Below are 46,417 nucleotides of genomic sequence, written 5' to 3' on the forward strand. Positions count from 1 at the left end.
AAAGATTGATTGGCAGGGTGTTTGGTCGCTTTAGCCCTGCCAAGAGTTGTTAACTTTCGGTCAATTCCATCTGCAAATCAGGCACTATACGAAAGTTCTAGCTTGGACTTGCGTGCGCTGAACAGGTAAGGTTTTGGTGGAAGCGGCCAGCTATCAGCTTCCAGCTTTTAAGCACTTTCTTGTGACGAAGCTGGACGCTGGCGGCTGATAGCTGGAAGCTCCCAGCTCGATACATCAATCAACCGGAGAACACCATCATGCCGCTGTTTTTGCTGCTCTTTATCGGTTTGCCGCTGATTGAGCTGTATATTTTGATTCAAGTTGGCGCTGAAATCGGCGCATTTTCAACCATCCTGCTATCTGTGCTAACCGCTGTGCTCGGCGCATGGCTGGTGCGTCATCAGGGCTTTAGCGTGTTACGGCGCGTGCGCGAGCTACTCGACCGCCACGAACTGCCTGCGATTGAAGTTGTAGACGGGGCGCTGTTGCTTGTCGCCGGTCTGTGCTTGCTGTTGCCAGGCTTTGTCACCGATAGTTTCGGATTTATGCTGTTGATTCCACCGCTGCGGCGTATCCTCATCATCCGCGTGCTTGGCGTGCGTCCGCTGCCCGCATCGCCACCGGATAGAGCACGCGCTGATCTGCATATCCGCGTGATCGAAGGCGAGTGTCGCCGCGATCACTAACCGCTTGTTGGTTATATGAACTCAAAAATTAACGGAATCGAAATTTGAAACAGAAACAACCACAAGCGATAAGCTTATTTTCGGGAGCTGGCGGCATGGACATCGGTGTACGAGATGCTGGCTTCCATATTCTTGCGGAAATTGAGTGCGATCAATACTGCTGTGCAACCCTTGAGGCCAACGCCGAAGCCCAAGGCTATGACTCTAAAGTCATTCATGCAGACATCCGAAATCTTAACCCAAAACAACTCATAACCGATTTATCCGTAAAGCAAGGCGAGCTTGATTTACTGTTCGGTGGCCCACCGTGCCAATCTTTCTCTTTGGCAGGAAAACAGCATGGCTTAGAAGATGAGCGAGGACTGCTCCTTTTTGAAATAATTAGGTTTGCCAAAGAGATTCAGCCTAAAGTTATTTTTCTTGAGCAAGTCAAAGGATTGCTTTCTTCAAAAGGCAAAAATAATAAGCGCGGCGAAGTATTTGAAAAACTCCTAAAAGAGCTTGAAGCCATAGACTATACGCCGAAATGGCGGGTAATTATGGCAGCCGATTATGGTGTTCCTCAATTAAGAGAACGGCTGTTTGTCATAGCAACCAGAGGGCGCAACGGCTTTTATTTTCCAGAACGAACACATGCACCAATAGAAGAGTGCAATGGCTTATTTTCATATAAGCCATATATTGGAATCGGTGAAGTTCTAAAAGGACTGTCAAAGCCAGACCCCAAAATCAAAGGCAAAACTGTTTACGATAGAGCTGATAGCCATGTTGATGTCACGCCATCACGAGATCGTGAGCGCATTGCTCAAGTCCCTGAAGGCTCTTATTTAGCAGCCCAAACTCACCTTGGGGAAGCAGTGCGTTGCGGTTTATCACCAAAAGATACAACTAAATATTTGCGCCTTCATCGGAAACGCCCTTCAAACACATTGCGATGCGGAGAAATTTTTTATCACCCAACTGAAAGTCGATATTTAACGCCTAGAGAGTACATGCGCATACATGGTTATCCAGATAGTTATATATTAAAAGGGCCAATTCGATCAAGAACAGGTTCGGTTCCAAACTTAGATCAGCATCGGCAAATTGCTAATTCTGTCCCGCCTCCTTTAGCTAAAGCAATGGCACTGCAAATCAAAGGATTTTTAGATGAGCAAAATATTTGAACTGTACGGTTATCGTCTTGACTGCTGGAATGCAGAAGCTACTGCTAATAGAGAAAAAGCATGGTGTCCTTTTATGGATGCTGAGTGTGATGGTGGCGGAAACCGTTACCTTTCTGCATTAGATATCAGTAAAAACCCAAATCTGGGGAAATTTTTTCCAGGAAAAACAATAGTTCAATCCGGTGTTTGCTCTTTGCGTTTGCGAGATACGGAACAGCCGTGGATTGTTTGTCCACGTCGTTTGTTGTCCTTGAAAGGACAGAAATCTAACTATCAAACTCATGTTCGGGAGCAATTGATAAAATATTCAAATCTTGAGCAGGGAAAACGCTATCGTGCATGGTCTGAAGTAAAAATAAAAGTGGAAACGACTAACGATGATGACGAAGCAAAATCCTTCGATTACACGTTTGATTATATCCTAGCTGGTACAAGTCGAAAAAAACTATCTGAAGCAGCCGAACTTATTGGAAAGGGACTGAGCACCACTCAAAAAATAGCTGAAGACAATCAATATACATTAGCCTCCAGAAATGGCGAAATTTGGATTGATGACTTTCCATCTGATCCAATTGTTATTGTTGAAATCATGACATCAAGCACATCAGGAGGTGATAAAAAGAAGCGAACTCAGATTGCTATGGCTTGTGAGGATGCTATTGTTTCTCCAGAAAATCATCATGGCCCAGGAATTAACTATCGCCAAATATGGGCGAGAATGGTGAGTCAGTTAATTGTAAAATCCCAAGTCGGGATTGCTTGGAATGGCAAAACTATCTGGCTTCTTCAGAATCTGCTTGCTCAATATATTTCATCGACTACAGCACTAAATTTGTCAAAATATAATTCTCAAAATCCTGACGAGGTGAATATTCTTGCATTCGGGTACGGTGAAATTGATGCGAATTTTCCTGCTCCGATCATAGAATTGCGCAACTCTACTTTTTATGCAGGGCCTATTACTGAAAATGCGGATAATTCTGTTTCTAAAGGCTTCGTTGATATTGTAAAAATTGGTGCGCCACCGGAGAAAGAGCACCTATGGCGCTCGTTGTTTAAGAAGAGGCCATGTGGACAGATCATTTAGAAATGAATAAACACGCAGCTAATAAGGTGCTGCACCAGATGGCAATTCCGCTGCATCCCATTGCCGCCGGTGAGCTTGATCTTTTACCGTCCGACCTGACCACCCCGCCTGCCCGACCATGAGCCTGTCCTGGACGCATCAGATCGCCAAATCACTGGCCAGCGGACGCCCGAGTCCAGCCCTAGAACTGCATCTCGATGCGCTACTCGTCTGGTTGAGTAATCCCGATAATCCGCGTGCGGCGGCGCTCGAACGCGCCATCAAACAGCAGGGATTACCGCGCATTCAGGCCAGTGCCAGTGCCTATCGTCTGCTCGATCAACAACTGTTCGTCAGCGATGAGCCGCCCGCGCCGGAAGTCCTCGGCTTTGCCCCGAGTCTAGCCGCGCCGATTGCCAAGCAACGCTATCGCCGCCTGATGCAGGCGTATCACCCCGACCGTCACCCCGAGCGCACGCGCTGGGCAACGCGCCGCACCGAGCAAATCAATCGCGCCTTTGCTGCCCGCGAGCAGCGCGTACCGACGCCCACGCGCTCCACCGGACACAAAACCACCGCGCCGCGTGCGACACCGCGCCGCACCAGCACTTGGCGCAGTTGGCGCTTACCGCCGACCTGGTTGCCGGGGCGCGTGCGCGATCTGCTTGCGCCGCTCTGGGTGTGGGGACATCGGCGACTGCTGGCGCTGACACCGCGTCAGCAACGCGGCGTCGAATTGGTGGCGATTGTCGGCGCGATGCTGCTGATTGCGCTGCTCTGGCCGGTCGCGCCACCGAAGCCGGTGCCGAAAATTGTTCATCATCCACTCGGCACAACACCGCCAGTCGCAGCTCCGACTCCGGTCGTGCGGCCTGAGACAACTATCAGCGAAGCTGAACCCGCTGCGCCCGCGCCCAGCGGCTCGGCTGCTGAAGTCGCGCCGCTGCGTGCGGTGGTCACTGATGCAGATGCAGATGCAGATCCAAATACAAATACAAATGTAGAGACGACCACCGCCGCACCCGCGCTGCCGCCGTTGCCCGAACTGCCGATTGAGAATCCCGCGTCACCGCTGCCGCCAACTGCGCCGCGCACGCCATTAGCCCAAAACACCGCTCCCGACACCGCGCCGACGCCCACAACACGCGAGATCCGCTGCCAGACCGCGCCCGATCTGCTGTTGCAGTTTCAAGCCGCCTATGAAGATGGGGCGCTGGATGCGCTGATGGAACTCTACAGCCCGCTGGCGCAGGAAAACACGCTGCAAAACTGGTTTGCGATCCGCCAAGCCTATGCCGAATGGTTCAATACGACCGGCACGCGCCGCATCGAATTTGGTCAGATTCAGGTGCAGCCGATTGCCGACAGCCCGCGCTGTGCGCTGATGGCGGTGTTTGAGGTGCGCTATCTGGATCGACAGGCCAAGTTGAACACGCAAACCGGCATCATCGAAATGTTGATCGAACGCCGTCAGCGGACGTGGAAGATTCTGCGGGCGCGGTATTGAAGCCGCAGCGCCCGCTTGGGCGCTGCCTTAAAACTCGACTTCATCCCAAAAATCTGCTTGCCCGGTTTCCGCTTTGGTTGGCGGATTGCCGTCATGCACCAACGTCTCGCGCCGCTTGAGATAGGTGTCACGCACAAAGCTGTACGGATCGAGGCCCGATGCGTCGAGAATATCCGTCGTCGTCAATAGATCGGCGCGGCGGTCGAGCAAGCGTGTGCCGACCAATCCCCAGCGCGTTTCTTCGCTGTTCACGCTAATCAGTGGATCCGTGACCATATCGCCGCCCATGCCAAATAGATCGCGCATACTGCTTGGCCCCAAAAAGGGTGCGACCACATACGCGCCTGGCTTTAATCCCCAATAGCCGAGAGTCTGGCCGAAATCTTCTTTATAACTGGGCAAACCGACATTGCTGGCCACATCAATCAATCCCAGCACGCCAATGGTCGAATTAATCACCACGCGCCCGACATCACTCCCCGCCCGCGAGATTTTAAATTGCAAAACATTATTCACTGCTGACGTAATATCGGCGAGATTATTAAAAAAATTGGTAATCCCGCGATCCACCGGCTCAGGTGTAATGAATTGATAGCCTTTTGCCAGTGGTTGCACAAAGGCTTTATCAAAATCGCTATTAAAGCGAAAGACAGCGCGATTAAATGGCTCCAACGGATCACGCGGATCGGCAACACGCCCTGATTGCGACGCGCACCCGCTCACCAATATTCCCGCTAACACCCACGCTCCAGTCCGCGCCCATGCTTGAACCATCACCCTAACCCCGTGATTTCGGTGAATTGTTTCGATCATGGCGCGATCCTACCACAGCCGATGCGGGTGTCGGGGTCGAGAAGCGTGTCGCATTCGGTCAGATTGATCGAATGTGATACATCATCCACACCCTCACGCGCCATCATCCAAACTTCGCGCCCACCGCCGTGATCGAGATAATTGATTAAACTCAGCACCAACCGCTGTTCAAAACGCCGTCCGATTTCGCGCATCAAAATTGCGATTGCTTCGTCGCAACTTTTCGCATCGCGGAAGGAACGCGGGCTAATCAACGCAATAAAGGCATTCGCTAGGGCAATGACTTGCGCAGCCGGATGAATCTGCTCTCCCATTAAACCGCGCGGTCGCCCACTGCCGTCGATCCGTTCATTGATTTGCGCCAGCACGTCCAGCACTGGGCCATCAAATTCGATTTCGCGTAGCAAGTCTGGCCCAGATTCTAATGCTTCACGCACGCGCTTTAATTCTTGATCGGTCAATCCACTGCCTTTCACGAGCAGAGAGCGCGGAATGCGGATTTTGCCGATATTCACTAAACGTGCGGCCTGTTTCACCGTCTCAAGCTGCTGCGGATCAAAGCCGAGATCAGCGGCAATCGCACACGCAACCTGCACCACTGAGCGCGATTGATGCGCGGCATCGGGGTCGCGCTCATCGACTAGCCCGACGAGCGTATCAATAAGATGCTCGGTGTTGCGTTCGCGGCGTGTGCGCTCGCGCATCAGGTCGGTGAGATCTTCAATCGTGACCAGCACCGCCGGTTCTGGAACCGCGCTTGCGGTGGTAAATGGATGATGATGTGAGCGCCAGACCCGTTCGCATCCATTGGCGTCGCGGATGGTTTCGAGTACGATCTGCGGCACGCCAGAGGTCAACACCTGTTGATGTCGCGTCTGATACCGCTCGCCGATGTCAGTGCCGAGCACTTCGCTGAGATCGCGCCCGAGCAGGTCGGCGGACGACAGGCCGCTGAGTTCCGCCAGCCGTCGATTGGCATAGGCGATGCGCTGTTGAGCATCGACGACTAAAATCGGATTAGGCTGGCTGTCGGTGAGAATGTCGAGAAATCCCGACAGCCGCTCAAACCGCTCTGATGACAGGCGATAACACTCGGCGACTTCCTCGACACGGCGCGAACTGGCATAAAACCAGACCAACACCAGTGCCGCGCTAATCAACACCGTAAGCACTGCCAAGCCGCTTATCAGCGCCATGCGATGCGCATCACTGGCGGCTAGGGCTTCCGCAGCGCCGACGCGATGCACCAGCACCCAATCACTGCCCGGCACGCGCCGACTGACGGCGAATGAATCCTGAACAGCATAATGACGCCCGTGATGAAACTGTCCGGGCTGGGCCAATGCTGCTGCGTCGATGAGCTGTTCGGTCGTCAGCGCCAGACGCTTGGTGAGCGGCTCACTGCCGTCGAGCAGCGGTGAGAGATATTCGACCTGCGAGTCAGCGCGACGAATTAAATAAGTTTCTGCGGTGCGAGCGGTGATGCCGGGCTGCTTGAGAATCGCGAATACGCCGGCATCAAGCGGGCGCAGTGCCAATACCCGTGCGATCACGGGCGCGGCAGTTGCGTCGCTGGTCGTCTCGGCATTCGGCAACCATGCCCGCACCGGCACAACCACGCCGAGTGTTGGGCGTGCGTGCGTATCGAGATAGAGATCGAGCAAGCCGCGTTCGGCAAGCGGTGTGCGCTGGAGAAAAGCTGATAGCCGCGCATCGAGCGCAGTGAGGCCACCGCTGGCCGCTAAAATCTGCCCCGTCGGATCGACCACTGCCAGCGCACCGCTGGCCAGTGCTTCGAGACGATGCGGCTGATAGCCGGTAGCCTGCAATGAGGCCACGCCCAAACGCTCCGAGGTCGCAGCCAACAGCGTCCGCAGTGTCTCGCGGTGCGCATCGCTCGGCGGCGCGGCAGCAGCGGTTGCCGTACCAATGGCTCGATGCAACGCTTCTTGATACGCCAACCCCTCCAACACCGAATATTGACCCTGCAACCACTGCGCAATTGCCGCCACGCGACTCTCGGCGACCAGACTCATTTGCGTCTGCAATGCCCGCAGATCGCGCTCACGCTCGGCGTTGGCAAAAACAATAATGCCGTAAAGCGCCAGCCCCAAACTGAGCGCAAGCGCAGCAATAGCAAACTGAATCGGTTTGTTCACACATGCAGCTCCGTTGTTGAGCTTTCAGCGACCAGCTTTCAGCCTAAAAGCGAATTTACTGGTCACGACGTTCTAGCTTCGTAACCAGTAAATTCGCTGATCGGTTAAGCGGTAACAAAGCTGGCGCTTCATCACGAAAAACACAGTTCAGATGTCGCCCGCAACGAACAAATCGGCCACCCGCGCTCAGTCGCAATGTCGCGCAAGGTCGCATCAGGATTGACCGCAACTGGATGCGTGACCCGCTCCAGCAGCGGCAGATCATTCTGTGAATCGCTATAAAAATAGCTGTCGGTTAAATCCAAACCGTGTTCATTCAGCCAGTGTTCGAGCCGAATCACTTTGCCCTCACGAAAAGCCGGCACACCCGCGACCTCGCCGGTATAGGCGCCAGCGTGTTCAGCCGGTTGCGTGGCGATTAAATGCGGCACCGCAAAACGGGCAGCAATCGGCGCGGTGACAAAGGTGTTAGTCGCGGTGATGATGACCAGTGTGTCACCAGCAGCACGATGCTGTTCGACGAGTGCGCGTGCTGTCGGCGTGATGATCGGATCAATGCGCTCGCTGAGAAACTGTTCGCGCAAGCGTTCAAGCAGGGCGCGTGGATGCTCGCGGAGTGGCCGGAGCGCAAAGCGCAGAAATTCGGCAATATCGAGTACACCGGCTTGATACTCGCGATAAAAGCGTTCATTTTCGCGGGCGTATTCTGCGCCATCAACTAATCCGTGTTCGGCAAGATAACAGCCCCAGAGATAATCTGAATCGCCATCTAACAGGGTGTTGTCGAGATCAAAGAGAGCCAGTGACACGCCGCTTTATCCTCAAAATTTAGGAAACAGAACTGGAACACGCCGCCAACATCGGCGCACAGATCGCACCGCGAACGGCTAGAATACTACTCGAATCACGCCCCTGACACGGCCACCGCCGGAACTTTTCCGCACGCATCGGGCCACAGGCCAAACACGCGGCGCAGGTGTTGGCTTGCAAGCGTCGCATGTTGCCCCCATCTATTTGCGCCATGTATGGCGTCGGGGGCGTGCATTCATGACAACGCTTACGACCCGTGTTGATCTATTACCATCTGGAGAACCATTCGATGAAACAGTTGCTCGCCAGCACCGCCGCCGGTCTGATGGCCCTCGGCCTCGCCAGCTCCGCCCTTGCCGCTGATCTTTCGCCCGAAGAGCAGATCGAAATTCGGCAAGCTGGCTATGAATTCATGGGCTGGAACATGGGAAAGATCAAGGCCAATCTGGAAGGTAACTACAATGCCGCTCAGGTTGAAAGCGCCGCGAATGCGATTGCTGCCATTGCTAATTCCGGTATGGGCGCACTCTATGGCCCGGGGACAGATAAAGCTGTCGGTGACATGAAAACCCGTGTCAAGCCGGAATTTTTCGAGAATATGGACGATGTGAAAAAGATCGCCGGTGAGTTCGTCGAAGCCGCTAACGCGCTGGCTGAAGTGGCCGCTGAAGGTGAGGCTGAAGCGGTCAAGGCCGCATTTGCCGATGTTGGTGCAGCGTGCAAAGCCTGCCATCAGAAATATCGGGCGAACTAATACGTTCGGCATTCGCACTGCGGCTGGATAATCAGTCAGCTCCGAGGCCGCCCGCGTAGAGCGGGCGGCTTTTTTGTGCGTGTTGATTGCGCGTCCGACTGTAGTAGAACTTAAGAATGTGCGGTTGCGAAACAGTTAGTCATAAACTAACATAAACCTACTTTTAATTACTTTTAATAACACATGGCCTACGTCCCCTTACGCAAGGCCGTGGCCGAACTCGGGCTGCACCCCAACACGCTACGCCGCTATGCTGATCAAGGACGCATCCCAACGATCCGCAACCCTGCTGGACAGCGATTGTTTGACGTTGACGCCTATCTGCGCCGCGCTGTTGAAGCATCCGTCGTCGTCTACGCCCGCGTTAGTAGCGCCAAGCACCGCGACGATCTCGCCCGCCAAGTTGAGCGATTGCGGCGCGTCTACCCCGACGCGGAAGTCATCCAAGACATCGGCAGCGGCCTCAACTTCAAGCGTAAAGGATTGCGCACCCTATTGGAACGCCTCTTGCACGGCGATAAGCTCCGGGTTGTGGTTGCCCACCGTGACCGACTCGCCCGTTTCGGCTTCGACCTCATCGCCTTCCTCGTTGAATACAACGGCGGCGAGATCGTGGTTCTCGATCAGCCTGTGGATCAATCCCGAGAAGCCGAACGCACCGCCGATCTACTCGCCATCCTCCATCACTTCGCGTGTCGAATGCACGGTCGGCGCAGTCATCAAAGCGAAGCGGATTCGGCTCTATCCGACATCGAAGCAGAAGAGCCTGTTTCGGCAGTGGCTCGGAACCTCAAGATTCGTTTACAACGCGACCGTCAAGCATCTCAATCTACCAAAGGAACAACGGGAATCGCACTGGATGGGCGCGGCGAAGATCATCCTGCCGAGCCTGCCGGACTGGGCCGGAGCGATCCCGTATCAGGTCAAGAAGATCGCCGTTAAAGATGCCTATACCGCGTTTTCAAATGGCATTCGGAAATGGAAACACACCGGAGCGCCGTTTGATCTTCGCTTGCGCTCACGCAAGAACCCGAAGCAATCCTGTTTCATTCCTTCTTCCGCCCTCAAGGACGCGGGCATTTACCCCAAGATTGCTGGGAATCTCTATCGCGCCGAGGGCTTTCCCGACAATCCGAGGGATTCGCGCCAAATCGGTACGGGCGATGCTCGGCTACGCCTTTTTCCGTTTCGGTCAACGCCTAGCGGCAGCGGCGCAACGGATCGGCAAGGTCGTGTTGCGCGTCAACGAAGCATACACCTCGAAAACGGCCAGTTGGACTGGCGAAATCAAGCCGATTGGTGGTGCGAAAACCATCACTAGCGGCGGGGTCACGCTGGATCGTGACCTCAATGGCGCACGCGGGATCTTCCTGCGTGCTTTGGTCGATACACCCTCACTCAGAAATACGTGTGCATGTGTTGGCGCTTGTTAGTCGGCGTTAGCATAAAAGTATCGGTGTAGTCGCACGCGCTTGACATAGATGCCATCAAGTGCCAGCATCCATCATGATGACTGAAAACGGAGCACCATGATGCGAACGACCCTGACTCTGGATGACCAAATCGCCAAAAGCTTGCAAGAGCGTGCCCACCTTAGCCGTCAATCTTTCAAAGAAGTTGTCAATCAGGCGTTGAGTTTAGGGCTTAGTGCTATGGAACAACCGCCTGCACTATCTAACTATCAGCTAAAACCTGCTTCGATGGGTCGGCTACACTCCGGCATCAACATTGACAAGGCGCTTGATTTGGCAAACCAGCAAGAAGATGCTGCCATTGCCAATAAGTTGGAAATGCGCAAATAAGTTAGAAATGCGCAAGTCAACTAGGGTTTTGACCGTCGCTGCACGGTCGGCCTTATGCTATTCCACTGTACGTAACTGAAACGGAGGACGCGAGATTGGCGATTAAACGGCGCTCCGCGCCGTGCGCTCTCCCGCCCCGTTCTACAGGATGGGGTTTCTCGCGCAAGACTGATGATTTTAGTAGATGCCAACCTATTGCTGTATGCCGTTAATCGTGATTTACCGCAGCATGATAGAGCGCAAGCGTGGTGGGAGAGCATCCTATCTGACCGTACTGCTGTAGCTTTGGCGTGGGTGGTGATCTTAGCTTTTCTGCGTATCAGCACTAGCCCGCGTGTATTCGAGCGTCCGCTAAACATCGAGGCAGCAACGACCTATATGAACGAATGGCTTACCGTTCCAGTGGTCAAGCTGATTGTTCCTGGCCCCGGACATTGGCGGATTTTTCAGCAATTGATTACGCAAAGTGGAGCTGGCGGCAATTTGACGACGGATGCGCATTTAGCTGCTCTGGCCATCGAGCAAGGCGCTGTGCTGTACTCGGCTGATAATGACTTTAAGCGGTTTGCCGGTTTGGTGCATGTCAATCCGCTGAAGTGACGAAGCTAGAGCTTCGTCGCCAGCTTGTATAAGCTGAAAGCTCTAGCCAAACTCCGCCTTCGGCTCGCGCTCCAGCAGCGCCCGTGTTGCTTCTGCAGGCGAGCTACCTTCGTAGAGCACCCGATAGACCTGATGACTAATCGGCATCTCGACCCCGAGCCGCTGCGCCAGCCGCTGCACGGCGAGCGCGGTAATCACACCCTCGACTTCCTGTCCAATCTCTGCTTTTGCTGCATCGACGCTCTGACCACGCGCCAGCGCCAGACCGAGCCGCCGATTGCGCGATTGATCGTCGGTGCAGGTGAGCACCAAATCGCCCAATCCCGCCAAGCCGGTGAAGGTCTCGGCGCGACCGCCGAGTGCGGTGCCAATCCGCATCAGTTCGGCTAAACCGCGTGTAATCAGCGCCGCCCGCGTATTGGCTCCAAATCCCAGCCCATCGGCGATGCCGGTGGCAATGGCGAGCACATTTTTTGCCGCGCCGCAAATCTCCACCCCGATGAGATCAGGACTGGTATATGCCCGAAAGGTCGCACCATGTAGCAGCGCGGCAAAACGGGTCGCAAACTCAGGATGATCGGACGCTACTGTGACTGCCGTCGGCAGCCCCCGCGCCACTTCACCGGCAAAGCTTGGCCCCGAGACCACCGCCAGCGGGCGGTCGCCGAGTTCCTCACGGGCAACGGTATGCAGCAATTGACCGCTGGTCGCATCGAGTCCTTTGGTCGCCCAGGCCACCCCGAAGCCAGACGGCAGCTGCTCGGCTAACTGTCGAGCAACGGCGCGAAAGGCTTGACTCGGCACCACCACAAAACAGTCGGTCGCACCATCGAGCGCCGCATCCAGTGATGCGGTCGGCTGCAAGCTCGGCGGCAGCGGATGTCCGGGCAGAAACCGCTGATTCTCACCCGCCTGCCGCATCGCGGCGATTTGCTCCGGTTCATGTCCCCACAGTCGCACCGCATGACCATTGCGGCACAGTTGTAGCCCCAGAGCCGTGCCCCAAGACCCCGGGCCAAGTAACGCAATCTGCGCCGCGTGCGTGTTCATTGATTTACACTAACTGACTTAATGAACCGGCTGGGCGTCGGCGGCGGGCTGATTCTGGTTCGCTGCCTGCTGCTGGGCAAAGAGCACATCAAAGTTGACATGCTGCAACACCAACTGCGGAAAACTGCCCTTGACCACCAGATCCGACACCACCTCACGCGCATAGGGGAACAGCAGATTCGGGCAGTACGCGCCCAGCAGCGGGCCGAGTTCCTCTTCGCTAAATCCCTGCGCAGTAAAAATACCAGCCTGCTGGACTTCGACTAAAAACGCGGTCTTGTCCTCAACCTTGACTGTCACTGTGACGCCGAGCACGACTTCGTACACATGCGCGTCGAGCGGCGTGATTTTAGTATTGAGGTTGAGTTCATGGCGCGGTTTCCATTCACCGCGAAAAATATCCGGCACATTCGGCGATTCAAACGACACATCGCGGGTATAAATGCGCTGTACCGAAAATTGACGTTCGCGCTCATTGGTGGCCGGTTGTTGGCTGTCAGTCATGGTCAATACTCAATTTAAATTGCTTAAAATGCTTAAAAGCGGTGGCATAATCAGATCAGCTCATTCAGCAATAACAATCATCTGCCGAATGTATGATTGGATTAGCGTTTTTTGCGCGTCAGCGGCAAACTAGCTGATTCCCACGCCATAATCCCGCCTTGCAGGTTATACACTTCTTCAAAGCCAGCTTTGCGCAGTTGCGCACAGGCAACCGAAGATTGCGCACCCGAGCGACAATTGACAATGATCGGGCGACCCTTGTATTTATTCAGGGTCGCCAATTGTTGACCAAAGCCATTCATCGGAATATTAAGCGCGTTGATAATATGCCCACGCGCATAATCGGCGGCTGGACGCACATCAATGATGACCGCCTCACGATGGTTGAGCAATTCGGTCGCTTGCAGCGGGCCGACGCTGCCTTTGCTGCCGATAATGAGGTTATAGGTCAGCAGTCCCAGAATCACAATCAGGGACAGAAATAAAAACCAATGATTACCGATAAACTCGATGAGTTGTGACATGTGCGGGCCGTCTCGTTGGGAAAAAAAATCGGGCTGGGCGGCTCGCCCTAGCGGGTGTGATGACAGAAAACCTCACGCATCATCCCGATGAGTTGCAGGGTGCGATTGTCGCTGACGCGATAATAGACGCGATTGGCGTCTTTGCGTGAAGCGAGAATGCCTTTGTCGCGCAGAATGGCGAGATGTTGCGAGATGTTGCTTTGTGAGGTGCCGACATGATCGACAATATCTTGAACGCTGACCTCTTGATCGCCGAGCGTGCAGAGAATTTTCAGCCGCAAGGGATGGGACATCGCCTTGAGCGAGCGCGAGGCGCGTTCAATGTCGGTATCGTCGGCGAACAAATCCATCTCCGCTGCATCGGTAGCGGGCAGCGTGAGGACGGGACGAACCGGATGATTCAGGATATCGGTCATTGATCTGGGGAGCGCCTCAGCGTCGATGGATCGCTTTACAATGATAAACGCTTTCGGCGCGACTGCGAAGCGCCCGCCTGCGTTGGCGGTGCGAGTTGTAATGCTCACTGTACAAATTCACACATGGCGATGCCTGAAATACTGATGCGCAGATGTCATCCAATCGCAGCCCGGCGTGCAGCGGCTGGCGGCAGCGTCATGCTCAGACTGGCCTTGATCGCCGCGTTGCTGCTCAACAGCGCCAGCGCCCAACCGCCGCTTGATCCGGCGCTCGATACCCATGAACGTAATCTCACGGTGATCGAGCGGCAGGTGCAGGATGTCGGGCGGGCGTTGATCGGGCAGCGCGAAGATCGCCGGATTCTGGTCGCGGAACTGGAAGCGCGTGAACGCAATGTCGCCGAATTATCGCTGGCTAATCGTGAACTCGAACGGCTAGTGATCGAACACACGCGCACCGCTGGCGAGATGCGCGAACGTCAGGTCGAGGAACGCGCTGCACTCGGCGTAGAGCTAGATTTGCTCTCCGAATTACTGCGCACCGCCTATGTGATGGGCCGTGCGGATCGTCTGCGGTTGCTCCTGAATCAGCAAGATCCGACCCGCGCCAGCCGGGTGATGTCCTATTTTGCCTATTTTAATCGGGAACGCATGCGCCGCGTGTTAGCGGTGCAGGAACGCGCTGATCGGCTGGAACGACTCGCCCGCGATGCCGAGGAAGAAGCCCAGCGGCTCGCCGAGCTGGCGCGCAGTCAGGAAGCGACACGCCTGCGGCTTGAGCAGGCTAAACAGCGCCGCGCTCAGGTCTTAAATGAACTGGAAGCCTCGATTGCCAGTCGCTCCGAGACGTTGGAAACGCTCCAGCGCGATGCTGAATCGCTCAAGCGGCTGGTAGAACATCTGCGACAAAATGCGCAGATTCGCGCCGAACTCAATATCCAGCGCACGACCTTTGCCACGCAAAAGGGCCAACTGGCTTGGCCGCTGCTGGAAAATCGCATCGTCGCTCCATTCGGAACGCGCAAAGCTGCCGCTGCGCTCAATCTCGATGGCGTGCTGCTGGCCGCCCGCGAAGGCGAGGAAGTGCGGGCGATTCAAGATGGGCGCGTCGTTCATGCCGATTGGCTACGCGGCTTTGGGCTGCTGCTGGTGATCGACCACGGCGACGGCTATATGACGCTCTACGGTCATAACGAAACCCTGCTGCGCGAGGTCGGCGAGTGGGTGGCGAGTGGCGATCCGATTGCCTTGAGCGGCAAAAGCGGCGGGCGACGTGAGCCGGTGTTGTATTTTGCCATTCGTCATCATGGTCGCCCCGAAGACCCCGCAACCTGGTGCGGACGGCGCACGCGCACCGATCAACGCTCCGGTGCATTAGCAGCGCCGGGCGCAGCGGCGCTGTTGGCATGGCATAAAACATGCGATCCTTTAGCGTCTGCGACGTTCCAGAACGTCCGCACCGCTGCTCGCTCACCCTGTTATTAGCCGCTGCCCGTTCGGGATTTACGATCATGCGCCGTTCATTGTTTCCGTCACTGTGTTTAGGTCTGCTCGCCTGCTCCATCGCGTATGCCGAGGAACCGGCGGTGATCGGTGCCAAACCGCTCCCCGCTCCCGCGCCGGCGGCACCGAGCGCACCGCAACTGCCATTAGCCGCGTTGCGGACTTTCGCCGATGTCTTTGGTCGGATCAAAGAAGATTATGTTGAAGAGGTCAACGAACAGACGCTGATCGAGAGCGCGATTCGCGGCATGTTAGCGGGACTCGATCCGCACTCGTCCTATGTCGATGGCGAGGAATATCGCGAGCTGCAAGTCGGCACCAGCGGCGAATTTGGCGGACTGGGGATCGAAGTTGGTCTCGAAGATGGCTTTGTCAAAGTCATCGCGCCCATCGACGACACCCCCGCACAACGCGCCGGACTGCAAGCCGGTGACATGATTATTCGCATCGACGACAAGCCAATCAAAGGCCTGAGCCTTAATGATGCCGTGCAACTGATGCGCGGCAAGCCGGGCACGGCGATTCGGCTGAGTATTCTGCGCAGCAGCGATGACAAGCCGTTTGAAGTTAGCATCGAGCGGGCGGTGATTCAGGTCGCCAGCGTCAAAAGTCGGATGCTAGAGCCGGGGTTTGGCTATGTGCGGCTGACGCATTTTCAGGCGCATACCACTGATGACATGCTCAAAGCGATTGATGAACTCAAGCGCAGTCACGACGGGCGGCTGAAAGGCTTGGTATTAGATTTACGCAATAATCCGGGCGGCGTGCTCAATGGCGCAGTCAGTGTCAGCGATGCGTTTTTGCGCGATGGGCTGATTGTTTATACCGAAGGCCGGGTCAAAAATAGCCAGATGCGCTTTAAAGCCGGGCCAGATGATGTGCTCGATGGTGCGCCGATTGTCGTGCTCGTCAACGGCGGGAGTGCGTCTGCATCAGAAATTGTCGCTGGCGCATTGCAAGATCATCGTCGCGCAATTGTGATGGGCGTGCCGACTTTTGGTAAAGGATCGGTACAAACCATTGTGCCGATTGATGAGCATTCGGCGCTGAAATTAACCACCGCACGCTATTACACCCCATCGGGCCGTTCAATTCAGGCTCACGGCATCGCGCCGGATATTTTGCTACAACCAGGGGAATTTAAACCGCTCGCTGATACCGGGCCAAATCCGCTCAAAGAAGCGAATCTAGTGCGCCATCTCGATGGGCAAACAAATACCGCTGCCCCGGCAAAACCGGCTGAAGCACAATCACTGGCCGCTGAGGATTTCCAGCTCTCCGAAGCACTCAATGTGCTGAAAAGTTTGACCATTCTCAGTCATATGCAGCGGTAGGGTTTTGCTAAAGAGCGGCCAGCGATCAGCCGCCAGCTTCCGGCTCTATGTATGCAAGCGAAGCGGGTGACGGCTGGAATGTTCTGTGTGAATTGAATCATCAGCCAATACAAATAACAGATATACCGATGCACGACGATCCAGACGAATTAGAATATGCCGATCGCGATGAATTGCCATTCGGCCCGAGTAAAAGCCAAATCAAGCGCGATAAATTGGCGCTTCAGGTACTCGCCGAACGCATGGCATCCTTGCCGCGAGCGGAATTGGAGCGTTTAAATCTGAGTGAAGCGACTTGGGCAGCACTGGATGAAACACCGCGTATTAAAGATGTACGGGCGCGTAAACGTCATTGGAAGCGGATTGCTAATTTGCTTGAGCGCGAAGATATGGCCGCTGCGCACGCTTTAATGAACGGCGCGGAAGAGCGTGAACGCGCTGCAACGGCGCATCATCATGCGCTTGAACGCTGGCGCGAGCGATTGATTAGCGAAGGCGATGCGGCAATGACCGAATTGCTCGAACAATATCCGCAGATTGATCGCCAGCCATTACGCGCTCTGGTTCGTGCTGCGCAACGCGATGCCCAACATCATAAACCGGACGCGCCGCGCAAGTTATTTCGCTTTTTGCGTGAATCACTGAGCAGTGATTGAGCTAAGTTTTAAGCATCTAGTTTTAAGTATCTATAGGGTGTAAATGCACGTTTTTTAAAGCGTTCAGGGCGTGTTTCATGCTGGTTTTTAAGTGCCTGAATCGAGAACAGATCGCGCCACAAGATGACAGGTGCAAAATCTAGAATACCGCACGACACAACACGCGATTTCAGCGGCAAGCGGTTATAATTAGCACCGAGGCCGAATCCAGTCACGTCCAGCCCCGGCCGCGACCCTGTTTCCCGCCACACATCCCGACCAACCCTCCCCCATTCATTGTTTACATCCTTGCCGCCGTGCCTGGAGCCGCTAACTGATCGCTGATTTTTGCTCAAACGTGTTGATAGATGCTCAGGATGAGCATTGCTTGAGACCGCTAACAGCGGTTTAACGACGAGCTGATAGAGGACATTGCAAGTGGCCAGACTTCGGTTTGGCGCTTTACCGCAAGGGGATGAAACCTCTGGAGAGCTTGATCGATTGAGGGAATCCGGCGCCACTGAGCGTCAAGGGCTTGAGTTGGGCGGTTCGCTGCGTCAACCAAGTGCAGATAAATCCATTGAGCACGTTCGCTCAAGTTAAATGGAGCAGTCCAGTCCTGTGATCGAGAATCTTCGTAACATCGCCATCATCGCCCACGTCGATCATGGCAAAACTACACTGGTGGACAAGCTGTTACAGCAGTCCGGCACGCTCGGCGACCGTTTTGGGCCGGTCGAACGGGTGATGGATTCCAACGCACTGGAGAAAGAACGCGGCATCACCATCCTGTCGAAAAATACCGCCATCCGCTGGAACAATTACCGCATCAACATCGTTGACACCCCCGGACATGCCGATTTTGGCGGCGAAGTCGAGCGCGTGCTGTCGATGGTCGATTCGGTGCTGCTCCTCGTTGATGCGCAAGAAGGGCCGATGCCCCAAACTCGCTTTGTGACCAGCAAAGCCTTTGCTCACGGTCTGCGGCCCATCGTCGTGATTAACAAGATCGACCGTCCGGGCGCACGCCCCGATTGGGTTATCGATCAGGTATTCGATCTGTTTGATCGCCTCGGCGCGAGCGATGAGCAGCTTGATTTCCCCATCGTCTACGCATCGGGGCTAAACGGCTACGCTGGACTGAGCGACGATGTGCGCGAGGGCGACATGACGCCGCTGTTTGAAGCCATCGTCGAGCACTGCCCCGCGCCCGAAGTCGATCCCGAAGCGCCGTTCCAAATGCAGGTTTCGACGCTCGACTATAACGCCTATGTTGGCGCGATTGCCGTCGGACGCATCCGTCACGGGCGCATCCGGCCTAATCAACAAATCATCGTCGTCAAGCCTGACGACACGCGCCATAAAGCCAAAATCGGGCTGGTGTATGGCTATCTCGGTCTGGATCGCCATGAAGTGCCGGAGGCGACCGCTGGCGACATCGTGGCGCTGACCGGCATCGACGCGCCGGGCGTCTCGGATACGCTGTGTGATCCTGAGCATGTTCATGCGCTACCGACGCTCACTGTTGATGAACCAACCGTGACCATGACTTTTCAGGTCAACACCTCGCCCTTTGCTGGCAAAGATGGCAAATATCTCACCTCACGCCAACTAAAAGATCGGCTCGAACGCGAATTAATTCATAATGTCGCGCTGCGTGTTGAAGAAGGCAATGATCCCGAAAAATTTCGCGTCTCAGGACGGGGTGAATTGCATTTATCGATTTTGCTCGAAAACATGCGCCGCGAAGGATTTGAATTAGCCGTCTCACGTCCCGAAGTGATTTTCCGTGAAATCGACGGTCAGATTTGTGAGCCATTTGAACAGCTCACAGTCGATGTCGATGAAAGCTCGCAAGGATCGATTATGCAGGCACTCGGCGAGCGACGTGGTGAATTAAAAGACATGGTGCCAGATGGTAAAGGCCGCGTGCGTTTAGATTATGAAATTCCCTCACGCGGTCTGATTGGATTTCAAACGGAATTTATGTCGCTGACCTCGGGTACTGGACTAAAATATCACGTCTTTGAACGCTATCGTCCCGCGCATCAAGGCGGAATTGCCCCGCGCCGCAATGGAGCCATGATCTCAAACGCGACGGGTAAAGCACTCGGCTATGCGCTGTTTAATTTACAAGAGCGCGGCCGGATGATGGTTTCTCCAGGTGAAGAGGTGTATGAAGGGCAAGTGGTCGGCATTCATTCACGCGATAATGATTTGACGGTTAATCCGCTCAAAGCCAAGCAGTTGACGAATATTCGTGCCGCCGGTTCGGATGAAAATATTCTGCTTACGCCGCCGGTTAAATTCACGCTCGAACAGGCGCTTGAATTTATTGAAGATGATGAATTAGTCGAAATCACGCCCAGCGCAATTCGCGTGCGCAAGCGTCATTTGAAAGAGAGTGATCGCAAGCGGGCAAGTCGGCATTGAGCGGTCAGCTATCCTATCAGCTTCCAGCCGCCAGCTTTTTTAGCGCACGTTAAATCTGGTGACGCGGCTTTAGCTGCGTCACTAAGATGATCGTGCTGAGTATGAGTTGATTATTTAACTGCGCGAGATGAATGACGCTGTATCGCCCATCGCTGCACGATCCAGCCTAGCGCCCCGACCCCGCCACTCAGCACACACCCCCAAAATAGCGCCGATAATGGGATCACCCCCAGCCAGCTATTTGCTGCTGACCAGGGTGCCAGCGGTTGCAGATCAGCGTGCATCAGGCTATCGAGTGCGACATGCGACAGCGTGCCGCTTAACGCGCCGAGCAGCAGTGGCGCGGGCGTCCAGCGTTCCGATTGCACCAGCCAATCGAGCCGATAATAGCGCAGTTCCTGATGCCAGCGACGCAACACTGGTCGTCCCAGCGGCGGGGTGATGACCGCGACCATCAATCCGATAACCAGCGCCGCCAGATAGGTATGCGTTATGCCGTGCAAGATCGGCGCATCGGTGAGCAGCCCCATCAGCGGTTCAAGATCCATCGCCACCTGCGCCAGCCCAAAAGCCAGCAAACTGAACCGTTCGCCCAATCCAGCTTTGAGCGCCATGCCTGGCCCGAGATGTAATGGTGTAAAGGGCATACAGCTTTGTTCCGCGTCGATGTGGATCACTTCAGTCTAGCTCACGGCATCGCCGTCAGGGGCCTGCTGTGGCTGATACGGATCGGCTCACTGCGGCTGTCGGCGCTAGAATGCTGCTATTGCCCCGCGATTCCCGAAGCCAACAGCCCATGCACACACCGCTGGCGCTTGTCGTCGATGATGAAGCCGATATTCTCGACCTCATCCGCATCACCCTCGGACGGATGCAGGTCGCCGCTGTGACCGCGCTCACGGTCGCTGAAGCCAAGCGCCAATTAGAGCGCCATCGTCCCGATCTCTGCCTGACTGATTTAAGCCTACCCGACGGTAGCGGACTGGAGCTGCTGCGTCATATCAGCACCCATTATCCTGAACTGCCGGTGGCGATGATTACCGCGCATGGCAATATGGAATCGGCGGTGGCAGCGATGAAAGCCGGTGCCTTTGATTTTGTCGCCAAGCCGGTCGATCTCTCGGCATTGCGCACGCTGGTGGAATCGGCGTTGCGGCTGCGCGGACGTAGCGTGCCGAGTGATGCGCCGACTGGCGCAGAGTCACCGCTGCTCGGCGACTCAACGGCGATGCAGCAGATTCGCGCCCTGATTATCAAGCTCGCCCGCACCCAAGCGCCGGTTTTTATCACCGGCGAAAGCGGCACCGGTAAAGAACTGGCGGCGCGACAGATTCACGCACAAGGGCCACGCCGTGACGGCCCGTTCGTGCCGGTCAACTGTGGTGCGATCCCGCATGATCTGGTCGAAAGTGAACTCTTTGGCCACAAAAAAGGCAGTTTTAGCGGCGCGGTCGCCGATAAAGACGGCTTATTTCAAGCGGCTTGCGGCGGGACACTGTTTCTCGATGAATTGGCCGATTTGCCATTGTCGGCACAGGTCAAGCTGTTGCGAGCGATTCAGGAAAAATGCGTGCGACCCGTCGGCGCGGCGCGTGAGGTGGCGGTCGATGTGCGACTGATTAGCGCCAGTCACCGCGATTTAGCGCAAGAAGTCACCAACGGGCGTTTTCGTCAGGATTTGTTTTATCGCATCAATGTGATCGAGCTGCGCTTGCCGGCCCTGCGCGAACGTCCCGAAGATATCAGCCTGTTAGCGCAACACATTTTGCAACGGCTCGCGGCTGATAGCGACCGTGCGCCCTTGCCGCTGTCGGATACGGCGCTCATGGCGCTGCGCTGCTATCCCTTCCCCGGCAATGTGCGTGAACTGGAAAATATCCTTGAACGCGCCACCGCGCTCTGTGAACAGTCGTGCATTGCGGTCGAAGACCTCTACTTGCCTAGCCAACCGCTCGGCGTCACTGGGATGGGCGCAACTGGGCCGCGCACGCTGGTCGATCCAGCGCGTTGGAATCGCCCAGCCGCCGCACAAGCACTCGGCATCAGTGTGCTCAGTTTGAATACGCGCTTAGTCAAGCTCGGTCTCGTACCCGCATCGAACACGCCACCTGCTACGCGCTAAAGTCTCGATCAGATCTCGATACTGTTCTGCATTTGGCGCGGCAGTCGGTATCATTGACCGCCTATCGCGTGAATTAGGAAGGCATTTGTGCAGGCATTGATCCAGTTTTTTATTGAATTATGTTTACTGCGGCGTCCCCCGCAAGATGTTCCCGCATCGTTGACACTGTTGGGCTTGGTGTTGATCGCTGATTTGGTGGTCGGCGTGTTGGTGGGGGTCACGGCTGGACTGTCTTGGCTGACGAGCCTGCTGCAAGGGAGTGCCGAACTGCTGCTGATGCTGCTGGCGCTGGGTGTGGCGCTGGCGCAACTCAAACGCCGTTCGCGGTTTGTGCAAGCAGCGACGGCGCTGCTCGGCAGTGGGGCGGTGCTGGGGCTGGTGGCGATTCCGCCCTTGAGCCTGAATCCAACCGGCACCCAAGATAGCAATTTAGCTGCGCTGGGCGCGTTCTTGCTGCTGGGCTTGGTGATCTGGGGGATTGTGGTCACTGGGCATATTCTGCGGCACACCTTCTCGATCACCCTGAGCCAGGGCGCGGCGATTGCGGTGGCATTTCAAATTGTGACCGTGACGCTGATTACCAGCTTATTTAGTCAGTTATAGCGTGCGCAGCGGCTGTTCGGAATTTTGTTCATGCATTTACATATTCTTGGAATTTGCGGCACCTTCATGGGTGGTATTGCGCTGCTGGCGCGGGCGCTGGGGCATCAGGTCACGGGATCGGATGCGCAGGTTTATCCGCCGATGAGCACGCAACTACACGCCGCTGGCATCACGCTGCTGGAAGGCTATGACGCGGCGCATCTCGATCCGCCACCGGATGTGGTGGTGGTCGGCAATGCGATGAAGCGCGGCATTCCAGCGGTCGAAGCCATGCTGGATCAGGGATTGCGTTATGTCTCCGGCCCCGAATGGCTACGCGAACATCTGCTCCGCGACCGCTGGGTATTAGCGGTGTCGGGCACGCACGGCAAAACGACAACCGCGAGTCTGTTGGCGTGGGTGCTCGATGATGCCGGGCTGGATCCCGGATTTTTGATCGGCGGGGTGCCGCAGAATTTTGGGGTCTCGGCGCGACTGGGTTCTGCGCCGTTTTTTGTTGTTGAAGCGGATGAATACGACACGGCGTTTTTTGATAAACGCTCCAAATTCGTTCATTACGGCCCGCGCACGCTGATTATCAATAATCTGGAATTCGATCATGCCGACATCTTTGACGATCTTGGGCAGATTCAGCGGCAATTTCATCATTTAATCCGCACCGTTCCCAGCAGCGGTTTGATCGTGCAGCCGACAGCGGTGCCAGCAGTCGATGCGGTAATTGATCTCGGCTGTTGGACGCCGCGTGAAACTTTCGGAGCGGCAGGCGATTGGCAGGCAGAATTGCTCGCGGCTGATGGTTCGGCGTTTCGCGTGTGGTTGCGCGGCGTTGCGGTCGGGGTGGTGGAATGGGAGCAGAGCGGTCTGCACAATGTTCACAATGCGCTCGCGGTGTTAGCGGCGGCGCGTCATGCTGGGGTGCCGGTTGCTACCGCAATGGCGGCACTGGGGCGCTTTCAAGGCGTCAAGCGGCGGCTGGAAGTGCGCGGCGAGGTGGCGAGAATCCGCGTGTTTGATGATTTTGCGCATCATCCGACCGCGATTGCGACCACGCTCGATGGTTTGCGGCGGCGCGTCGGGGATGGGGTGCGGATTGTCGCGGTGCTGGAGCCACGCTCGAACACGATGCGTCTAGGTACGCATAATGCGGATTTGGCCACATCGTTGACAACCGCTGATCGGGTGTATCTCTACACGCCGCCGGATTTGGGCTGGAATGCGGCAGCAGTGCTCGGTGAGCTGGGCGCACGATTGGCGGTGCATCCGGCGATTGAGCCGCTGGTTGCACAGATCGTCGCAGACAGTCAGCCGGGCGATCAAATCTTGGTGATGAGTAACGGCGGATTCGGCGGCATTCATCAGCGGCTATTAGAGGCGTTGCGTGTCCGCGTCGGGGGCTGAGGTGGCAGTCGATGCGCCGCATTCGGCTGAGGATTGGCCGCGCACTATCACCTTAGCATTGACGGGCGCATCGGGTGCGCACTATGGCTTGCGGCTGCTGGAGTGCTTGATTCGCGCTGAGGTGCGGGTCTATCTGCTGATTTCGCAGGCCGCGCAAATCGTCATCAAAATGGAAACCGGCCTAGAGTTACCCGCCCGCCCACACGAAGCGGAAGCGGTGCTCAGTGCGCGATTTAACGCCAAAGCTGGGCAACTGCGCATCTTCGGGCGACAGGAATGGACGGCACCGGTGGCCAGCGGCAGTCATCCGGCGGCGGCGATGGTGATTTGTCCCTGTACTGCTGGGACGTTGGGCCGCTTGGCCGCTGGGCTGTCGAGTTGTCTGATTGAGCGGGCGGCGGATGTCATGCTGAAAGAGCGTCGCCCGCTGATTCTCGTCGTGCGCGAAACGCCGCTTTCGACCATTCATCTGGACAATATGCTGCGGCTGGCGCAGGCCGGGGCGACCATCATGCCGGCGAGTCCGGGGTTTTATCACAACCCGCGTCAGATTGATGAAGTCATTGATTTTATGGTGGCGCGGGTGCTCGATCATCTTGGTGTGGCGCATACATTGCTGAAGCGGTGGGGGGAAGGTGGGAGCGGCCAGCCGCCAGCAGTGTAAGCATCCGTAGTTTTACCTATTTTTTGCACGCGATTGTCGCGCTTTTTGTTTAAGCTGTTCATCCCATCTTAGTGCGTTGGGCGCTTCGCGCTTGACTCAACCGCCGCTGACTGAGCATCCCAATCATGGCCCGTTTCTTTATCGACCGCCCCGTCTTTGCGTGGGTGATTGCCATTGTCATTATGCTGGCCGGATTGCTGTCGATCCGTGTTTTGCCGGTATCGCAGTATCCGAGCATTGCGCCGCCCGCGATTGCGATTAGCGCGACCTATCCCGGCGCGTCAGCGCAGACGGTCGAGGATTCGGTGACGCAGGTGATCGAACAGCAGATGAATGGTCTCGATGGTCTGCGCTATATGTCTTCGAGCAGTGAATCGAACGGCCTCGCGACAATCACGCTGACGTTTGAGAATGGCATTGATCCCGATGTGGCGCAGATGCAGGTGCAGAATAAGCTGCAACTGGCCAATGCGTTGCTGCCCGAAGAGGTGGTGCGTCAGGGGATTCAGGTTGCGAAATCGGTGCGCAACTTTTTGCTAGTGGTCGCCTTTGTGTCGCGGGATGGGCGGTTAAACAATGCCGATCTGGCTGATTATGCGGCGAGTCTGGTCAAAGACCCGATTAGCCGCGTGCCGGGCGTGGGTGAAATCACGCTGTTTGAATCGCAGTATGCGATGCGCATTTGGCTCGATCCGAACCGCTTGAATCAGTACGGCTTGAGTCCAGCCGATGTGGTGGCGGCGATTGAAGCCGAGAATGCGCAGGTCTCTGCCGGTCAGTTGGGCGCGATCCCGTCACCGCCGGGGCAACAGCTCAATGTCACGGTCAATGTACAAAGTCGCTTGAATACGCCGGAAGAATTTGGCGCGATTCGGCTGCGAACGCAGGCCGATGGTTCGACGGTGCAGTTGCGTGATGTGGCGCGGATTGATCTGGGGAGCGAAAGCTACGGCAAGATGGCGCGGCACAATGGTAGTCCGGCGATGGGCATGGCGATTCGCTTGGCGACGGGCGCGAACGCGCTGCAAACTGCCGATGCCGTCAAAGCCAAGATTGCCGAGCTGTCGGCGTTCTTCCCGCCCGGCATGGAAGCGGTGTTTCCCTATGACACAACACCCTTTGTGCGCATCTCGATTGGCGAGGTGGTTAAAACCATCTTCGAGGCGGTGATTTTGGTTTTTGTGGTGATGTATCTGTTTTTACAGAACTTTCGCGCCACGCTGATTCCGACGATTGCGGTGCCGGTGGTGCTGCTGGGCACCTTCGGGATTCTTGCTGCCTTCGGCTTCACCATCAATACGTTGACACTGTTTGCGATGGTGTTGGCGATTGGCTTGCTCGTCGATGATGCGATTGTGGTGGTTGAGAATGTTGAGCGCGTGATGCACGAGGACGGCTTGCCACCAAAGGAGGCGACGCGGCGTTCGATGGATCAGATCACCGGTGCGCTGATTGGCATTGCGCTGGTGCTGTCGGCGGTGTTCGTGCCGATGGCGTTTTTTGGCGGCTCGACTGGGGTGATTTATCGGCAATTTTCCATCACCATCGTATCGGCGATGCTGCTGTCGGTGATTGTGGCACTGACCTTGAGTCCGGCGCTGGCCGCGTCGCTGCTCAAGCCGATGCCGCATGGCCCAAGACGCGGTTTCTTCGGTTGGTTCAACCGGACATTCGAGCGCAGTGTGACGCTCTACGGCAAGAGTGTGGCCGGGATCACGCGGCGGCGCTGGGTGTTTTTTGCGGTGTATCTGGGGCTGGTTGGGTTGCTGATTGTGCTGCATGAGCGGATGACGACAGCGTTTTTGCCCGACGAAGATCAAGGCATTTTGATTATGCAGGTGACGCTGCCCTCGGGCGCGACGCTGGAGCGTACCCGCGAAGTGCTCAAGCAGGTGGAAAAACACTTTTTGGAGAATGAAAAAGAGGCGGTCAAAGAGCTGATTACCGTTTCTGGTTTTAGCTTTGCGGGTCAGGGTCAGAATATGGCGATTGGCTTTGTCAAGCTGCGGGATTGGTCAGAGCGGCAGCGCCCCGATCTGCGGGTGAAGGCGGTAGCGGGACGAGCGATGGGCGCATTTGCGCAGATCCGCGATGCGCAGGTGTTTGCATTCCCGCCGCCAGCGGTGGTTGAACTCGGCACCTCATCGGGCTGGGATGTGCAGCTACAGGATCGGGCCGGCGTTGGGCGCGACGTGTTGGCAGCGGCACGCGGCCAATTTCTCGGCATGGCGATGCAAGACCCGCGTTTGATTGCCGTGCGCCCCAATGGACGCGAAGACGAAGCGCAATATCAGGTTGAGGTGGATCGCACCAAAGCCGGCGCCTTTGGGCTGTCGCTGGCGGATATTAACCGTACCTTGTCGATGGCGTGGGGCAGTGCCTATATCGACGATTTTGTGCATGAAGGGCGCGTCAAAAAAGTCTATATCCAAGCGGATGCGCCCTATCGGATGCTGCCGGAAGATTTAAATGCGTGGTATGTGCGCAATACGGACGGCGAGATGGTGCCGTTTTCAGCCTTTGCGACCGGAAGCTGGGCATTCGGCTCGCCGCGTCTGGAGCGGTATAACGGTTTGCCGTCAGCGGAAGTGCTGGGACAGGCTGCACCCGGATTGAGCACCGGAGCGGCGATGCAGGCGGTTGAGGAATTAGCGAAAAAACTGCCGCCCGGCATAGGCTTGGAATGGACGGGCATTTCATACGAAGAGCGGGCAGCGGGGGCGCAAGCGCCGGCACTCTACGCGCTCTCAGCATTGGTGGTGTTTTTGGCGCTGGCGGCACTGTATGAAAGTTGGTCAGTGCCGTTTGCGGTGATGCTGGTGGTACCAATTGGCGTACTCGGCGCAGTGGTGGCGGCACTCGGGCGCGGGCTGCCGAGCGACATTTATTTTCAAGTCGGCTTGCTGGCAACAATTGGTTTATCAGCCAAGAACGCGATCCTGATTGTCGAGTTTGCCAAAACGCTGCAAGAACAGGGGCGCGATGCGATGAGCGCGGCACTGGAAGCGGCGCGGATGCGGATTCGTCCGATTGTGATGACTTCGCTGGCATTTGGGTTCGGCGTACTGCCGCTGGCGATTAGCTCAGGCGCGGGTTCGGGCGGTCAAAACGCGATTGGTACTGGCGTGCTCGGCGGAGTGTTAGCAGCAACACTGCTTGGCGTGCTCTTTGTGCCGCTGTTTTTTGTGCTGATTCGGGAGCGGTTGCATAAAAAGCCGGATTCTGCTTCCGCGCATTCCGCGACTTCAGCGGCAAACCATGCGACATAACACACTCATCAAATCCCAACAGCGCGTTGCGGATCACGGCGAAGTTTTTACTCCGGCGTGGATGGTTGAGGCGATGCTTGATCTGGTCAAAGACGAAGCGGAGCGCATCAATTCGCGGTTTTTAGAACCGGCCTGTGGCAGCGGGAATTTTCTAGTTCGGGTATTACAGCGCAAGCTCGCGGCTGTTGAATGCCAATATGGTCAATCGGATTTTGAGCGGCGGCATTTTGCGTTATCGGCGCTGATGTCGATCTATGGTATTGAATTATTGGCGGACAATATCGCCGAATGCCGTGCGAATTTATTGGAGATATTTGCTGCGTACCTGAATATCGAAGCGTCGGATGCGTTCTATCACGCCGCGTTGTGGGTGCTATCGTGGAATGTGGTGCATGGTGATGCGCTGAAAATGCTGGGCAACGATGGCGAGCCGATTACCTTTGCGGAATGGGGTTATATTGGCAAGGGCAAATTTCAACGGCGTGATTTTCGATTTGATGTGCTGACTGGTTCGTCAGCCTTCAGTGCGCAAGATTCGCTGTTCGCTCAACTCGACAAGCACGAAATTTTTAAACCAATTAACACCTATCCGCCCATGACGGTGAATGATCTAGCGTCTTTGTATTTGAGGGGCTAAAGGATGACTGAGCAGGCGAGTTTTACGTTGCGCGGGCGCAATCCCGATGTATTGACCTGCATTGCTAATCTCTCCAATGACGAAGTTTTTACGCCACCTGAGTTTGCGAATCGGATGTTGGATACGCTGGCTGAGGCTTGGGCAAGCAGCCATAACGGGGCAAATCTTTGGGCCGATAAAACGGTGCGTTTTCTCGATCCCTGCACGAAGTCGGGTGTCTTTCTGCGTGAGATCACCAGTCGTTTAGTTCAGGGATTGGCAGCGGAGATCCCCGATCTTCAGACCCGCGTCGATCATATTTTGACTCAGCAAATATTCGGTATTGGGATTACGAAGCTGACGAGTTTATTAGCGCGGCGCAGTGTTTATTGCTCGAAAGATGCTAATAGCGAACATTCGATTACGCGATCTTTTACGCATGATGCGGGCAATATTTGGTTTGAACGTGTGGAGCATACGTGGGCGAATGGCAAATGCCGCTTTTGTGGGGCTAGTCAAAGTGCGTTTGATCGTGGGGAAGAATTAGAAACTCACGCTTATGCGATTATTCATACGGACGACATTAAAACCAGATTGGGCGAAATTTTTGGAGATAATATGCAATTCGATGTAATTATTGGCAATCCGCCGTATCAGTTGGACGACGGCGGTCATGGTAAAAGCGCCGCGCCGATTTATCATCTGTTTGTGGAGCAGGCAAAAAAACTTGAGCCACGCTTTCTATCATTGGTGATTCCGGCAAGATGGTTTGCTGGTGGCAAAGGTCTAGACGAGTTTCGTGAAAGTATGCTCGCCGATAACCGTACTAGAGTTATCCACGACTATTGGCTAGTTGGCGATGCCTTTCCCGGTGTAGCAATTCAGGGCGGCATTCTCTACTTTCTCTGGAATCGGGAAGCACCCGGTGATTGTGAGGTAGTCACGCATTACAATGGCAAGGTTCAGTCAAGTGCTAAACGGCCATTGCTAGAGCATGGTTCAGATGTTTTTATTCGCTACAATGAAGCAGCGCCAATCCTGAAGAAAATTGTTGCTGTTGAAGGCGGGATGCTTAATTCGGTCTCTCTTCCTAAACAAAAGCGTTTCACAAATTTTGTGAGTGCCCGAAAACCATTTGGATTGCCGACGAATTTCAAAGTCCGTACATCTAAACGCGATGGAGACGTTTTGACCTACTGGAATGGTGGGCCAGGATTTAAGCAAGGTGGTGTGGGTTGGGTCTCACGCACAGAGATAAATGAGGGAATCGAACTAATAGAAAAATGGAAGGTATTTATTGGTGGCGCTTATGGTGATAGGGGTGGCGGTGGTGCAAGCCGCGACGCACCACCTAAAGCAGTGCTAGGCCGCCCTTTTATTGGTGAACCCGGTTCAATTTCTACTGAAACCTACATCTGTATTGGGCCGCTTGAATCGGAGAACGAGGCTAAAAATGTTTGCTCCTATATTTCGTGCAAGCTGACACGCTTTTTGGTCATGCTACACAAGCCATCGCAACACGCGACAAAAAAAGTGTATACCTTTGTTCCCACGCAGGATTTTTCTCAAACGTGGACTGACGCAAAACTCTATGCGAAGTACGGCCTGACCGATGAGGAAATAGCTTTCATCGAATGGATGATTCGTCCAATGCACCTCAATAGTATTAACGCTCCAGATGAGGCAACGCCCTTCGATGATGAATAAACCCATCGAAGAAATCCCCCCCGATTGTTCATCAACCTGCTACGAATAGCAAAAGGCAGCGAATTCCCCCGCCCCTGGCGGGCGGGGGTTAGGGGGTGGGGGAACTTACAATAAACTTACAATCAAGAGTAAGTAACATGAAGCCGCGTCATCCACTGCAAAATTTTGCCCGTGAACTGCGAAACAACAGCACAGATGTTGAACGCTTGTTGTGGAGACATTTGCGAAACCGTCAGCTTGAAGGTGTCAAATTTCGCCGCCAACAGCCAATCGAAACCTATATCGTTGATTTCATCTCCTTTGAAAAAAAGATTGTGATTGAACTGGATGGCGGTCAGCATTTAGAAAACAGGGAATACGACCAACAAAGAGACGATTGTTTACGGGCAAACGGATATAGGGTGCTGCGCTTTTGGAACAATGAAGTTATTGATAATATTGATGGGGTGTTAGAGGTTATCAGAGCGTGCTGCATCGCTATGGCTCCCCCACCCCCTAACCCCCGCCCGCTAGGGGCGGGGGAATGAGTTGAGATGAATCAGCCCATCATTGATGGGGTGTTAGAGGTTGTCAGAGCGTGCTGCATCGCTATGGCTCCCCCACCCCCTAACCCCCGCCCGCCAGGGGCGGGGGAATGAGTCGAGATGAACAAACCCATCGACGAAACTTCAACCACGAGCGCCGCGCCCTTGCTGGCTCAACTGCGCCAGTTAATCACGCAAGCACGGACACAGGCGCTGCGTGCTGTAGACAACCTCCAAGTGCGCACCTGCTGGGAAATTGGCCGTCACATCGTCGAATTCGAGCAAGGCGGACAGACACGCGCCGCCTATGGTCAGCGTTTGTTGCCGATGCTGGCCAAGCAATTAACGCACGAGTTCGGCAAGGGCTTCGATGAGCGCAACCTGCGTCACATGCGGGCCTTTTTCCAGTGCTTTCCGATTTGGGACGCACTGCGTCACGAATTGAGCTGGACGGACACACTATCGCCTGCTGACGCGCTTGGACAACGCGGCGGCGCGTCAGTGGTACATGCACGAAGCTGCCGAACAGAACTGGAGTTCGCGGGCGCTGGAGCGGCAAATGGGCACGCTGTATTACGAGCGTTTGCTACTCAGCCAAGACAAAGCGGCGGTCGCCGACGAAGCGCGGGAACATCTGGCGCGTCTGCAACATTCGCCACGCGCATTCGTCCGCGATCCGGTCATGCTGGAATTTTTGGGCTTGCCGAGTGCGGGCCGCGTGTTGGAATCTAGCCTAGAACAGGGCTTGATGGACAAGCTGCAAGCCTTCCTGCTGGAACTGGGTAAGGGGTTTGCCTTCGTCGCACGCCAGCAGCGCGTTAGCACCGAGAGCAAGGATTTCTATATCGACCTCGTGTTCTACAACTACCTGCTCAGATGCTTCGTGCTGATCGACCTAAAAACCGGCGAGCTGACCCATCAGGACATCGGCCAAATGGATATGTATGTGCGCATGTACGACGACCTAAAGCGCAACGAAGATGATAACCCGACGGTCGGCATCCAGCTGTGCGAGGCAAAAGATCAATCAGTGGTGCGTTACTCCGTGCTCAATGGCAGCGAACAGTTATTCGCCAGCCGCTACAAGCTCGTGTTGCCCACAGAAGAAGAACTGCGCACCGAGATTGCACGCGAAAGCGAGGCGCTGCGCCTTGCTCTGGCGCTTGAAAAAGAGCATGACGCAGATGAATAGACCCATCGAAGAAATTCTCGCCTCCAAACCGCACGCCAAGCCGCCGCGCATTTACGCCTACTTGATTGCTGACACCGCGCACGCCGGATTACTCAAAGTCGGACAAACCACGCGCACGGTCAAACAGCGCATCGCCGAACAGCTCAAAACCGCCGCCATTAAAAACTACCGCATCGAACTCGATGAATCCGCCGAGCGCGATGACGGCAGCTTCTTCAGCGATCACGACGTGCGGGCCGCATTGATTAAAAAAGGCTTTGCAAACGTCGAAAACGAATGGATGCGCTGTTCAGTCGCGGATATTAAAACTGTGCTCAACGAATTGCGCACCGGCCAGACATTCACCGGCACCCATCATCAAACCTTTCCCATGCGCCGCGAACAAGCCGAAGCGGTGAATAAAACGGCTGATTATTACCAATCCATCTGGATAGAAAATCAAAAAGCCGTGCCGCGCTTTCTCTGGAACGCCAAAATGCGGTTTGGCAAAACCTTCACCACCTACCAACTCGCTAAAAAACTCGGCGCAAAGCGCGTGCTGGTGCTCACCTTCAAACCAGCAGTTGAGGATGCGTGGCAGACCGATCTGGAAAGCCATGCTGATTTTAATGGCTGGCAATATCTGTCGCGCTCATCGGGCCGTGATCCAACGCAGATTGACCACGAAAAACCCGTCGTCTATTTTGGCTCATTTCAAGATTTACTTGGCCGCGATCCCGTCGGCAACATCAAACCAAAAAATGAATGGCTTCACACGATCAATTGGGATCTGGTCGTATTCGACGAATACCACTTCGGCGCATGGCGCGACACTGCTAAAGAATTATTTGAGGGCGAAGATGAGGCCGTCGCCAAAAAAGAAACCAAACTCGAATACACTGAAGGACTCACCGAATTAAACGAAGACCTCGGCGAGCTTTCGCAGCAAGAAACCGAATTTCTGCCAATCACCACGCGGGCCTATCTCTATCTATCCGGCACACCATTCAAAGCACTCGCCACCGGCGAATTTATTGAAGAACAAATCTTCAACTGGACTTATACCGACGAACAACGCGCTAAAGCTACATTCGCCGCGAATAATCCACAACAGCGCAACCCTTACGCCGCGCTGCCCCAGATGCGCTTGCTGACCTATCAAATGCCTGATGAATTATTGGCGATTGCCAGCGGTGGGGAATTTGATGAATTTGACCTCAATACCTTTTTTGAGGCATCGGGAAGCGGCACAACGGCACAATTCAAACATCAAAGCGATGTGCAGAAATGGCTCGACATCATTCGTGGCGGCTACCTCGATCAATCCATCGAGCACCTAAAAACCGGCACGCGCCCGCCGTTTCCGTACTCAGATGTGCGCCTGTTGCCGTATCTGCAACATTCATTCTGGTTTTTGCCCAAGGTCGCCGCCTGCCACGCAATGGCGAACCTGCTGGCAGCAAAACACAACACGTTCTGGCATGACTACACCATCATCGTCGCCGCTGGCGCACAAGCGGGCATTGGACTGGAAGCACTCACGCCCGTGCGCCACGCCATCGGCAGCGGATTCGACACCAAAAGCATCACGCTCTCGTGCGGCAAACTGACGACCGGCGTAACGGTTCCGCAGTGGTCATCCATCCTGATGCTGCGCAATCTCAAATCGCCCGAGACCTACTTTCAAGCGGCATTCCGCGTGCAATCGCCCTGGTCAATCAAAAATCCCAACGGCGACGATCCGCACGAAGAGGACATCCTCAAGCCAGTCTGCTTTGTGTTTGACTTCGCACCGACCCGCGCCCTGCGGCAACTTTCAGAATACGGCATCGGCCTGTCGCCCAACGAATCGAACCCAGAAAACGCCGTCAAAGACCTCGTATCCTTCCTGCCCGTGCTGGCTTACGACGGCGCGAACATGACACAGATCGACGCGGGCGGCATTCTCGACATTGCGTTAGCCGGTACCTCGGCCACACTGCTGGCGCGGAAATGGGAAAGCGCCCTGCTGGTAAACGTCGATAACGCAACACTACAGCGCGTGCTGAACAACGCTGAAGCATTAGCCGCCGTCGAGCGCATCGAAGGCTGGCGCAGCTTAGGCGACAACATCATCGAGACCATCATCAATAAAAGTGAGCGCGTTAAGGAACTTAAAAAGAAGGGCAAATTGACGAAGAAGGAGAAAAAAGAACTGTCCGACGAAGAAAAGGAATACAAATCCAAGCGCAAACTGGTACAGGAAAAGCTAATTAAATTCGCCACCCGCATTCCAGCGTTCATGTACCTCACCGATTTCCGCGAAAACACACTGCAAGATGTCATCACCAAACTAGAACCGGATTTATTCCGCGCTGTCACTGGCCTAACCGTACCGGACTTTGATTTACTTGTTCGGCTGAAAGTCTTCAACACCGAACAAATGAATCAAGCCGTGTTTGCATTCCGACGGTATGAAGATGCGTCACTGCGCTACACTGGCATCGAAAGCCATGAAGGACTCAACCACTACGGACTTTACGATACTGTTGTAGCGAAAGAATCCTAAAATTCCCACACAGTTCTCACACCTCAAACCGAAGGTTTTTTTCTGCGTAATTCCGCGCTTTCAGCGGCAAAAAAGCGAAAAACTGGACGCGAATCGCCTCAAGCCTTCAACTGCTCAGTCAAATTCGGCTGAATCAGCTCCAGCAACGCCCGATGCACGCGCACATTACCCGCAACCAAATTACCGGTATCAAGGTACCGCTCACCACCGGCTAAATCGCTCACAATCCCACCGGCCTCCTTAATCAACAACGCCCCGGCCGCACAATCCCAAGCGGCCAGTCCCAATTCCCAAAACCCATCTGTCCGCCCGGCTGCGACATACGCCAAATCCAACGCCGCTGACCCTGGCCGCCGCACACCGGCTGTCGCCAACGTCACCGCCTTGAACATCCCCAAATAGGCATCAATATAACGTTGATCGCGGAATGGAAAACCGGTGCCGATCAACGCCCCATCGAGTGACTGCCGATTAGCCACGCGCAGCTTGCGATCATTCAACTGCGCCCCCTGCCCACGGGCAGCGGTAAACAGCTCCTCGCGCAGCGGATCATAGACCACCGCGCATTCAAGCTGACCCTTATGCAGCAGCGCAATCGACACAGCAAACTGCGGAAATCCGTGCAAATAATTAGTCGTGCCGTCGAGCGGATCGATGATCCACTGAAACTCGCCCTTCCCCGTCAGCTCGCCGCTCTCCTCGGCCAGAATCGCATGATGGGGAAAACGTCCGCGTAGCTCCTGAATGATCGCCGCCTCAGCAGCGCGATCCACATCGCTGACAAAGTCGTTGCGGCTCTTCGATTCGACCTTCAGTTGATCGACGCGATCAGAAAAACGCAGAATGATCTTGCCGGCACTACGGGCGGCACGGATGGCAATATTGAGGCTTGGGTGCATCGGTTGCGGGATATCCAGGACGGTCGCTGGATCCGCTGTATCATAATCAGCTTGACACAGCGAACGCGAAAACAGCGAAAAAGATGTAATGATTGAGCTGCCCATGATAGACCAAATGACCGAGTCGCTGGCGCGAATCCGCTTCGTGCTGGTCGAAACCACACACAGCGGCAATATTGGCGCAGCGGCGCGGGCGCTAAAAACGATGGGCCTGTCGCGCCTAGAACTGGTCGCCCCACGCCAGCGACCTGATGCCGAAGCCCTAGCGCGGGCCTCTGGTGCGGATGATCTACTCGAACGGGCGGGCATCCACGCCACTTTAACCGACGCGCTCGCCGGTTGTCGGCTCGTTGTCGGAGCCAGTGCGCGACTGCGCTCGCTTGAATGGCCGTTGCTAGAACCGCCCGACTGCGCGGCGCGGTTGCTTGCGGAAGCCGCACACGGTGAAGTCGCGGTACTGCTCGGACGCGAAAGTTCCGGCCTAAGCAATGATGAACTAGCGCGGTGTCAGTTTTTAGTTCACATTCCGACCAACCCTGATTTTAGCTCGCTCAATGTCGCCGCTGCCGCGCAAGTGCTGGCCTACGAAATCCGCCGCACGGCTCGCGCTGCCAGCGGCGAACACCTAACCGAAACGCCGCGCGATCTTGCCCCTGCTGAAGCGATGGAAGGCTTTTACACACATCTGACCGAAACATTAGTGCAGATTGGATTTAGCGATCCTGAGCAATCGCGCACGCTCACGCGCCGATTGCGGCGGCTGTTCAATCGCGCCCAACCCGACCGCGTAGAACTGAACATTCTGCGCGGCATTCTCAGCGCCGCACAGGGCCGCAAAACCCCCGAACGCTTTGCGCGTTTGCAGCCCACATCGCAACCGGATTGAGCTATCAGCTAGGCCATATCGGAACATCCATGTTCACGCGCATCCGCGAAGATATTCTCTGCGTTTTCGACCGCGACCCGGCCGCCCGCAACGCCTTCGAGATTCTCACCACCTACCCCGGCTTACATGCGGTCATGGCGCACCGCATCGCCCATCGGCTGTGGCGGCGCGATTTCAAATGGTTAGCGCGGGCGCTGGCCAATGTTGCGCGGCTGTTTACGGGCATCGAGATTCACCCGGCCGCAGTGATCGGGCGGCGCTTTTTCATCGATCACGGTATGGGCGTCGTGATCGGTGAAACGGCGGTGATTGGCGATGATTGCACCCTCTATCATGGCGTCACCCTCGGCGGCACAAGCTGGCAAAAAGGCAAACGTCATCCGACATTAGGACGCGATGTGGTCGTCGGCGCGGGCGCAAAGGTGCTCGGCCCGATTGAGATTGGCGACGGCGCACGAATCGGCTCCAATGCGGTTGTCGTCAAATCGGTTCCGCCCGGAGCCACAGCGGTCGGCGTACCCGGACGCATTATTGAACCTGAACACGACGCCACCGCCCGCCGCCGTGCCAACACTGCTAAACGCATCGGCTTTGATGCCTATGGTGCCACCCGCGATGCACCTGACCCCATCGCCAACGCGATCAATCGGATGCTCGATCATATTCATCACATGGATCAGCGGCTCGAAACCCTGTCGCGGACGCTCGAACAACAGGGACTGATGACACATTTTGAGCATGACAGCGATCTTGACGCGATCACCATTGATTCAGCAATCCAGCCCGATCCGCCGCCGCGCAGCGATCTGCGCCCATCGGCTTAAATCATCGGCCTAAATTGATCGTCCCGCGTCGGTCACGTATGATGCAAAACGTAGGTCACGCACGCGAAAGGGGGTGCCCGTGAGACTGACGACCAAAGGCCGCTATGCTGTCACTGCGATGCTGGATCTGGCGATTTATCACACGCACGGCCCAATCGCGCTCGCCGACATCGCCCAACGTCAGGGCATCTCGCTGTCGTATCTCGAACAGTTATTTGCCAAGCTGCGCAAACGCGGTCTGGTCACCAGCGTGCGCGGGCCGGGTGGCGGCTATAATTTGGCACGCCCGCCGGTCGAGATTTACGTCGCTGAGGTTATCAGTGCCGTCGATGAAAGCGTGGATACCACGCGCTGTGGTGGCGCACACAACTGCCAGAACAACGGCCCGTGCTTGACGCACAATCTGTGGCATGATCTCAGCGACCGCATCTACGACTATCTCAAGCAAATCGACCTGCAAACCCTCGTCGATCAGCGCGATCCCAGTGGTCAGCGCCCGCCGACAAGCTGTGTGGCGGTCGATGTCAAACTTGATATTCAGCGCCTGAATCTCAGCGCCTAATCCTGCCCCGCTTCGCTTGGCCTGCCGCTGTCGGCTCCAGCCGTGTTGAACTCACATAAAAATTACTTCCAACTCTTTGATTTACCGGTCGATTTTGCCCTCGATGTCGGCGTATTAGCCGAACGCTATCGGGCGCTGGTGCGGGCGGTGCGGGCGGATTTTCTCAGCGATGAAGAGGACGAAACTGCCCGCTCGCTGGCGCGGATCGATCTGGCCTATCAGACGCTGACCGAACCGCTGACCCGCGCTGAATATCTGTTTCAGCTTTATGGCGTTGCGGCTGCCGAGTCCAGTCGCGACGAGGATCCGGCCAGCACGCTGCTGGTCGAAGAGATGGAGCGTCAAGAAGCCCTTGAAGCGGCCACGAATCGTTCCGATCCTGGCGCGGCGCTCTCTGAAGTGCTCACCCGCTTGGCTGAACGCGGCGCGGCGCTGGATAAAGAATTGCATCAACTGTTCGCCGATCCCACCCCGTCCAATCTCCGTGCTGCCCGCGCTGTCGTTGGGCAACTCCACATCTTGGCACGCTATCAACGCGAGACCGAGGAGCGGCAAGCCGAGGTGCTCAAAGGGCGGGCTGCTGGTCTGAACACCTCGCGCACAGTGGACTGAGCGCCTGCCCAGATGTCCCGCCTCACCCATGCCCTAACTGAACTGAGCTTACGTGCCGTGTTGCGGCTATTAGCGCCGTTGCCGCTGCCGCTGATTCATCGACTCGGCTCGCTGCTGGGCTGGATCGCGGTACGCTGGCCGAATCGTCAACGGCGCAATGCGTTGATTAACATTGCGCTCTGCTTTCCTGACCTGTCGCCAACCGAACAGCGCCACCTGCGGGATCGTACCTTTGCTGAGTTCAGCAAAACCTATCTGGAAATCGCCTATTTATGGCGACGCCCGATTGAGCAGGTGCTCGGGCTGGTGCGCGAAGTACGCGGTGCTGAGTGGCTCGACCGCGCACCCGGACAGGGATTGATTGTGCTCTCGCCGCATCATGGCGCGTGGGAATTAGTTGGGCTGTATCTGGCGGCACGCGGGCACTCGACGTTTTTTTATAAACCGCAGCAGTATCTCGACGAGCTGATTCGCACCTCACGCGCCCGCAACGGAGCAACGCTGGCGCCGATCACGGCACGCGGAATTCGGGTGCTGATCGAAGCATTGGAGCGCGGTGAATGTGTCGGCATCTTGCCCGATCAAGAGCCAAAAGCCGATAAAGGTGCGATCTTTGCGCCATTTTTTGGGATTCCGGCGTTTAGCATGTTGCTGGTCAATCGGCTGGCGCGACGCACCCAGGTGCCAGTGATTTTTATCTTCGCCGAGCGGCTGGCAGCGGGTCAGGGGTTCATCATTCACTGTCTGCCTGCGCCCGAGGGCATCGACAGCGCCGACGAACAGCAGGCCGCGACTGCGCTCAATCGCGGTATCGAACAGTGTGTGCGGCTGTGCCCGGCGCAATATTTATGGCCATATAAACGCTTTCGGCGAGCGCCAGCGGGTATGCCGAAACGCTATGTTGGGCCGCTTGATGATCGACATGCGCTGCAACAGGCGCAGGTGGTGCGGGAGGCGGTGATTCAGTCTGATTCAGATGTTTAGTACGTACTGTGTGAGCCTATTCTCAAAAGCGCCTATCTGAGCATTGGGATTTACCGCCAAACGCGGTTTAATGGTGGCGTTTCCGCCTTCAGGCTGACTGGAGTTTTTTGCACCATGAGTACGCCCACTGCCGACGCCATTCGCGAGTCTATCCCTGATTCCGTGTATGCGGAGTATTATCCGCCGCGCACCGCACTCGAAGCGGCTTTTCGCGCCGTGCGACGAGCTAAAGTGCCGCAAGTGCCCAATATTGTCCTGAGTTTGCGCGAAGAACTGCGCCAACCGGAGCCGGATTTGATGCGCGCTGCCGATCTGGTCGAACAGGATTTAGCCATGACTGGGCAGGTGCTCAAGGCGATCAATTCGCCGTTTATGGCCAATCGCGCCAAAATCAGCAGCGTGCGGCGGGCGGTTGGACTGATTGGTCTGCGTCGTCTCACCAATCTCGTCACGGCCGTTACCTTTAGCCGCTTGATGGTCGGCGAGCGCAAGGGCGGTGCCCGTCAGATCTTTGGTTTTACGCAAGAACAGGCGCGTGTTTCTGCCGCTGTCGCGGCGCTGGCACATGAAGTGACCGCCGACGAAGCCTATTTGTTCGGCATGATGCAGAACGTCGGCAATCTGATTTTCGCTGATCTCATCAAGGGTTACGAAAATGAATGGACGCTCTACGCGCTGGCCAATCCGCAGAATCTGATGAACTCCGAACGCCGCGCCCTGAGTACCGATCATCCGACCGTCGGATTTTTAATGGCTGGCACCTGGCATCTGCCAGAAGCGGTGGTGTTGGCGATTTATTATCAAAATACCCTCGAAGTGCCCGCCGCCTTCGATCTGCATTTGCGCTCGCTGATGGCCGTCTCCAAACTCACGCGGCTGCTGCTGGCACTGCGACGCGGCATCGAGGACACGCCGGCGCTGCTCGATCAACGCGATTGGAGCTTGCAGGAACTCGACATCTCGCTCGATGACTGGGAACGCTTTGTAGCCCATCATCTCGCCAACGACGAGCACAACGCCGAGTGAGCGCCGCCGGTGTCGGACATACACGCCGCTCTGCGCCGCCGGATCGCTACTCTTCCCGCCAGCCCTGGCGTGTACCGGATGCTCGACGCCAGCGGCACCGTGCTTTATGTCGGCAAAGCCAAGCAGCTTAAACGGCGGGTAGCCAGCTATTTTGGGCGCACCCTCACGCCGCGCCATGAACGGCTGGTCAGCCTGATTGCCGACATCGCCGTCACCGTCACGCGCACCGAGGGCGAGGCGCTGCTGCTCGAAAGCCAGTTGATTAAATCGCTCCAGCCGCGTTTTAACATTCTGTTGCGCGATGACAAAAGTTATCCCTACATCCTGCTCACTACGCACGACCGCTATCCGCGCTTAACCTTCTATCGCGGCCCGCGCCAGACCGCCGGGCGGCTGTTTGGCCCCTATGCGAGTGCGTGGGCGGTGCGCGAAACGCTGCACAGTCTGCAAAAGCTGTTTCCAGTGCGACAGTGTGAAGACGGCTTTTTTCGCCATCGCTCGCGCCCGTGCCTGCAATATCAGATTCAACGCTGCACCGCGCCCTGTGTCGGGCTGATTACGCCGGAACAGTACGCCGTAGATGTAGCGCGGAGCGTCAAGTTTCTCGATGGACGCGGCGAGGAGGTCATTGACGAGCTGATTCGGCTGATGGACACCGCCGCCGCCGCGCTAGATTTTGAGCGGGCGGCGCAGATTCGCGACCGCATTCAAACCCTGCGCCGTGTGCTGGAGCGGCACGCAGTCAGCGGCGAAGACGGCGATCTCGATTTGATCGCCACCGCGCACGCGGCCGGCATCTGGTGCGTACAGGTGTTTATAGTGCGGCGCGGACGGCATCTCGGCAACAGCGCGTTTTTTCCGAAAGTGCCGCCCGATTATGACGCCGCAGCCGTATTAGCCGGATTTTTGGCGCAGTTCTACGCCACACACGAGCTTCCCGAAACGCTGATTGTCAGCACCCTTCCCGATGATGTGGCGAGCCTGCGGGCGGCACTCAGCGAACGCGCTGGACGTACGGTGCAGCTTCAAAGCGCGGTGCGCGGCGAGCGGGCACGCTGGCTAGAGCTGGCGCGGGAAAATGCCCGTTTTGCCGTACAGCAGCGACTCGACAGTCACAGCGGCTATGCGCGGCGCTTTGAGGCGCTCCGCGAAGCGTTCGACCTCAGCGCCCGACCCGAGCGGCTGGAATGCTTTGACATCAGCCATACTCAGGGCGAACACACCGTCGCCGCCTGTGTCGTATTCGACGCCGAGGGGCCGCGCTCGACCGACTATCGCCGTTTTAACATCACCGATATGACGCCGGGCGATGATTATGCCGCCCTCGCACAGGCCCTCACGCGCCGCTATCGGCGGCTGGAGCGCGGCGACTATCCGATTCCTGATTTAATTGTGATCGACGGCGGACGCGGCCAACTCAACGCGGTGGCACAGGCACTCGCTGAACTGGGGCTGGATGATTTCGCGTTAACACTGATCGGCGTCTCAAAAGGGCCAGAGCGCCGTCCGGGTGCCGAGCGCCTGTGGTTGTTGGGGCACGAGGTGCCCGTTATACTGCCTAGCGACTCACCGGCGCTGCATCTGATCGCCCACATCCGCGATGAAGCCCATCGCTTTGCGATCACCGGCCATCGTCAGCGTCGCGCTAAAGCGCGTGTCACCTCGGCGCTCGAAGACATTCCGGGCATCGGCCCCAAGCGCCGTCAGCGACTGCTGCATCATTTTGGTGGATTGCGTGGACTAGCGCATGCCGCCGTCGCCGAGATTGCTGCGGTTGCCGGCATCAGCCAGCCGCTCGCCGAGCGCATCCACGCCGCCTTCCATCACGATCAAGCCTGACATCAAATCATGTGGAACCTGCCCAATATCCTGACGCTACTGCGGATCGTCTTGATTCCGGTGTTTGTCGTCATCTTTTATCTTGATTCCAGTTGGGCAGCCTATGCAGCGGCAGCGGTGTTCGGGGCGGCGGCGCTGACCGATTGGCTTGACGGCTATCTGGCCCGCAAATGGGAACAGACTTCGCCATTTGGGGCGTTTCTCGATCCGGTTGCCGATAAACTGATGGTCGCGGTGGCGCTGGTGGTGCTGTTGCAGGCCGATCCGCGCATTTTGATTGCGCTGCCAGTGATGGTGATTATCGGACGTGAGATTACGGTCTCGGCCCTGCGCGAGTGGATGGCTGAGATCGGGGCGCGGGCGGCGGTGGCGGTCTCCACGCTCGGCAAGGTCAAAACCACGGCGCAGATGCTCTCGATTGTGATCCTGATTCTGCGCGAATCGGTGTTTGGCCCCTGGACGTATGGGCTGGGCATCGTGCTGCTGTATATCGCGGCGCTGCTGACGCTGTGGTCGATGGTGCTCTATTTAATGTCGGCGTGGCCGAGTCTGTCGGGGCGTGTGACTGCGGTGACGGAGCGGAAGTTAAAATAAATTGCAAAATAGGCTTGACGAACTGCAAAAACCGTCTATACTAGGCGTCTCTTCAGCGGGAATAGCTCAGTTGGTAGAGCACAACCTTGCCAAGGTTGGGGTCGCGAGTTCGAGTCTCGTTTCCCGCTCCAAATTCTCAAAACAAACAGCGTCCTTCGGGGCGCTGTTTGTTTTTGTGCGTGCGTGATTGGTATTTTTGGATGCAACAGGGATGACGCCAATACCGCAGTCAATCTGCAAGCTGCACAGTTGCCAGCTACGTAGCAACCCAACATTACGCTGATGTTGGGTGACCGCATCACATTTTTCATTACAATCCAAAACTCAGTGCAGGCGATCAATCAACCTACGCAGCTGTGAATGATGGGTTTCACGGCCAATAAGCATTACAGCAACCGTAAAGGTTATCGCGTGGCCGTTCTACCCATCCTACCTTGCTATAATTAAGTTTTTATTTTTAATGGCCGCCAGAAGAGTAAAAAGCCATGACGCATCAAATACTTACAGAAATTGCTGCCAGTATTTCTGAACTCAAAGCCAACCCAATGAAAGTAGTCTCCAGCGGTAACGGAATGCCTATTGCCGTCCTGAACCGCAATGAACCAGCCTTTTACTGTGTACCTGCTGCAGCTTATGAAGCAATGATGGAGCTACTTGACGATATTGAATTGCTTAAACTGGTGAAGGAGCGAATGGACGAACCTGCAGTAAGGGTCACGCTCGATGATCTATAAGCTGGAATTCAAAAAATCTGCCCTCAAGGAATGGGAGAAGCTGGGCCATACAGTAAAAGAACAGTTCAAAAAGAAACTCAAAGAACGACTCGAAAATCCGCACGTACCATCTGCCGCACTTTCCGGTGCAAAGAGCCTATACAAGATTAAACTTCGCCAACTCGGATATCGTCTAGTGTACTTAGTTGAAGATAATACGATCACCGTCACTGTGATCGCAGTCGGTAAACGTGATCGCAATGAAATTTACGATATCGCTCTTTCAAGAATACACGATAAGCACTAAGCCATAACGACATGAATAAGTCGAACGACAAGCGTGCCTACATAAGCTGCGTTGCCGCTTTTGGCAACCCAACATTACGCTGATGTTGGGTGACCGCATCACATTTTTCATTACAATCCAAAACTCAGTGCAAGCGATCAATCAACCTACGCCGCTGTGAATGATGGGTTTCACGGCCAATAAGTATTGCAGCAACCGTCAAGGTTATCGCGTGGCCGTTCTACGTTCTACCCATCCTACCTTGCTACGCCGCTAAGGTTGTAAATTCAGCTCCTTAACGACATCGGCCAAAGATGTAGTTGCGGCTCCTCCTTCAGCGTCCTTTGCGCTTCGAAGATCCTGCAAATCTTGGTAATCCTCAAGAGTCTGCGTCATGGCTTGGAATTCTTCGATAGGAAGAATGACGTATTCATCCCTGCCGTTTTTTTCAATATATTGTGGGTGTAAATTCATGGCTCACCTCTTTGCGTAGACATGTTTTCGATGCATGATTCGATACACGACAACCGTGTTTTCCTCAACCTCGAACAGCACGCGATAATTACCGACGCGCAAGCGATACTCTGGGGTAAAATTGGTCAGGCGCTTGATGTGGCCAGTCAGACCAGCATCCATTTCAGCAAGTCTAGCCGTAATTCGAGCCGCGTCCTGCTTTTGCAGCGTTTGTAAATCCTTGACAGCTTGTGGCTTGAGTTCGACTTTCATCTTAGCCTGCGTAGGTGAATGATGGGTTTCACGGCCAATAAGCATTACAGCAACCGTCAAGCTTATCGCGTGGCCGTTCTACCCATCCTACCTTGCTTTTATTAGATTATTATTAAGCCAGATGCCAGTTTTTTTTGAGCCATCCGCATCAATAAAAGTTCCTTGTCCCGTTAGTTTACCATCAACAAAATATCCTTCATATTTATTGCCATTTGCCCAAATAAAAGTTCCTTGTCCCGTTATTTTGTCATCAACAAAATCTCCTTCATATTTATTGCCATTTGCCCAAATAAAAGTTCCTTGTCCCGTTAGTTTACCATCAACATAATCTCCTTCATATTTATTGCCATTTGCCCAAATACAAGTTCCTTGTCCCGTTCGTTTGTCATCAACAAAATCTCCTTCATATTTATCGCCATTTGCCCAAATAAAAGTTCCTTGTCCCGTTTTTTTACCATCAACAAAATCTCCTTCATATTTATCGCCATTTGCCCAAATAAAAGTTCCTTGTCCCGTTTCTTTATTATCAACATAATCTCCTTCATATTTATTGCCACTTGGCCAAATATAAGTTCCTTGTCCCGTTTTTTTATTATCAACAAAATCTCCTTCATATTTATCGCCATTTGCCCAAATATAAGTTCCTTGTCCCGTTATTTTACCATCAACAAAATCTCCTTCATATTTATCGCCATTTGTCAAAGTCAAAGTTCCTTGTCCCGTTTTTTTATTATCAACAAAATCTCCTTCATATTTATCGCCACTTGGCCAAATATAAGTTCCTTGTCCCGTTTTTTTACTATCAACAAAATATCCTTCATATTTATTGCCATTTGTCAAAGTCAAAGTTCCTTGTCCCGTTATTTTACCATCAACAAAATCTCCTTCATATTTATTGCCATTTGCCCAAATAAAAGTTCCTTGTCCCGTTTTTTTACCATCAACAAAATATCCTTCATATTTTTTGCCATTTGTCAAAGTCAAAGTTCCTTGTCCCGTTAGTTTACCATCAACAAAATCTCCTTCATATTTATCGCCATTTGCCCAAATAAAAGTTCCTTGTCCCGTTCGTTTACCATCAACAAAACCTCCTTCATATTTATCGCCATTTGCCCAAATAAAAGTTCCTTGCCCAGTAAAGCAATTCCCACTTATACAGTCAGAATACACATTTCCGTTTAAGATCGTTAAAAAAACCGCAAGTACGAGAATAGGCGAGAATAGGGGTCAGACCCCTATTTTTTTCTCTTTCAGGAACGGATGCCACGAAATAGCTATCGGAATCTTTTTCAATGACTACATTAAATTGTTTCATCATTTTTAACCCCCTGAATTTTAGGATGGATTTTTTGAGACAGCATCGCTTTGAATTAAATGGGCCTAGATAAATTTATTTCTAGGCACCGAATTAATCACCTAACGACAGTTCAACCTCAAAAATGACGCCGAATCTTGCTTGATTACACCTCAAATGTAAGGTATGAATTTTTACCACTCTGGCCAAACACCGTCAACTTTTATTTTAGCTCCACTTTATCAATGATCTACGTTCAACCCTCTTCTGGCGTGACTCCGGTTTTAGCTGATGCCGGATGACCAACTCACATTTTCATCACAATTCAAAACTCAGCGCAAGCGGTCACCCAACCTACGCCGCTAACCAAATACTGCCCGTGAATCTGCAAGCTACACAGTTGCCAGAACGCTCCTGAGCCGTGACACTTACGCCCAAATCTTCACGGCGCTGCATTGCCTGTCTGCTTTACAGAACTTACACATGCCCAACACCAAACCGCCTATTCTCTCCTCGCCCCATGTCGCCCGCGTCAACCGTGTTGATCGCGTGATGCTCGACCTGCTGCTGGCGCTGATTCCGGGTCTGATTGCGATGACCTGGTTTTTTGGCTGGGGCACGCTGATTAACTGCGTGCTGGCCGTGACCTTTGCGGTTGCAGCCGAGAGCATCGTGATGCGCCTGCGCGGACGCTCGCCGTTGCTCGCGCTGCGCGATCTGAGCGCCGTGGTCACGGCGGTGCTGTTTGCGCTTTCGGTTTCGCCGACGCTCCCGTGGTGGTTGACGCT

The 46,417-nt window shown here is 55.1% G+C and carries 46 protein-coding genes, 1 tRNA gene and 2 pseudogenes; 36 read left to right on the forward strand and 13 right to left on the reverse strand.

Translation table 11 applies throughout. The features are described 5' to 3' along the window. The first annotated feature begins 257 nt into the window (after positions 1-257). The 4 genes from BLW10_RS08005 to BLW10_RS08020 all read left to right on the forward strand — a co-directional run bounded on the left by BLW10_RS08005 (position 258) and on the right by BLW10_RS08020 (position 4,425). Positions 258-686 carry an FxsA family protein gene (locus tag BLW10_RS08005; RefSeq protein ID WP_091333741.1) on the forward strand — a complete coding sequence of 143 codons (429 nt, stop codon included), beginning with the start codon at positions 258-260 and terminating at the stop codon, positions 684-686. A gap of 44 nt (positions 687-730) precedes the next feature. Next, complete coding sequence (locus BLW10_RS08010) at positions 731-1,852, forward strand: DNA cytosine methyltransferase (RefSeq protein WP_281241129.1); 1,122 nt, start codon at positions 731-733, stop codon at positions 1,850-1,852. Beyond that, positions 1,836-2,939: a NotI family restriction endonuclease gene (locus tag BLW10_RS08015; RefSeq protein WP_143117037.1), complete on the forward strand. Its 1,104-nt coding sequence runs from the start codon at positions 1,836-1,838 to the stop codon at positions 2,937-2,939. The genes BLW10_RS08010 and BLW10_RS08015 overlap by 17 nt, the downstream gene beginning before the upstream one ends. A gap of 118 nt (positions 2,940-3,057) precedes the next feature. Beyond that, positions 3,058-4,425, forward strand: coding sequence for a J domain-containing protein (locus BLW10_RS08020; protein ID WP_091333747.1), 1,368 nt, complete (start codon positions 3,058-3,060; stop codon positions 4,423-4,425). Between the two features lie 27 nt (positions 4,426-4,452). Here the strand turns inward: BLW10_RS08020 and BLW10_RS08025 are convergent, their stop codons facing one another. The 3 genes from BLW10_RS08025 to BLW10_RS08035 form a co-directional block, all read right to left on the reverse strand. Next, a complete protein-coding gene (locus BLW10_RS08025) occupies positions 4,453-5,199 on the reverse strand; it encodes an MlaA family lipoprotein (RefSeq protein ID WP_091333748.1) in 747 nt (248 codons plus the stop codon). 35 nt (positions 5,200-5,234) lie between these two features. After that, a complete protein-coding gene (locus BLW10_RS08030; protein ID WP_091333750.1) occupies positions 5,235-7,397 on the reverse strand; it encodes an HD domain-containing phosphohydrolase in 2,163 nt (720 codons plus the stop codon). A gap of 131 nt (positions 7,398-7,528) precedes the next feature. Next, complete coding sequence (locus BLW10_RS08035) at positions 7,529-8,206, reverse strand: histidinol-phosphatase (RefSeq protein WP_091333752.1); 678 nt, start codon at positions 8,204-8,206, stop codon at positions 7,529-7,531. A 290-nt stretch (positions 8,207-8,496) separates the two neighbouring features. On the opposite strand from BLW10_RS08035, the gene BLW10_RS08040 reads away from it, so the two are divergent. The 5 genes and pseudogenes from BLW10_RS08040 (at position 8,497) to BLW10_RS08060 (ending at position 11,363) form a co-directional block, all read left to right on the forward strand. Then, complete coding sequence (locus BLW10_RS08040) at positions 8,497-8,961, forward strand: c-type cytochrome (protein ID WP_091333753.1); 465 nt, start codon at positions 8,497-8,499, stop codon at positions 8,959-8,961. Between the two features lie 183 nt (positions 8,962-9,144). Beyond that, positions 9,145-9,681, forward strand: a pseudogene (locus BLW10_RS08045) (IS607 family transposase); the annotation flags it as partial. A gap of 443 nt (positions 9,682-10,124) precedes the next feature. Beyond that, positions 10,125-10,394, forward strand: a complete 270-nt coding sequence (locus BLW10_RS14115; RefSeq protein WP_218139706.1) for a zinc ribbon domain-containing protein — start codon at positions 10,125-10,127, stop codon at positions 10,392-10,394. A 99-nt stretch (positions 10,395-10,493) separates the two neighbouring features. Then, a complete protein-coding gene (locus BLW10_RS08055) occupies positions 10,494-10,763 on the forward strand; it encodes a DUF2191 domain-containing protein (protein WP_091333802.1) in 270 nt (89 codons plus the stop codon). A gap of 171 nt (positions 10,764-10,934) precedes the next feature. Next, entirely contained in the window at positions 10,935-11,363 is a 429-nt protein-coding gene (locus tag BLW10_RS08060; protein WP_091333756.1) for a type II toxin-antitoxin system VapC family toxin, read from the forward strand. Between the two features lie 42 nt (positions 11,364-11,405). Here BLW10_RS08060 and BLW10_RS08065 read toward each other — a convergent pair whose 3' ends face one another. The 4 genes from BLW10_RS08065 to BLW10_RS08080 all read right to left on the reverse strand — a co-directional run bounded on the left by BLW10_RS08065 (position 11,406) and on the right by BLW10_RS08080 (position 13,857). Next, positions 11,406-12,413, reverse strand: a complete 1,008-nt coding sequence (locus BLW10_RS08065; protein ID WP_091333758.1) for an NAD(P)H-dependent glycerol-3-phosphate dehydrogenase — start codon at positions 12,411-12,413, stop codon at positions 11,406-11,408. 18 nt (positions 12,414-12,431) lie between these two features. Then, positions 12,432-12,917, reverse strand: a complete 486-nt coding sequence (secB, locus tag BLW10_RS08070; protein WP_091333760.1) for a protein-export chaperone SecB — start codon at positions 12,915-12,917, stop codon at positions 12,432-12,434. Positions 12,918-13,018: 101 nt separating this feature from the next. Beyond that, entirely contained in the window at positions 13,019-13,441 is a 423-nt protein-coding gene (locus BLW10_RS08075) for a rhodanese-like domain-containing protein (protein WP_091333761.1), read from the reverse strand. Positions 13,442-13,488: 47 nt separating this feature from the next. Continuing rightward, on the reverse strand, positions 13,489-13,857 hold the full coding sequence (locus tag BLW10_RS08080; RefSeq protein ID WP_091333804.1) for an ArsR/SmtB family transcription factor: 369 nt from the start codon (positions 13,855-13,857) through the stop codon (positions 13,489-13,491). Between the two features lie 198 nt (positions 13,858-14,055). Between BLW10_RS08080 and BLW10_RS08085 the strand changes: the two genes are divergently transcribed. From BLW10_RS08085 to yjgA, 3 genes are all read left to right on the forward strand, one after another. Further along, positions 14,056-15,342, forward strand: coding sequence for a murein hydrolase activator EnvC family protein (locus tag BLW10_RS08085; RefSeq protein WP_245709201.1), 1,287 nt, complete (start codon positions 14,056-14,058; stop codon positions 15,340-15,342). Between the two features lie 26 nt (positions 15,343-15,368). Beyond that, the gene (locus BLW10_RS08090; RefSeq protein WP_091333764.1) at positions 15,369-16,694 is read left to right on the forward strand and encodes a S41 family peptidase; all 1,326 of its coding nucleotides are present in this window, start codon (positions 15,369-15,371) and stop codon (positions 16,692-16,694) included. A gap of 128 nt (positions 16,695-16,822) precedes the next feature. Next, positions 16,823-17,350, forward strand: a complete 528-nt coding sequence (gene yjgA / locus BLW10_RS08095; protein ID WP_091333766.1) for a ribosome biogenesis factor YjgA — start codon at positions 16,823-16,825, stop codon at positions 17,348-17,350. Positions 17,351-17,358: 8 nt separating this feature from the next. On the opposite strand, the gene BLW10_RS13770 is transcribed toward yjgA, so the two are convergent. Beyond that, positions 17,359-17,685, reverse strand: a complete 327-nt coding sequence (locus BLW10_RS13770) for a hypothetical protein (RefSeq protein ID WP_143117038.1) — start codon at positions 17,683-17,685, stop codon at positions 17,359-17,361. A 265-nt stretch (positions 17,686-17,950) separates the two neighbouring features. Here BLW10_RS13770 and typA point away from each other — a divergent pair, with 265 nt between their 5' ends. Further along, positions 17,951-19,762, forward strand: coding sequence for a translational GTPase TypA (typA, locus tag BLW10_RS08100; protein WP_091333805.1), 1,812 nt, complete (start codon positions 17,951-17,953; stop codon positions 19,760-19,762). Between the two features lie 110 nt (positions 19,763-19,872). Here typA and BLW10_RS08105 read toward each other — a convergent pair whose 3' ends face one another. Then, complete coding sequence (locus BLW10_RS08105) at positions 19,873-20,439, reverse strand: metal-dependent hydrolase (RefSeq protein WP_143117039.1); 567 nt, start codon at positions 20,437-20,439, stop codon at positions 19,873-19,875. A 119-nt stretch (positions 20,440-20,558) separates the two neighbouring features. Here BLW10_RS08105 and BLW10_RS08110 point away from each other — a divergent pair, with 119 nt between their 5' ends. From BLW10_RS08110 to BLW10_RS08155, 11 genes and pseudogenes are all read left to right on the forward strand, one after another. After that, positions 20,559-21,884: a sigma-54-dependent transcriptional regulator gene (locus tag BLW10_RS08110; RefSeq protein ID WP_091333769.1), complete on the forward strand. Its 1,326-nt coding sequence runs from the start codon at positions 20,559-20,561 to the stop codon at positions 21,882-21,884. An 87-nt stretch (positions 21,885-21,971) separates the two neighbouring features. After that, positions 21,972-22,487, forward strand: a complete 516-nt coding sequence (locus tag BLW10_RS08115; protein ID WP_091333771.1) for a hypothetical protein — start codon at positions 21,972-21,974, stop codon at positions 22,485-22,487. Positions 22,488-22,517: 30 nt separating this feature from the next. Continuing rightward, positions 22,518-23,885: a UDP-N-acetylmuramate:L-alanyl-gamma-D-glutamyl-meso-diaminopimelate ligase gene (mpl, locus tag BLW10_RS08120; protein ID WP_091333772.1), complete on the forward strand. Its 1,368-nt coding sequence runs from the start codon at positions 22,518-22,520 to the stop codon at positions 23,883-23,885. After that, positions 23,866-24,549, forward strand: a complete 684-nt coding sequence (locus tag BLW10_RS08125) for a flavin prenyltransferase UbiX (RefSeq protein ID WP_281241130.1) — start codon at positions 23,866-23,868, stop codon at positions 24,547-24,549. Before mpl ends, BLW10_RS08125 begins: the two co-directional genes overlap by 20 nt. Positions 24,550-24,674: 125 nt before the next feature. Then, on the forward strand, positions 24,675-27,818 hold the full coding sequence (locus BLW10_RS08130; protein WP_091333776.1) for an efflux RND transporter permease subunit: 3,144 nt from the start codon (positions 24,675-24,677) through the stop codon (positions 27,816-27,818). Beyond that, on the forward strand, positions 27,808-28,455 hold the full coding sequence (locus BLW10_RS08135; protein WP_091333778.1) for an N-6 DNA methylase: 648 nt from the start codon (positions 27,808-27,810) through the stop codon (positions 28,453-28,455). The genes BLW10_RS08130 and BLW10_RS08135 overlap by 11 nt, the downstream gene beginning before the upstream one ends. 3 nt (positions 28,456-28,458) lie before the next feature. Continuing rightward, positions 28,459-30,141 (forward strand): Eco57I restriction-modification methylase domain-containing protein, encoded by a 1,683-nt coding sequence (locus BLW10_RS08140; protein WP_091333780.1) that lies wholly within the window; start codon positions 28,459-28,461, stop codon positions 30,139-30,141. A 137-nt stretch (positions 30,142-30,278) separates the two neighbouring features. Beyond that, the gene (locus BLW10_RS08145) at positions 30,279-30,668 is read left to right on the forward strand and encodes an endonuclease domain-containing protein (RefSeq protein WP_091333782.1); all 390 of its coding nucleotides are present in this window, start codon (positions 30,279-30,281) and stop codon (positions 30,666-30,668) included. A 117-nt stretch (positions 30,669-30,785) separates the two neighbouring features. Continuing rightward, positions 30,786-31,103 (forward strand): annotated as a pseudogene (locus BLW10_RS14525) (DUF1016 N-terminal domain-containing protein); the annotation flags it as partial. A 70-nt stretch (positions 31,104-31,173) separates the two neighbouring features. Further along, positions 31,174-31,857 carry a PDDEXK nuclease domain-containing protein gene (locus tag BLW10_RS14260; protein WP_281241131.1) on the forward strand — a complete coding sequence of 228 codons (684 nt, stop codon included), beginning with the start codon at positions 31,174-31,176 and terminating at the stop codon, positions 31,855-31,857. Beyond that, entirely contained in the window at positions 31,850-34,384 is a 2,535-nt protein-coding gene (locus BLW10_RS08155; protein ID WP_091333807.1) for a GIY-YIG nuclease family protein, read from the forward strand. The genes BLW10_RS14260 and BLW10_RS08155 overlap by 8 nt, the downstream gene beginning before the upstream one ends. A 98-nt stretch (positions 34,385-34,482) precedes the next feature. On the opposite strand, the gene BLW10_RS08160 is transcribed toward BLW10_RS08155, so the two are convergent. Continuing rightward, on the reverse strand, positions 34,483-35,283 hold the full coding sequence (locus BLW10_RS08160) for an inositol monophosphatase family protein (RefSeq protein ID WP_091333809.1): 801 nt from the start codon (positions 35,281-35,283) through the stop codon (positions 34,483-34,485). A gap of 103 nt (positions 35,284-35,386) precedes the next feature. Between BLW10_RS08160 and BLW10_RS08165 the strand changes: the two genes are divergently transcribed. The 11 genes from BLW10_RS08165 (at position 35,387) to BLW10_RS08215 (ending at position 43,630) form a co-directional block, all read left to right on the forward strand. Beyond that, positions 35,387-36,169 (forward strand): RNA methyltransferase, encoded by a 783-nt coding sequence (locus tag BLW10_RS08165; RefSeq protein ID WP_091333783.1) that lies wholly within the window; start codon positions 35,387-35,389, stop codon positions 36,167-36,169. A gap of 29 nt (positions 36,170-36,198) precedes the next feature. Continuing rightward, a complete protein-coding gene (gene cysE, locus BLW10_RS08170) occupies positions 36,199-36,993 on the forward strand; it encodes a serine O-acetyltransferase (RefSeq protein WP_091333785.1) in 795 nt (264 codons plus the stop codon). Between the two features lie 79 nt (positions 36,994-37,072). After that, positions 37,073-37,555, forward strand: coding sequence for a Fe-S cluster assembly transcription factor (locus BLW10_RS08175; protein ID WP_091333811.1), 483 nt, complete (start codon positions 37,073-37,075; stop codon positions 37,553-37,555). A 42-nt stretch (positions 37,556-37,597) separates the two neighbouring features. Beyond that, positions 37,598-38,167 carry an iron-sulfur cluster co-chaperone HscB C-terminal domain-containing protein gene (locus tag BLW10_RS08180; protein ID WP_245709203.1) on the forward strand — a complete coding sequence of 190 codons (570 nt, stop codon included), beginning with the start codon at positions 37,598-37,600 and terminating at the stop codon, positions 38,165-38,167. Between the two features lie 12 nt (positions 38,168-38,179). Then, complete coding sequence (locus tag BLW10_RS08185; RefSeq protein WP_091333786.1) at positions 38,180-39,151, forward strand: lysophospholipid acyltransferase family protein; 972 nt, start codon at positions 38,180-38,182, stop codon at positions 39,149-39,151. 114 nt (positions 39,152-39,265) lie between these two features. Next, positions 39,266-40,177, forward strand: coding sequence for an HDOD domain-containing protein (locus BLW10_RS08190; RefSeq protein ID WP_091333788.1), 912 nt, complete (start codon positions 39,266-39,268; stop codon positions 40,175-40,177). Between the two features lie 9 nt (positions 40,178-40,186). Beyond that, positions 40,187-42,016 carry an excinuclease ABC subunit UvrC gene (gene uvrC, locus BLW10_RS08195; RefSeq protein ID WP_091333790.1) on the forward strand — a complete coding sequence of 610 codons (1,830 nt, stop codon included), beginning with the start codon at positions 40,187-40,189 and terminating at the stop codon, positions 42,014-42,016. A 9-nt stretch (positions 42,017-42,025) separates the two neighbouring features. Continuing rightward, complete coding sequence (pgsA, locus tag BLW10_RS08200) at positions 42,026-42,610, forward strand: CDP-diacylglycerol--glycerol-3-phosphate 3-phosphatidyltransferase (RefSeq protein ID WP_091333792.1); 585 nt, start codon at positions 42,026-42,028, stop codon at positions 42,608-42,610. Positions 42,611-42,665: 55 nt separating this feature from the next. After that, positions 42,666-42,741 (forward strand) — tRNA-Gly (locus BLW10_RS08205). Between the two features lie 354 nt (positions 42,742-43,095). After that, on the forward strand, positions 43,096-43,344 hold the full coding sequence (locus tag BLW10_RS08210; RefSeq protein ID WP_091333794.1) for a type II toxin-antitoxin system Phd/YefM family antitoxin: 249 nt from the start codon (positions 43,096-43,098) through the stop codon (positions 43,342-43,344). After that, a complete protein-coding gene (locus BLW10_RS08215; RefSeq protein ID WP_091333796.1) occupies positions 43,334-43,630 on the forward strand; it encodes a type II toxin-antitoxin system RelE family toxin in 297 nt (98 codons plus the stop codon). The genes BLW10_RS08210 and BLW10_RS08215 overlap by 11 nt, the downstream gene beginning before the upstream one ends. 252 nt (positions 43,631-43,882) lie before the next feature. Here the strand turns inward: BLW10_RS08215 and BLW10_RS08220 are convergent, their stop codons facing one another. The 3 genes from BLW10_RS08220 to BLW10_RS08230 form a co-directional block, all read right to left on the reverse strand. Continuing rightward, positions 43,883-44,083: a type II toxin-antitoxin system Phd/YefM family antitoxin gene (locus tag BLW10_RS08220; RefSeq protein ID WP_091333798.1), complete on the reverse strand. Its 201-nt coding sequence runs from the start codon at positions 44,081-44,083 to the stop codon at positions 43,883-43,885. Positions 44,084-44,086: 3 nt separating this feature from the next. Continuing rightward, positions 44,087-44,335: a type II toxin-antitoxin system RelE family toxin gene (locus BLW10_RS08225; RefSeq protein ID WP_091333814.1), complete on the reverse strand. Its 249-nt coding sequence runs from the start codon at positions 44,333-44,335 to the stop codon at positions 44,087-44,089. A gap of 87 nt (positions 44,336-44,422) precedes the next feature. Next, entirely contained in the window at positions 44,423-45,505 is a 1,083-nt protein-coding gene (locus BLW10_RS08230; RefSeq protein WP_091333800.1) for an MORN repeat-containing protein, read from the reverse strand. A gap of 607 nt (positions 45,506-46,112) precedes the next feature. Here BLW10_RS08230 and BLW10_RS08235 point away from each other — a divergent pair. Next, positions 46,113-46,417, forward strand: a 305-nt coding sequence (locus BLW10_RS08235) for an RnfABCDGE type electron transport complex subunit D (protein WP_177169020.1), incomplete at its 3' end; no start/stop codon positions are given.

The organism is Allochromatium warmingii, assembly GCF_900107145.1.
GTDB classification, from domain to species: Bacteria; Pseudomonadota; Gammaproteobacteria; order Chromatiales; family Chromatiaceae; genus Thermochromatium; species Thermochromatium warmingii.

What these genes read in the sequence shown, in the direction of transcription:
- BLW10_RS08005 (WP_091333741.1), top strand. Translation starts at nt 258, where the DNA reads ATGCCGCTGTTTTTGCTGCTCTTTATCGGTTTGCCGCTGATTGAGCTG.
- BLW10_RS08015 (WP_143117037.1), top strand. Translation starts at nt 1,836, where the DNA reads ATGAGCAAAATATTTGAACTGTACGGTTATCGTCTTGACTGCTGGAAT.
- BLW10_RS08020 (WP_091333747.1), top strand. Translation starts at nt 3,058, where the DNA reads ATGAGCCTGTCCTGGACGCATCAGATCGCCAAATCACTGGCCAGCGGA.
- BLW10_RS08025 (WP_091333748.1), bottom strand. Translation starts at nt 5,199, where the DNA reads ATGGTTCAAGCATGGGCGCGGACTGGAGCGTGGGTGTTAGCGGGAATA.
- BLW10_RS08040 (WP_091333753.1), top strand. Translation starts at nt 8,497, where the DNA reads ATGAAACAGTTGCTCGCCAGCACCGCCGCCGGTCTGATGGCCCTCGGC.
- BLW10_RS14115 (WP_218139706.1), top strand. Translation starts at nt 10,125, where the DNA reads ATGCTCGGCTACGCCTTTTTCCGTTTCGGTCAACGCCTAGCGGCAGCG.
- BLW10_RS08055 (WP_091333802.1), top strand. Translation starts at nt 10,494, where the DNA reads ATGCGAACGACCCTGACTCTGGATGACCAAATCGCCAAAAGCTTGCAA.
- BLW10_RS08060 (WP_091333756.1), top strand. Translation starts at nt 10,935, where the DNA reads ATGATTTTAGTAGATGCCAACCTATTGCTGTATGCCGTTAATCGTGAT.
- BLW10_RS08065 (WP_091333758.1), bottom strand. Translation starts at nt 12,413, where the DNA reads ATGAACACGCACGCGGCGCAGATTGCGTTACTTGGCCCGGGGTCTTGG.
- secB (WP_091333760.1), bottom strand. Translation starts at nt 12,917, where the DNA reads ATGACTGACAGCCAACAACCGGCCACCAATGAGCGCGAACGTCAATTT.
- BLW10_RS08075 (WP_091333761.1), bottom strand. Translation starts at nt 13,441, where the DNA reads ATGTCACAACTCATCGAGTTTATCGGTAATCATTGGTTTTTATTTCTG.
- BLW10_RS08080 (WP_091333804.1), bottom strand. Translation starts at nt 13,857, where the DNA reads ATGACCGATATCCTGAATCATCCGGTTCGTCCCGTCCTCACGCTGCCC.
- BLW10_RS08085 (WP_245709201.1), top strand. Translation starts at nt 14,056, where the DNA reads ATGCTCAGACTGGCCTTGATCGCCGCGTTGCTGCTCAACAGCGCCAGC.
- BLW10_RS08090 (WP_091333764.1), top strand. Translation starts at nt 15,369, where the DNA reads ATGCGCCGTTCATTGTTTCCGTCACTGTGTTTAGGTCTGCTCGCCTGC.
- yjgA (WP_091333766.1), top strand. Translation starts at nt 16,823, where the DNA reads ATGCACGACGATCCAGACGAATTAGAATATGCCGATCGCGATGAATTG.
- BLW10_RS08110 (WP_091333769.1), top strand. Translation starts at nt 20,559, where the DNA reads ATGCACACACCGCTGGCGCTTGTCGTCGATGATGAAGCCGATATTCTC.
- mpl (WP_091333772.1), top strand. Translation starts at nt 22,518, where the DNA reads ATGCATTTACATATTCTTGGAATTTGCGGCACCTTCATGGGTGGTATT.
- BLW10_RS08130 (WP_091333776.1), top strand. Translation starts at nt 24,675, where the DNA reads ATGGCCCGTTTCTTTATCGACCGCCCCGTCTTTGCGTGGGTGATTGCC.
- BLW10_RS08135 (WP_091333778.1), top strand. Translation starts at nt 27,808, where the DNA reads ATGCGACATAACACACTCATCAAATCCCAACAGCGCGTTGCGGATCAC.
- BLW10_RS08140 (WP_091333780.1), top strand. Translation starts at nt 28,459, where the DNA reads ATGACTGAGCAGGCGAGTTTTACGTTGCGCGGGCGCAATCCCGATGTA.
- BLW10_RS08145 (WP_091333782.1), top strand. Translation starts at nt 30,279, where the DNA reads ATGAAGCCGCGTCATCCACTGCAAAATTTTGCCCGTGAACTGCGAAAC.
- BLW10_RS14260 (WP_281241131.1), top strand. Translation starts at nt 31,174, where the DNA reads ATGCACGAAGCTGCCGAACAGAACTGGAGTTCGCGGGCGCTGGAGCGG.
- BLW10_RS08155 (WP_091333807.1), top strand. Translation starts at nt 31,850, where the DNA reads ATGAATAGACCCATCGAAGAAATTCTCGCCTCCAAACCGCACGCCAAG.
- BLW10_RS08160 (WP_091333809.1), bottom strand. Translation starts at nt 35,283, where the DNA reads ATGCACCCAAGCCTCAATATTGCCATCCGTGCCGCCCGTAGTGCCGGC.
- BLW10_RS08165 (WP_091333783.1), top strand. Translation starts at nt 35,387, where the DNA reads ATGATAGACCAAATGACCGAGTCGCTGGCGCGAATCCGCTTCGTGCTG.
- cysE (WP_091333785.1), top strand. Translation starts at nt 36,199, where the DNA reads ATGTTCACGCGCATCCGCGAAGATATTCTCTGCGTTTTCGACCGCGAC.
- BLW10_RS08185 (WP_091333786.1), top strand. Translation starts at nt 38,180, where the DNA reads ATGTCCCGCCTCACCCATGCCCTAACTGAACTGAGCTTACGTGCCGTG.
- BLW10_RS08190 (WP_091333788.1), top strand. Translation starts at nt 39,266, where the DNA reads ATGAGTACGCCCACTGCCGACGCCATTCGCGAGTCTATCCCTGATTCC.
- pgsA (WP_091333792.1), top strand. Translation starts at nt 42,026, where the DNA reads ATGTGGAACCTGCCCAATATCCTGACGCTACTGCGGATCGTCTTGATT.
- BLW10_RS08210 (WP_091333794.1), top strand. Translation starts at nt 43,096, where the DNA reads ATGACGCATCAAATACTTACAGAAATTGCTGCCAGTATTTCTGAACTC.
- BLW10_RS08215 (WP_091333796.1), top strand. Translation starts at nt 43,334, where the DNA reads ATGATCTATAAGCTGGAATTCAAAAAATCTGCCCTCAAGGAATGGGAG.
- BLW10_RS08220 (WP_091333798.1), bottom strand. Translation starts at nt 44,083, where the DNA reads ATGAATTTACACCCACAATATATTGAAAAAAACGGCAGGGATGAATAC.
- BLW10_RS08225 (WP_091333814.1), bottom strand. Translation starts at nt 44,335, where the DNA reads ATGAAAGTCGAACTCAAGCCACAAGCTGTCAAGGATTTACAAACGCTG.